This is a genomic window from Staphylococcus sp. SB1-57, assembly GCF_017086425.1.
GTDB classification, from domain to species: Bacteria; Bacillota; Bacilli; order Staphylococcales; family Staphylococcaceae; genus Staphylococcus; species Staphylococcus warneri_A.
In genome coordinates this window covers 346,028-403,698 of sequence record NZ_CP070964.1, presented here as the reverse complement: position 1 = coordinate 403,698, position 57,671 = coordinate 346,028, and the positions used below count along the sequence as shown (strand labels likewise).

The 57,671-nt window shown below is 33.4% G+C and carries 50 protein-coding genes, 3 pseudogenes and 1 riboswitch (2 of these 54 running past the window's edge); of the genes and pseudogenes, 17 read left to right on the top strand and 36 right to left on the bottom strand.

What is annotated here, in order from left to right; genetic code table 11:
• From JX000_RS12290 to JX000_RS01825, 8 genes and pseudogenes are all read right to left on the bottom strand, one after another.
• A pseudogene (locus tag JX000_RS12290) lies at positions 1-402 on the bottom strand (dihydrolipoamide acetyltransferase family protein); its annotated part reaches 261 nt to the left of the window's first position; the annotation flags it as partial.
• A gap of 92 nt (positions 403-494) precedes the next feature.
• Positions 495-1,014: pseudogene (locus JX000_RS12285) on the bottom strand (biotin/lipoyl-containing protein); the annotation flags it as partial.
• Between the two features lie 18 nt (positions 1,015-1,032).
• Positions 1,033-2,073: an alpha-ketoacid dehydrogenase subunit beta gene (locus JX000_RS01850; protein WP_206140813.1), complete on the bottom strand. Its 1,041-nt coding sequence runs from the start codon at positions 2,071-2,073 to the stop codon at positions 1,033-1,035.
• Positions 2,074-2,091: 18 nt separating this feature from the next.
• The gene (locus tag JX000_RS01845) at positions 2,092-3,045 is read right to left on the bottom strand and encodes a thiamine pyrophosphate-dependent dehydrogenase E1 component subunit alpha (protein ID WP_124227980.1); all 954 of its coding nucleotides are present in this window, start codon (positions 3,043-3,045) and stop codon (positions 2,092-2,094) included.
• A 66-nt stretch (positions 3,046-3,111) separates the two neighbouring features.
• Positions 3,112-4,464 (bottom strand): dihydrolipoyl dehydrogenase, encoded by a 1,353-nt coding sequence (lpdA, locus tag JX000_RS01840; RefSeq protein WP_206140812.1) that lies wholly within the window; start codon positions 4,462-4,464, stop codon positions 3,112-3,114.
• A gap of 247 nt (positions 4,465-4,711) precedes the next feature.
• The gene (locus JX000_RS01835; RefSeq protein ID WP_124227982.1) at positions 4,712-7,576 is read right to left on the bottom strand and encodes a DEAD/DEAH box helicase; all 2,865 of its coding nucleotides are present in this window, start codon (positions 7,574-7,576) and stop codon (positions 4,712-4,714) included.
• 2 nt (positions 7,577-7,578) lie between these two features.
• Positions 7,579-7,971: a (deoxy)nucleoside triphosphate pyrophosphohydrolase gene (locus tag JX000_RS01830; RefSeq protein WP_002450416.1), complete on the bottom strand. Its 393-nt coding sequence runs from the start codon at positions 7,969-7,971 to the stop codon at positions 7,579-7,581.
• Between the two features lie 145 nt (positions 7,972-8,116).
• Positions 8,117-9,607 carry a glycosyltransferase gene (locus tag JX000_RS01825; RefSeq protein ID WP_206140811.1) on the bottom strand — a complete coding sequence of 497 codons (1,491 nt, stop codon included), beginning with the start codon at positions 9,605-9,607 and terminating at the stop codon, positions 8,117-8,119.
• 316 nt (positions 9,608-9,923) lie between these two features.
• Between JX000_RS01825 and JX000_RS01820 the strand changes: the two genes are divergently transcribed.
• Positions 9,924-11,561, top strand: coding sequence for a phospho-sugar mutase (locus tag JX000_RS01820; RefSeq protein ID WP_124227984.1), 1,638 nt, complete (start codon positions 9,924-9,926; stop codon positions 11,559-11,561).
• A gap of 232 nt (positions 11,562-11,793) precedes the next feature.
• A complete protein-coding gene (locus JX000_RS01815; RefSeq protein ID WP_002450419.1) occupies positions 11,794-12,246 on the top strand; it encodes a DUF5776 domain-containing protein in 453 nt (150 codons plus the stop codon).
• 47 nt (positions 12,247-12,293) lie between these two features.
• Here JX000_RS01815 and galU read toward each other — a convergent pair whose 3' ends face one another.
• The 10 genes and pseudogenes from galU to JX000_RS01765 form a co-directional block, all read right to left on the bottom strand.
• Positions 12,294-13,160, bottom strand: a complete 867-nt coding sequence (gene galU / locus JX000_RS01810) for a UTP--glucose-1-phosphate uridylyltransferase GalU (RefSeq protein ID WP_002450420.1) — start codon at positions 13,158-13,160, stop codon at positions 12,294-12,296.
• 470 nt (positions 13,161-13,630) lie between these two features.
• Positions 13,631-14,989, bottom strand: a complete 1,359-nt coding sequence (locus JX000_RS01805; RefSeq protein WP_049424485.1) for a gluconate:H+ symporter — start codon at positions 14,987-14,989, stop codon at positions 13,631-13,633.
• A gap of 122 nt (positions 14,990-15,111) precedes the next feature.
• Positions 15,112-16,650 (bottom strand): gluconokinase, encoded by a 1,539-nt coding sequence (gntK, locus tag JX000_RS01800; protein WP_124228170.1) that lies wholly within the window; start codon positions 16,648-16,650, stop codon positions 15,112-15,114.
• A gap of 25 nt (positions 16,651-16,675) precedes the next feature.
• Positions 16,676-17,356 (bottom strand): GntR family transcriptional regulator, encoded by a 681-nt coding sequence (locus tag JX000_RS01795; RefSeq protein ID WP_206140810.1) that lies wholly within the window; start codon positions 17,354-17,356, stop codon positions 16,676-16,678.
• A gap of 228 nt (positions 17,357-17,584) precedes the next feature.
• On the bottom strand, positions 17,585-18,457 hold the full coding sequence (locus tag JX000_RS01790; RefSeq protein WP_002450424.1) for an alpha/beta fold hydrolase: 873 nt from the start codon (positions 18,455-18,457) through the stop codon (positions 17,585-17,587).
• 156 nt (positions 18,458-18,613) lie between these two features.
• Positions 18,614-19,312: a GTP pyrophosphokinase gene (locus tag JX000_RS01785; protein WP_002450425.1), complete on the bottom strand. Its 699-nt coding sequence runs from the start codon at positions 19,310-19,312 to the stop codon at positions 18,614-18,616.
• A gap of 134 nt (positions 19,313-19,446) precedes the next feature.
• Positions 19,447-19,860 carry a DUF2188 domain-containing protein gene (locus JX000_RS01780; protein ID WP_206140809.1) on the bottom strand — a complete coding sequence of 138 codons (414 nt, stop codon included), beginning with the start codon at positions 19,858-19,860 and terminating at the stop codon, positions 19,447-19,449.
• A gap of 121 nt (positions 19,861-19,981) precedes the next feature.
• Positions 19,982-21,819: pseudogene (locus JX000_RS01775) on the bottom strand (FUSC family protein).
• A gap of 286 nt (positions 21,820-22,105) precedes the next feature.
• Positions 22,106-22,393, bottom strand: coding sequence for a putative quinol monooxygenase (locus tag JX000_RS01770; RefSeq protein ID WP_002450428.1), 288 nt, complete (start codon positions 22,391-22,393; stop codon positions 22,106-22,108).
• Between the two features lie 126 nt (positions 22,394-22,519).
• The gene (locus tag JX000_RS01765; RefSeq protein WP_002450429.1) at positions 22,520-23,794 is read right to left on the bottom strand and encodes a pyruvate MFS transporter; all 1,275 of its coding nucleotides are present in this window, start codon (positions 23,792-23,794) and stop codon (positions 22,520-22,522) included.
• 398 nt (positions 23,795-24,192) lie between these two features.
• Positions 24,193-24,302: riboswitch (TPP riboswitch) on the top strand.
• Between the two features lie 71 nt (positions 24,303-24,373).
• On the opposite strand from JX000_RS01765, the gene JX000_RS01760 reads away from it, so the two are divergent.
• From JX000_RS01760 to JX000_RS01730, 7 genes are all read left to right on the top strand, one after another.
• Positions 24,374-24,964: a thiamine phosphate synthase gene (locus JX000_RS01760; protein ID WP_002450430.1), complete on the top strand. Its 591-nt coding sequence runs from the start codon at positions 24,374-24,376 to the stop codon at positions 24,962-24,964.
• On the top strand, positions 24,957-26,072 hold the full coding sequence (gene thiO, locus JX000_RS01755) for a glycine oxidase ThiO (RefSeq protein WP_002450431.1): 1,116 nt from the start codon (positions 24,957-24,959) through the stop codon (positions 26,070-26,072). The genes JX000_RS01760 and thiO overlap by 8 nt, the downstream gene beginning before the upstream one ends.
• Positions 26,056-26,256 (top strand): sulfur carrier protein ThiS, encoded by a 201-nt coding sequence (gene thiS / locus JX000_RS01750; RefSeq protein WP_002450432.1) that lies wholly within the window; start codon positions 26,056-26,058, stop codon positions 26,254-26,256. Before thiO ends, thiS begins: the two co-directional genes overlap by 17 nt.
• Position 26,257: 1 nt before the next feature.
• On the top strand, positions 26,258-27,025 hold the full coding sequence (locus tag JX000_RS01745) for a thiazole synthase (protein WP_002450433.1): 768 nt from the start codon (positions 26,258-26,260) through the stop codon (positions 27,023-27,025).
• A complete protein-coding gene (locus tag JX000_RS01740) occupies positions 27,025-28,023 on the top strand; it encodes a HesA/MoeB/ThiF family protein (protein ID WP_124228166.1) in 999 nt (332 codons plus the stop codon). The genes JX000_RS01745 and JX000_RS01740 overlap by 1 nt, the downstream gene beginning before the upstream one ends.
• A 113-nt stretch (positions 28,024-28,136) precedes the next feature.
• Complete coding sequence (gene uptA / locus JX000_RS01735; RefSeq protein ID WP_206140808.1) at positions 28,137-28,748, top strand: undecaprenyl phosphate transporter UptA; 612 nt, start codon at positions 28,137-28,139, stop codon at positions 28,746-28,748.
• 295 nt (positions 28,749-29,043) lie between these two features.
• Positions 29,044-31,008 (top strand): fructose-1,6-bisphosphatase, encoded by a 1,965-nt coding sequence (locus tag JX000_RS01730; RefSeq protein WP_206140807.1) that lies wholly within the window; start codon positions 29,044-29,046, stop codon positions 31,006-31,008.
• A gap of 114 nt (positions 31,009-31,122) precedes the next feature.
• Here JX000_RS01730 and JX000_RS01725 read toward each other — a convergent pair whose 3' ends face one another.
• Complete coding sequence (locus tag JX000_RS01725) at positions 31,123-32,910, bottom strand: cation:proton antiporter (RefSeq protein ID WP_206140806.1); 1,788 nt, start codon at positions 32,908-32,910, stop codon at positions 31,123-31,125.
• Positions 32,911-33,231: 321 nt separating this feature from the next.
• Here JX000_RS01725 and JX000_RS01720 point away from each other — a divergent pair, with 321 nt between their 5' ends.
• From JX000_RS01720 to JX000_RS01710, 3 genes are all read left to right on the top strand, one after another.
• Positions 33,232-34,281: a YkvI family membrane protein gene (locus JX000_RS01720; protein WP_002450438.1), complete on the top strand. Its 1,050-nt coding sequence runs from the start codon at positions 33,232-33,234 to the stop codon at positions 34,279-34,281.
• Between the two features lie 94 nt (positions 34,282-34,375).
• The gene (gene aldA, locus JX000_RS01715) at positions 34,376-35,803 is read left to right on the top strand and encodes an aldehyde dehydrogenase (RefSeq protein ID WP_206140805.1); all 1,428 of its coding nucleotides are present in this window, start codon (positions 34,376-34,378) and stop codon (positions 35,801-35,803) included.
• 514 nt (positions 35,804-36,317) lie between these two features.
• The gene (locus JX000_RS01710) at positions 36,318-37,196 is read left to right on the top strand and encodes a LysR family transcriptional regulator (RefSeq protein WP_145505645.1); all 879 of its coding nucleotides are present in this window, start codon (positions 36,318-36,320) and stop codon (positions 37,194-37,196) included.
• 56 nt (positions 37,197-37,252) lie between these two features.
• On the opposite strand, the gene JX000_RS01705 is transcribed toward JX000_RS01710, so the two are convergent.
• Positions 37,253-38,116: a PhzF family phenazine biosynthesis protein gene (locus JX000_RS01705; RefSeq protein WP_145505648.1), complete on the bottom strand. Its 864-nt coding sequence runs from the start codon at positions 38,114-38,116 to the stop codon at positions 37,253-37,255.
• Between the two features lie 140 nt (positions 38,117-38,256).
• Between JX000_RS01705 and JX000_RS01700 the strand changes: the two genes are divergently transcribed.
• Positions 38,257-38,562, top strand: a complete 306-nt coding sequence (locus tag JX000_RS01700) for a GNAT family N-acetyltransferase (protein WP_259342328.1) — start codon at positions 38,257-38,259, stop codon at positions 38,560-38,562.
• Between the two features lie 138 nt (positions 38,563-38,700).
• Complete coding sequence (locus JX000_RS01695) at positions 38,701-39,507, top strand: VOC family protein (protein WP_124228162.1); 807 nt, start codon at positions 38,701-38,703, stop codon at positions 39,505-39,507.
• A 40-nt stretch (positions 39,508-39,547) separates the two neighbouring features.
• Here JX000_RS01695 and JX000_RS01690 read toward each other — a convergent pair whose 3' ends face one another.
• From JX000_RS01690 to JX000_RS01665, 6 genes are all read right to left on the bottom strand, one after another.
• The gene (locus JX000_RS01690) at positions 39,548-39,994 is read right to left on the bottom strand and encodes a TM2 domain-containing protein (RefSeq protein WP_002450100.1); all 447 of its coding nucleotides are present in this window, start codon (positions 39,992-39,994) and stop codon (positions 39,548-39,550) included.
• A complete protein-coding gene (locus JX000_RS01685; protein WP_206140804.1) occupies positions 39,991-40,881 on the bottom strand; it encodes a helix-turn-helix transcriptional regulator in 891 nt (296 codons plus the stop codon). Before JX000_RS01685 ends, JX000_RS01690 begins: the two co-directional genes overlap by 4 nt.
• Positions 40,882-41,064: 183 nt before the next feature.
• A complete protein-coding gene (locus tag JX000_RS01680) occupies positions 41,065-41,640 on the bottom strand; it encodes an LPXTG cell wall anchor domain-containing protein (protein WP_002450102.1) in 576 nt (191 codons plus the stop codon).
• Between the two features lie 74 nt (positions 41,641-41,714).
• Positions 41,715-42,629 carry a phosphate/phosphite/phosphonate ABC transporter substrate-binding protein gene (locus JX000_RS01675; RefSeq protein WP_206140803.1) on the bottom strand — a complete coding sequence of 305 codons (915 nt, stop codon included), beginning with the start codon at positions 42,627-42,629 and terminating at the stop codon, positions 41,715-41,717.
• A gap of 185 nt (positions 42,630-42,814) precedes the next feature.
• A complete protein-coding gene (locus tag JX000_RS01670; protein ID WP_075777994.1) occupies positions 42,815-44,308 on the bottom strand; it encodes an aldehyde dehydrogenase family protein in 1,494 nt (497 codons plus the stop codon).
• 185 nt (positions 44,309-44,493) lie between these two features.
• Complete coding sequence (locus JX000_RS01665; protein WP_002450105.1) at positions 44,494-45,156, bottom strand: NAD(P)H-dependent oxidoreductase; 663 nt, start codon at positions 45,154-45,156, stop codon at positions 44,494-44,496.
• A gap of 281 nt (positions 45,157-45,437) precedes the next feature.
• Between JX000_RS01665 and JX000_RS01660 the strand changes: the two genes are divergently transcribed.
• Positions 45,438-46,430, top strand: a complete 993-nt coding sequence (locus JX000_RS01660; RefSeq protein ID WP_037551663.1) for a D-lactate dehydrogenase — start codon at positions 45,438-45,440, stop codon at positions 46,428-46,430.
• 62 nt (positions 46,431-46,492) lie between these two features.
• Here JX000_RS01660 and JX000_RS01655 read toward each other — a convergent pair whose 3' ends face one another.
• Together JX000_RS01655 and srtA are read right to left on the bottom strand one after the other, a co-directional pair.
• Positions 46,493-47,296: a Cof-type HAD-IIB family hydrolase gene (locus JX000_RS01655; RefSeq protein ID WP_002450107.1), complete on the bottom strand. Its 804-nt coding sequence runs from the start codon at positions 47,294-47,296 to the stop codon at positions 46,493-46,495.
• 172 nt (positions 47,297-47,468) lie between these two features.
• Positions 47,469-48,083, bottom strand: a complete 615-nt coding sequence (gene srtA / locus JX000_RS01650; RefSeq protein ID WP_002450108.1) for a class A sortase SrtA — start codon at positions 48,081-48,083, stop codon at positions 47,469-47,471.
• 225 nt (positions 48,084-48,308) lie between these two features.
• On the opposite strand from srtA, the gene JX000_RS01645 reads away from it, so the two are divergent.
• Positions 48,309-48,812, top strand: a complete 504-nt coding sequence (locus JX000_RS01645; protein WP_002450109.1) for a GNAT family N-acetyltransferase — start codon at positions 48,309-48,311, stop codon at positions 48,810-48,812.
• Positions 48,813-48,839: 27 nt separating this feature from the next.
• On the opposite strand, the gene JX000_RS01640 is transcribed toward JX000_RS01645, so the two are convergent.
• The 5 genes from JX000_RS01640 to xylB all read right to left on the bottom strand — a co-directional run bounded on the left by JX000_RS01640 (position 48,840) and on the right by xylB (position 54,222).
• Positions 48,840-49,016 (bottom strand): hypothetical protein, encoded by a 177-nt coding sequence (locus JX000_RS01640; protein ID WP_002466971.1) that lies wholly within the window; start codon positions 49,014-49,016, stop codon positions 48,840-48,842.
• 166 nt (positions 49,017-49,182) lie between these two features.
• Complete coding sequence (gene sdaAA, locus JX000_RS01635; protein ID WP_002450110.1) at positions 49,183-50,082, bottom strand: L-serine ammonia-lyase, iron-sulfur-dependent, subunit alpha; 900 nt, start codon at positions 50,080-50,082, stop codon at positions 49,183-49,185.
• 12 nt (positions 50,083-50,094) lie between these two features.
• The gene (gene sdaAB, locus JX000_RS01630) at positions 50,095-50,775 is read right to left on the bottom strand and encodes an L-serine ammonia-lyase, iron-sulfur-dependent subunit beta (RefSeq protein WP_037551671.1); all 681 of its coding nucleotides are present in this window, start codon (positions 50,773-50,775) and stop codon (positions 50,095-50,097) included.
• A 2-nt stretch (positions 50,776-50,777) separates the two neighbouring features.
• Entirely contained in the window at positions 50,778-51,821 is a 1,044-nt protein-coding gene (locus tag JX000_RS01625) for a PTS sugar transporter subunit IIC (RefSeq protein ID WP_002450112.1), read from the bottom strand.
• Between the two features lie 922 nt (positions 51,822-52,743).
• Complete coding sequence (gene xylB, locus JX000_RS01620) at positions 52,744-54,222, bottom strand: xylulokinase (protein WP_002450113.1); 1,479 nt, start codon at positions 54,220-54,222, stop codon at positions 52,744-52,746.
• A 200-nt stretch (positions 54,223-54,422) separates the two neighbouring features.
• Here xylB and JX000_RS01615 point away from each other — a divergent pair, with 200 nt between their 5' ends.
• Positions 54,423-55,109, top strand: a complete 687-nt coding sequence (locus JX000_RS01615; RefSeq protein WP_037551665.1) for an MBL fold metallo-hydrolase — start codon at positions 54,423-54,425, stop codon at positions 55,107-55,109.
• A 49-nt stretch (positions 55,110-55,158) separates the two neighbouring features.
• Here JX000_RS01615 and JX000_RS01610 read toward each other — a convergent pair whose 3' ends face one another.
• The 3 genes in view from JX000_RS01610 to JX000_RS01600 are tightly spaced (at most 2 nt apart) and all read right to left on the bottom strand, a layout consistent with a single transcriptional unit that may run on beyond the window.
• Positions 55,159-56,760 (bottom strand): gamma-glutamyltransferase, encoded by a 1,602-nt coding sequence (locus JX000_RS01610; RefSeq protein ID WP_002450115.1) that lies wholly within the window; start codon positions 56,758-56,760, stop codon positions 55,159-55,161.
• 2 nt (positions 56,761-56,762) lie between these two features.
• Positions 56,763-56,924 (bottom strand): hypothetical protein, encoded by a 162-nt coding sequence (locus tag JX000_RS01605; RefSeq protein WP_002450116.1) that lies wholly within the window; start codon positions 56,922-56,924, stop codon positions 56,763-56,765.
• Positions 56,914-57,671, bottom strand: partial view of a CapA family protein gene (locus JX000_RS01600; RefSeq protein WP_037551667.1) — the 3' portion only. Its footprint extends 316 nt past the window's final position; only the last 758 of its 1,074 coding nucleotides appear in the window; the start codon falls outside the window, past its right edge; it ends in the stop codon at positions 56,914-56,916. The genes JX000_RS01605 and JX000_RS01600 overlap by 11 nt, the downstream gene beginning before the upstream one ends.

Below are 57,671 nucleotides of genomic sequence, written 5' to 3'. Positions count from 1 at the left end.
TTGTAATTGTACATCATTTGTTCTACCTTCACGCACCGCTTCAGAAGACTGTTTAATTTCATTGGCAAGTGAACCAACACTTTTAGTATTTGCTTGTGTTATAACTGGTACCATTAAGCCATCTTCAAGTGATGTTGCTACACCTAAATGCACGTCATCATATTCCGTTAATGTGCCATTTTCATAACGTGCATTCATAGCACCATAATCTTTAAGAGCTAAGACTACTGCTTTAGCAAGTAATGTTGTGACAGTTAACTTAACATCTTGCCCTGCGTTTTGTAGCTCACCTTTTAATTTATCTTTAAATTCTAATAGGTGATCAGCATCTACTTTACGATGTAACGTCAACTGAGCAGTATTTTGAAGACTTTGTCTCATATTTTGAGCAATATTTTTACGCATTGGGCTTAAACCCTCACCGACATTTCCTACTGCAAAGTTTGCAATTTCGGATGTATCTTGTTGCGGTTCGCTAGACGTATAATCTGCTTGATCATAACCATTTTCAAGTACACGTTGGATATCTAATTTAGTAATCCGTTGATTACCACCTGTACCATTAATACGTGTAATATCTAGGTCTTCTTTGTCAGCCATTTTACGTGCTAATGGAGAAATAAATAGACGTTGTTCTTGAGATGCGTCTTCTTGACTAGGCTGCTGAACCTTGTCTTCTTGATTTGTGTTTCCGTTATCTGCATCACTTTCTTTTGCTTTTTCATTAGTTTCATCTTTAGAATTATTTTCTTTAGATTGTTGCTGCGTTGATTCGCCTTCTTCTCCAATAACACCAAGCACTGCTTTAACTTTTGCTTCTTCTCCTGCTTGTACATTGATTTTTAATAATGTACCTGATGCTGGTGCTTCTACGTCTTGTGTTAACTTTTCAGAACTAATTGTGACAATACTGTCTCCTTCATTGACTGTGTCACCTTCTGATTTAAACCATTCTTCAACAGTTCCTTCTTTCATTGTCATTCCTAATTTCGGCATTATAATATTTTCACTCATGTTTCACACCCCCCATACTTATGATTTAGCTTGTTTTAAATCATCGATTAATTCTGATGCGACATCTAAAACTTTATCTGTATTTGGTATATAAGCTTCCTCTAAGTTAGCTGCAAATGGTACTGGTGTGTCTGGTGCAGTGACCTTTTTAATTGGACCATCTAAATAATCAAATCCTATATCACCAATCACTGATGCCACATCACCAGCTACATTACATTGTGGGTTAGATTCATCGATAACAATGAGTCGTCCTGTTTTCTTAACTGAATCTAATACGGTATCTTTATCCCAAGGTGATACTGAGCGTAAATCAATCACTTCAACAGATACATTGCTTTCAGCTAATTGGTCTGCCGTATCTAAAGCGACAGCTACCATTTTACCTATAGCTACAATGGATAAATCGCTACCTTCTCGAACAACATTGGCTTTACCAATTTCTACCGTATAATGTTCTTCTGGCACCTCGCCTTTTTGACCTAATAGTGTTTTATCTTCAGAGAATATCACTAAATTGTCATCTTCAATCGCAGCATTTAATAATCCTTTAGCATCATACGGATTAGATGGTACAACGACCTTAACACCTGGAATCGCAGCAAACATATTATATAGTGATTGTGAATGTTGTGCCGCTGCACCTGCGCCTGCACCATGTACAGTTCTAACAACTAATGGAATTTTAGCTTTCCCACCAAACATATAGCGCATTTTTGCCCCTTGGTTCAAAATAGGATCCAGACCAAATCCAATAAAGTCATTGAACATTAACTCTGCGATTGGTCGTAAACCAGTAGCTGCCGCACCAACTGCTGTACTTAAGGTAATATGTTCTGCTATCGGTGTGTCAATAACACGATCACGACTATACTTTTTAGCCAAACCTTTGGTTACACCAAATACACCACCAAATGTATCATCATCTTTGATATGTTCCACATTGGCACCACCAGAGACATCTGTACCAATTAAAATGACATTGTCATCCTTTTCCATTGATTGATCGATTGCTTCGTTGATTGCACCCATAAATGTTAACTTACGATTTTCACTCATGATGATATCCTCCTTTGCTTATGCAAATACATCTTTATATAGTGATTCGACATCTGGTAACTCACTTTGTTCTGCGTATGCAACTGAATCTTCAACTGCTTGTTCTGCAGCTTGTTCAATTTCCGTTGCTTCTTCTTCCGTTAACCAACCTTCGTTGATTGCTACTTTTCTAAATTCTTCTGTAGCATTTTTATCTGCATTACGATCATTAGGTGATTTAACCTTTTGTTCATCACCTTCAAAGTGACCATATTTTCGATACGTATCACATTCGATAAGTGTTGGTCCTTCTCCATTTTTAGCTCGTTCAACCGCTTCTTTAGCAGCATTTCTCACTTCAATCACATCCATGCCGTCCACTCTAACACCAGGCATGTTATACGCTTTAGCACGTTCTGCAATGGTTTCAGACGCACTAGCGTAATCATGTGTTGTACCTTCAGCGAATTGGTTATTTTCACAAACAAATATCACTGGTAAATTTAAAATAGATGCAAAGTTTAATCCCTCATGGAAATTCCCTTCATTGGCTGCACCATCACCAAAGAAACATACGGCAACATTTTCTTTTTTCTGATTTCTAATGGATATACCTGCACCCGTCGCAAGGCCAAAGCCACCACTTACAATTCCATTGGCACCTAACATACCTTTATCGATTTCAGCTACGTGCATTGAGCCACCTTTACCATGGCCAAGTCCATCTTTCTTACCCATAATTTCAGCCATCATGCCGTTTAAATCACAACCTTTAGCAATCGCATGACCATGTCCACGGTGTGTACTTGTAATATAATCATCATCTTCTAACAATGACATGACACCCGTAGCAACTGCTTCTTCCCCCACATACAAGTGAACGAATCCTGGAATTTGACCATCACTAAAAATTTTATGCACTTTTTCTTCAAAGTATCGAATTTCATTCATTGTTTTATAAATCCAACGTGCTTGTTCCTTTTCCATAGTCATTTCCTCCCCTTTAACCGATTCAAAACATCACATTTTTGTCACAAAATTCAGAAATTTAAATGTAAATTACATGTGTATAGCTTTTTTAAATAATGCATCTGCACCTTCACCTATTGCTTCTAATAAAGATGGATGAGGTTGGATAATTTGAGATAGTTCATTTATTGTGCCTTCTGAAGATTTGACACCTAAAACTTCACCAATGAGATCTGTCGCATGTGGTCCCACTATAAATGCGCCTAAGATTTCATTATATTGCTTATCAGACACTATTTTAATGAATCCTTGAGGCTCACCTTTGATCATCGCTTTCGCATTACCTTGGAAACTTGATTGAGTAACTACTACATCATAACCTGCATCTTTCGCCTGTTGTTCTGAAAGCCCAACGGATGCCGCTTCAATTCTTGTATAAATACATCTTGTAATTTCATTAGGATTAACAGGTTTTGGATTTAATCCAGCCAACTTTTCGGCTACTACAACGCCTTGAGCACTTGCAGTATGCGCTAATTGATAACCTTTGACTAAGTCTCCAATAGCATAAATATGGTTATTACTTGTCTGATTAAATGCATTCACTTGAATGAACGAACCATCCATTTCGATATTGAGCGCGTTTACGACTTGTGTATTTGGCTTTCTACCTGTCGCAATTAATAATTGATTGAATTCAACTGTGTCACCGGTTTCAAGTTGAATAGTATAAGGTGTTACTTGCTTAATTTGTGCTTGTGTAATGATATGAACACCTTGTTCTTCCAGATGTGCTTTCAAATATTCACGTACTTCTTCAATTTCAGTCAATAAGATATCATCAGCTACTTCAATGATTGTCACGTCTACGCCTAAATCAGCCATAGATGATGCTAATTCAGTAGCAATTACACCACCACCAATAACGGCTAAACGTTTCGGTAATGACTGTAGATTAAAGAAGGTATCAGTTGTTAGATAATCTACATCTTCGATACCTTTAATAGGTGGAACAAATGGTTGACTACCTGTTGCTAATATGATGTCTCTCGCCTTCAGTGATTGTTGATTCACTTCAATTGTTAGTCCATCTTTAACCACAGCTTCTCCTTGAATCAGTTCAACGTTATTCTTCTCAAGCAATTGTGTTACACCATTTGTTAACGTGTGAACAATGTTGTTCTTATGTTCAAATAAACGTGGATAATCAATATTCAAATGACCCGTTGTGATACCTAAATCATTAGCAGCATGGATTTGATGTACTTGAGACCCAAACTCAAGTAACGTTTTAGAAGGAATACACCCCACATTCAAACACGTTCCCCCAACATGTTGCTTTTCAATGATTGCGACTGATTTACCAAGTTGTGCCGCTCTAATTGCAGCCACATAACCACCAGGTCCCGCACCAATCACTACAAGATCATAGTTACTTGCCATATCACATCCCCCTTCCATATCATATTCATAAAAGCCATTTAATAATGAAAAGAAAACCCAAAAGAAACAAGAAAATAAAAAGCGAAGTAATTATTATAAATTGTGTAAGCGTTTTCTTATTCCTTTAATTACATATTACAACTAAAAAGATATTTGAGCAAATGAGAATAATAAAATAAATATTATTTAGGAAAACAAAAAAAGTAAGATGAACATTGCGTTCATCTTACTCGAAATAAAAAAACTATTAATCCTCAGTTATATATCTAAAAATATCATCTCTAACTGCTTGATGCATAGAAATTTTCATGGTTACCACGGAATTACCATTTGGCATTATATCTTCTTCTTCTGTACCTTTAATATAATTTGCTGTACCTAAATAATAGAAATACTTGCCATCATCATCTTTTTTCTTAACAAAAATATACATCGTTACATTATCTTCCGCATGTTTCAGTATATTTTGTACTTCAGGAGAGGTAATCTTTCTTGGAGAACGCGTATACCATTTCAATTCATCCTGACTCAAAAATTCATCTTCATATTTTGTATTATCACTTATATCTTCGTGTTTGTCATAAGTTATAAATATAGGTAAAGTTTGATGTTTCATTTTATATCCATTAATTGTTGCTGACTCATCACTATCCCAATTTAATAATTTTACGAAATCTTCTCTAGAATATTTGTTGTAAATAATCATTTTATTTCCACTATCTTGATATCGCATATTATTGTATTTAGATAGATCGATCAAATCTAAAAAGTAATTCTCAAATAATGGTTTCTTTAAGGCGCTAGAAAAATCACTTGTTAGCTCCACGTTTTTATCATTAATAGTTATAAGTGGGCTTCCATAAATATCTCCAATTGTTGCTTTAAATAATGTAAAATCTAAGACTTTTAATGATGTCATCACATCTTTTTCAGTTATATCATCATTTTGATATCTCATACTTTCAATTAAATTATCAATTGAAGTTTCGCCTTCGACTAAAGTTTCTAATACATCAATATCCACCTTTTTTAATCCTGGTGTTAACTGTCTAGATAAAAATGTTAAGTTCTTAAATTCATTAATACTTAACGTATCTTCAATATATTTATTTTTAGTTAAAAATTCATGATAATTTTTGCATTTAGAAAAAATAACACTAGGGTCCACTGAATTTTGTCTTATGAAATCCATTAACATAGGTTGTTTTCCTATTCTTTTCTTAACCGTTTCATATGCTTCCCTTAATAATTTTGGTTGATTAAGTTTAACAGCATCTAATGAATCATAAATTCGTTTTTTAGCTATTTCTTCAAAGTTAATAGTAGAAACGCCATTCAGTTCACTATTAGTTGTTAAGAATCTTTTATAATTGTCCTTATTTTGAGATTGATCACCTGATAAAGCAACTGGTATTAAGTAATTAGTTTTATAGTTTCCTATAAAATCAATTACTGTCACATAGTCCTTATTATCACTCTTTCTTAACCCTCTACCTAGTTGTTGAATAAAAATGATGCTTGATTCTGTAGGTCGTAACATTACAACTTGATTCACTTCCGGTATATCAATACCTTCATTAAATAGGTCGACCGTTATAATATAATTGATTTCCCCATTTTTCAAGCGGTCAATTGTCGTACTTCGCACATTGATATTATCTTTACCAGTCAATCCAACAGAAGGGATTCCACAATTGGTTAGTTTTTCTGCTAACTCATATGCTTCATCTCTCCGACTAACAAAAATCAGACCCTTTAATTCTTCTCCAGAATAACCATAGTAATCTGTTTTTTCTAAAATGTTCTTTAATCTTTCATCAGATGTTAAGTTCTTTAAATCAGTAACATCCTCATTTATTTCTCCGTTAAGTGAATAATCCGTAACACCAAAATAATGGAAGGGACATAAAATTTCACTTTCTAAGGCCTCTTGTAATCTAATTTCAAAAGCCACATTATAATCAAATAATTCAAATATATTTAGATCATCTGTTCTTTCTGGAGTTGCTGTCATACCTAACATAAACTTAGGTGTGAAGTAATTAAATACTTTCTGATAACTAGCTGCAGCTGATCTATGTGCCTCATCAAAAACAATATAATCAAAATGATCCTTTGCAAATTCTTTAAAATTCTCATTATTAGATAATGTTTGAATAGTAGCAAATAAATACCTCGCATTGATATCTTTATGTTTTCCAGTTAAAAGTCCAAATTCTTTTTCATCAATATGAGGCATTACTTTTCTAAATTCTTCTTTAGCTCTGTTTAAAATACCTTCATTATGTACTATAAACAAGAACCTATTTGGATTAAATGACCTAACATCTAAGGCACATAATATTGTTTTACCAGTTCCTGTAGCCGAAATAATTAAGCTTTTTTCTCTCCCTTCGTTTCTAAGAGCCTCTAAACATTTTAATGCTTCTTTTTGCATTTTATTAGGCTGAATATCTATAGCATTATTAAATTTTTCTGTAGATTTCAATTGTTCTTTTTGTATTTCAAATACTTTCTTTATTGACTTATACTCAAAAGTTTCTTGATATTCTTCAACCCAACTCGATGTCAGCGGTATACTTTTATCCCACAGATCATTAAATTGTGATTTCACATTATGAACTAATTCACCATTTCTATGCGTTGATAACAGAATATTGTGCTCATAGTTAATTTTCAATGCATTGGAAGTTAAATTTGAACTACCAATGATCATCGAAGAATAATTGTCATGATCAAAGATATAACCTTTAGCGTGAAATCCTTCTACATCTGTCAATCTTACCTCAACATTTTCTAATTTAAGTAGCTCATAATACATTTTAGGACTATTAAATCCTAAATAATTTGAAGTAAGTATTCTTCCTTTTACTCCTTTTTGGTTTAAATCATATAAATAAGATTTTAAACTAGCTAATCCACTTTCAGTAATAAAAGCCACTGATATACTAAAAGATGAACACTTTTGCAATTCTTGTACAACAGTTGATAAAACATTTTCTTTTTTATTATTAATTAATAGCTTAGGCGTAAAATTACCCTGATGTGATACATCTTTATCAATAAATCCTTTATATAGCGATTGTGTAAAATCTTCGATTAGCCTATTCATAGCTATTCTCCTTCTATTAATAATTTAACTGCTGGAACATCTGCTGGAGCCCATTCTATTGAATCAAGTTGATTAATTGGTAACCACTTTATCTCTTTATGTTCTGTTAAAGTAGGTAATTGTTGATTTAAATGACATTTAAAAGTTGTTAAATTAACAATACCAAAATCATATTCATGTTCTGTAGTTGTCAGTTTTTCTTTAACTGAGATATCACATTTCATTTCTTCTTTAATTTCTCTAATTAATGCTGCTTCTTCTGATTCTCCTTTTTCAATTTTCCCACCAGGAAATTCCCATAATAGCGGGAGACTCATATTTTCACTTCTTTGTGCACATAAAATTTTGTTATCTGAATATATTACTGCGCCAACTACATTTATTACTTTTTTCATAACTATCACCTTTTAAATTTGTTTATATATATTCATTCTATCAAATAAATTGAATATAGTAATTTATCTAATGAAAATTTAAGATCAATACTATATTTAATCATAAAAAACTGGACAGAATGTCTTATCTGTCCAGTTTATTTTGCTATTTTACTTTATCAAATAATTTTTGGAAGTTGCCTGCAGCATTTTCTTGTTTAAGTTCTGCTTTTGTCGCAACATTTTGTAATGGTGTTTTTACTATTTTATCCATGTATTCTGCAAATTGTTGGATATTATCTGGTTCAACTAAATAGCCATTAACACCATGTTCAATGATTTCACTTGGGCCATATCGTACATCATATGAAATGACCGGACAACCTACTTCAATACTTTCCATTACAGTTAATCCGAAACCTTCATATTTACTAGTTAATAATGAAGCTCTAGATTTCCTAAATTCATCTAATGGATTATTAGTATAGTCGTAAATCTTAACTTTGTCTTCTAAGCCATATTCATCTATTAAATCTAACATCAGTTGTTTTTGATTTGCTTCGTCAGGGCCAAATACAGTTAAATTTGTTTCATGACCAATTGTTAAAAATTGTTGATATGCTTTAATTAAATGATCCACTTGCTTTTGAGTGCCTAATCTACCAATAAATACAAATCGGTCTAATTTTTCAACGTTGCCATTTTCTGGATAAGGCTCAATAAAGTGAGGAATAACAGAAATTTTACTATCATCAATATTAAATAAGCTTTGAATGTCATTCTTTTGTTTCTGAGTAAGCAATAAATATTGCGCTACTTTATTAGAATTCTCTAATGCTGTTTTATATGAACCTTTGATTTTGTCACCATCTAAATGACTATTATGGAAAACAAGGACATTTTTAGTTTGGTGACTCTGATTTAACATAGGTTTGTCTAATACTCTAGCATCGTTAAAAACGATATCCCCATCATTAAAACGATGTTCAAAATAATATTCAAACAATTCTTTTTCAGATTTAAATGCACATAAGAATTTATCGTCTTTAAATACTTGTATAAAATCGATGCGTTTATCTACACTTGAATCAAAAAATTTCTTGCAGTAGATATGTCCCTCAGTATCATAGTATTCTTCTAAAATTTTGAAGAATGTTTTTGATGAAAAGTATACTTTTCTATGAAGTTGACCGTAAGTGTTATATTCTCTACGTTCAATTCTTTTTTTCGACGCTGGTGTCATCACATCTTCAAATTGTAGCATATTTGTGCCTTCATAATATTTTCTATAAAGGACATATGTTTCCCCATCATAATAACGAATTACATTACCGTTATTAAATTCCTTCTTTTCTAAACCTTCGATTTCTTTATTCATTTCCTTATAAACTGGCTTTTTCTTAAATTTAGTCATTGGGATAGACAATAATTTAAATCCAGACAACCAATCATATAAATTTTCAAATTCAGTATTTTTCGTTACAACGTCATCTTGTAAAAATTTTTCATAAACTTCATTATAATTTGCGTTATAGTTGGTAGTGTATATTTTATTAACTATATTCATCTCTTCATCTAAAAACTTAATACGCTTTAATAATGCCTTGGTTCTCCCACCGTGTACTGGTGGTAGTGTGCTCGTAATTGTATATATCATAAATAATCCCCACTTTTATTAGTTAAGCTAATTATATGAAACAATCTAAAAAATGTATATCAATTTAGTAAATCAAAATTATTTATTTACCATTTTATTACTAATAACTATTAATTTTATTTATTTAATCGTCTAAAATTTTCTAGTAAGGTTTTATATCTTTTTAATGTAACTTGCAATAAATGTACTATATAATAAGGATAACTTACATGCGTACATTACTACCTTTATACCCGTTACATGGTATAGTTAATTTTAAATTAAGCATTCAATTTTATATGTCGCATCATTATTTTTTAAAGGGGAATTTATATTTATGAAAGATAATTGGATTAATGTCATTGACGACAGTTTAGTTAAAGACTTTTATAATCAACAATCTTCAGAGGAACAACAAGAAGGATTTGAAACAACGCTTGCTTTTGGTACAGCAGGTATCAGAGGTAAATTAGGTCTTGGTGAAGGCCGTTTAAATCGATTCACAGTTTCTAAAGTTGCGCTTGGTTTAGCGCAATTTTTACAATCAAAACATGACTTACCTGTAGCTGTGATTCACTATGATACAAGACATTTATCACCTGAGTTTGCTCAAATCATTGCGACGATTTTAGCGAGTCACGATATCAAAGTTTATTTATCAGATACGTATCGTACAACACCTGACTTATCATATGCAGTGAGATTTTTAGAAGCACATGCTGGTGTCATGATTACCGCAAGTCACAATCCTAAAGACTATAATGGTATTAAAGTTTATGGCGAAGATGGTGCACAACTATCTACAGAGCCTTCTAATGTGTTAAGTGATTACATCAATGCTTTAGGTGATCCACTAACTATTGAATTACCTCAATTATCAAATGAACAACAATCATTGATTTTATCTGTGCCAGATGAAGTAAGAGAAGCTTATTTCAAAGATGTTCAATCATTAGTTGGTGATATACCACAATCTGATTTACAAGTGGTATTCACAAGTTTACACGGTACAAGTGTACCTGTGGTCCCTGAAATATTATCTCAATTAAACTTTAATCAATTTAATTTAGTTGAAGCACAATGTAAACCAGATCCTAATTTCAGTTCTGTCGCTAGTGCTAACCCAGAGGATCACAAAGCATTTGACCAATCTATCGAGCTTGCAAATCAAGTCAATGCAGATTTATTAATTAGTACGGATCCTGATGCAGACCGATTAGGCATTGCTGAACGCGATCAAGAAGGCAATATCTATTATTATAATGGTAACCAAATTGGCGCCCTTTTATTAAATTATCAAATCAAAGCAACATCACATTTAAACAATAGATTAATGATTCAATCCATTGTTAGTAGTGAATTAGCTAAATCTGTGGCACGTCATCATGGTGTTGCATATAAAGAAGTGCTCACAGGATTTAAATATATTGCTGAAGCAATCAGAAATATGTCTGAAGATCAAAATTATTTATTAGGCTATGAAGAAAGTTATGGTTTCTTAGCAGGACCTTTCGTTAGAGATAAAGATGCCATTCAAATTGTTCCACTTATCATCAAGTATGCATCTGAACTTAAAAATGAAGGCCGAATGTTAAAAGATGATTTAGAAGATATTTATCAACAAGTTGGACGTCATAATGACCAATTGTTCTCACATACTTTCGAAGGTGCTAAAGGTAAAGCTATTATTGATGATATTATGAAATCCTATAGAAACAACCCACCTCGTACAATTAATGGATTAGACGTTCTTGCTATTGAAGATTATGAAACTGGAGAAAAAGTTGATTTCCAAACAAATGAAACAACACCAATCACGCTCCCTAAAGCAAACGTGCTTAAAATATATTTCAAAGAAGGTTTTATTGCTCTAAGACCATCTGGTACTGAACCTAAAATTAAATTATATGTGTCATTAACGATTGATCATTTCGACGATGTAGCACAACAAATTAATGAAGAAATATTTAATTAAACATACCACAACTTCCCTTCCAATTAGGGAAGTTGTTTTTAGTATTATTACAATAATGAGTTAACTCATTATTGTACATATCCTCAATTGATAATGACTTTATACCTTTCTTCACGTATAATAATATTAAGTTATTTCGAAAGCGCTTTACTCAAATAGAATAACTTACCAACGCAACTTATATTTTCATGAGATTTTTATTCTTATTAAAAACGGAGATGACTAGACAAACATGAAACAATATCTTACAGAAACACCTCAACATATTGTCGTATTAAAAAAGATTAAAAAGTATGAAGATGCCAATTTCACTAAAGACATAGCTGTCATCAGTAAGGGACAATGTATAGAAATAACTAGTATGGACAAGAGTGATAAAGGAACGCCTAGATTGGTAGCTAAAGAGGGGTACTATATTACCGCTAATGAAGATTTCGTTGCACCTATTAATCTTGATAGTATCCAAGGCTATATTACTCATGCACCTAAAGCGATTGAAATTGTTAAAAAGTGTAAGTTATATGAGGATGTTGGATTTAAGAAAGATCCTATTAAATCATTAGAATTAGGTACAAAATTAGATATTATAGATATTGAATTTACGAGTAAGTTAACACCTAGATTAAAAACATCGGATGGACTTTACGTCACTGCTAATCAGAGTTTCGTTAAAGTTTTAAAATAACGCAAAAGCACCAACCATAAGATTGCTATGGTTGGTGCTTTTTGATTTTATAAGTCTAATTGCTTAATAAATGCTTTTAAGTCGTCTTTCATATCTTCGTCTTTTAATGCATATTCAATCGTTGTTTTAACGAAGCCTAGTTTTTCGCCGACATCGTAACGATCACCTTCGAAATCGTATGCGTATACTTGGCTTTCGGCATTCATACGTTCAATTGCATCTGTTAATTGAATTTCGTTACCTGCACCTTCTTCTTGTGTTTCAAGATAATCAAAGATTTCAGGTGTTAGTACATAGCGTCCCATAATCGCTAAATTAGATGGTGCTGTACCTTGTTTTGGCTTTTCTACGAATTTCTTAACTTCATAACGTAAACCTGATTTTTCTAATGGATCGATAATACCGTAACGGTGTGTATCTTCTTCAGCTACTTCTTGAACACCAATTACGGATTTACCTGTTTCATCGTAAACATCCATCAATTGTTTAATTGCTGGCGTTTCTGATTCCACAATGTCATCACCTAATAATACAGCGAATGGTTCATTTCCAATGAATTGACGTGCTGTATGAATGGCATGACCTAAACCTTTTTGTTCTTTTTGACGAACATAGAAGATGTTAGCTAAATCTGTTGAGTATTGAACCTTTTCTAATAGGTCATTTTTCCCTTTTTCTTGTAATACCATTTCTAATTCTTTTTGGTTATCGAAATGATCTTCAATCGCACGTTTATGTTTACCTGTAACGATAATGATATCTTCGATACCCGCTCTTGATGCTTCTTCAACAATATATTGAATTGTTGGTTTATCTAAGATCGGTAACATTTCTTTTGGCATTGCTTTCGTTGCTGGTAAAAATCTTGTCCCCAAACCAGCTGCTGGAATAATTGCTTTTTTTATTTGTTTCAAAGTCTCTACTACTCCTTTAAATTAAAGTATGAAGCTTAATCATATTTACCTTATCTTATCATTAAATAAACATTGTGCCTAGTTATACCTATATTATGAATATCACACTATTTTAACATTTGATTTTAATTGACCAAAACTTATCATATCCTTTATTTCATTCTCTGTTTATTGCAATCAAATCAATGGCATAGTATTATTGAAGTATAAAAATACAACTAGCAACCATTCGACTAGTCACTAGGTGGAAAAACTAAGCAACATATTTTGAGCGTTAACTCAATTCATATGTTTTACACAAACAGCTTTTAAACTCGTCTTATTCACAGTAAGACGGGTTTATTTTTTCGCTCGAATGTGCTTGATAAACAACATAACAATATATGTAATAGTTACTGCTAGTGGTATGTACACAATAATGTGTAAAGAAAACTACCGACTGTTTCCAGCCGGTAGTTACATCCTCAATGTTATACAAATAAACTAATAAATAAGATAAAGATGATGCCTGATACTGAAATGATTGTTTCTAGTAATGACCATGTTAAAAATGTTTCTTTAACTGTTAGTCCGAAATATTCTTTGAACATCCAGAATCCTGCATCGTTCACATGAGATAAAATCACACTTCCTGCACCGATTGCCAACACAACAAGTGCGACATTGGCATCTGAAGCTTGCAGTAATGGCATCACAATACCTGTCGTAGATATGGCGGCTACAGTTGCAGAACCTAGTGCAATTCTGAGTACTGCAGCAACAATCCATGCAAGTAGAATTGGTGACATGTGTGTACCTTCGAACATTTTGGCGATCGTATCACCGACACCACCATCGATAAGGACTTGCTTGAATGTACCGCCACCACCAATGATTAATAACATCATGCCTATGGGATAAATAGCTTGAGTAACTGATTCCATGACATGGTCCATTTTTCTATGTCTTAATATGCCCATTGTAAATATGGCAAAGATAACTGCGATCAACATAGCTGTACCGGCATTACCAATTAAATAAATAATTGATTCAAATGCATTTTTAGGTGAATCATGTCCTGTGATAAGTTGTACTAATGTTGAAACGAGCATTAAGATGACTGGTAATATCGCTGTTAAAATACTAATCCCAAACCCTGGCATTTCTTCTTCAGTAAATTCCTTTTGAGCACCTAATGCTGAAATATCTCCCTCTCTACCATATGCAGATGGAATGATTTTTTGTGCGATTTTATTAAATAATGGTCCTGCGATTAAAGTAACAGGAATTGAAATAATAATACCGTAAAGGAGTACATGACCAATATTCGCTTTTAATTCTTTAGCTATAACCACTGGTCCAGGATGTGGCGGTAAGAAACCATGTGTCACTGATAATGCTGTAACCATTGGTAATCCAAGTTTAAGTGTAGATACATTCGCACGTTTGGCTACTGTGAATACTAATGGAATTAATAACACTAATCCCACTTCAAAGAATAAAGCGATACCGACGATAAATGCAGCAACGAGCATCGCCCACTGTACATGTTTTTGGCCAAATTTGGCGATTAATGTATCGGCAATGCGTGTTGCGCCACCCCCATCAGAAAGTAGCTTCCCTAATATCGCTCCTAGCCCAAAGATAAGTGCAATATGTCCTAGCGTACCACCCATACCCTTTTCTATCGTTTCCATAATTTTATCTAGTGGCATACCTAGTAATAAAGCAGTAACTATTGATGTAATGATTAGAGAGATAAAGGTATTCAGTTTTAAAAAGATAATTAAACATAATAAGATTACAATTCCTAAAACAACGCTAATTAACGGCCAAATTTCTGTAAACATGGCATTCCCCTTCTTCCTATAATGTGTCTGTTCTTATTTACAAAGTTGCTCGAATTCGAAAGTGGCAAAGTGACGTTGTAACTTAACTATGCAATGCTATCTGTGTCTCGCACTGTTATAAATCAAACCATATGCTGTCGTTGAAATGCGGCAATCTCACTATACGTGTCGGTTAAAGAACGACTAATATTGATAAAGATACTTACAAGTTGTTGATAAATATCGACGATTTCTGAATCAGGTTGATGTTCATTTGTCGTACCTACCATTTGTTCAATTACTGAGAAGTCATCAATTTCACCGAGTGCTTTCATACCTAATACACATGCACCTAGGCATGAACTTTCATAGCTTTCTGGCACACTTAAATGTGTGTCAAAGATATCTGCCATCATTTGGCGCCAAATTTCACTTTTAGCAAATCCACCTGTTGCTTTGATTGTACTTGGTGTTTCATTCATCACTTCTATCAAAGCTAGATAAACTGTGTATAGATTGTATAAAACGCCTTCTAAGGCAGCACGTATCATATGTTCTTTCTTATGAGATAGTGTTAAGCCGAAGAATGACCCACGTGCATCGGCATTCCATAATGGTGCACGTTCTCCAGCAAGATAAGGATGGAAGATTAAGCCATCTGCGCCTGGTTTAACACGACTGGCGATTTGAGTTAATACGTCATAAGGATCAACACCTAAACGTTTGGCTGTTTCGACTTCACTTGCTAATATCTCATCACGAAGCCATCTTAAGATAACGCCACCATTATTAACTGGTCCACCAATTACGTAGTGTTCATCTGTAAGGACATAACAGAAGATACGACCTTTATCATCCGTTCTTGGTTTATCTATGACGGTTCTAATAGCACCAGATGTACCAATAGTAACGGCGACTTCACCTTTACGATAACTATTCACGCCTAGATTAGATAACACACCATCACTCGCACCAATAACTACTGGGGTATTTTCATCGACACCCATTAATGTAGCGTAGCGTTTCTTCATCCCTTTTAAAATATGTGTTGTGGGCACTAATTCTGGTAGCTGCTGACGTGTGATACCTAATAAATTTAATACGTCGTCATCCCAATCGAGTTGTTCGAGATTGAACATACCAGTAGCTGAAGCCATGGATTGATCGATCACATATGTCTCATATAGTTGATATAAAATATATGTTTTAATATCTGCAAACATGGCAGTACGATTGAATATATCTGGTTGTTCATGCTTCATCCAAAATATTTTCGATAATGGTGACATAGGATGGATAGGTGTTCCTGTTCTTCTATAAATATTAAAACCATCATGTTGTTGATTAATTTGGTCGGCATATTTACTTGCTCGATTATCTGCCCAAGTTATATTCTCTGTTAAGCGTTGATGTTGTTCATCCATCGCAACTAAACTATGCATTTGGGCACTAAATGAGATTAATTTAATATCTTCCTTAGCAATATTTGCTTCTCTGATTACATATTTGACAGTCATCAATACTGCATCAAATAATTCATCTGGATTCTCTTCAGACACATCAACATTTGGTGTATGTAATTCATAACCGATGTTATGTTTCATAATGAATTGTCCATTTTCATCATAAAGTACTGATTTGGTGCTTGTGGTACCAATATCGACACCAATCATATATTTCATATCTTATCTCTTCCTTTCTAAAATATTAGCGTAACCAAAATCCTTCTATATCTTTACCTACATCATCAAAGTTTAAATGAAAGGCTTGTCTCAACGTCTCGGCATTTTTATTTTCAACTGCATCTACAAAGACATTGTGATTTCGATGTATACGTTCAAAATCATTAGGATCTTCCGACATTCTGTGTCTCATCGATAGGAGAATGAGTGACTCCATTACTGGTTTCAAATGATTCCAAAATGTTCTGAGATATTGGTGATTTGAAGCTAAAATCATAGCTTCATGAAATTCAAAGTCATGTTTCGTAAATGATTCAGCATCTTCAAATTGTACTGCTACTTTCATCATTTCGAGTTGCTTTTTCATTTCTTTAGCTATCGGTTGTGTATCTTGAGATCTTAATCTAGAAAAGGCAAACGACTCTAACATTAAACGTAAGTCATATAGTTCTCTTTTTTCTTGTTCACCAAAAGGTAAGACTTGTGCCCCCATTCGTTCTAAATGAATGAGTTGATCTGTTTGTAATAACTTGAATGCATCTCTAACAGGCGACCGACTAACATTAAATTGTTTAGCTATTTGATTTTCAGTCAATAGCGTTTCTGCTTGAATATCACCTTTAATAATCCTTAATCTTATTTCTGCAGCTATCGCCTCACCTGTAGTTAAATGTCGCTTCCATTGTTCTGGATAGCCATATGTCATAGCTCACACCGCACTTTCATTTGTCGTTCTATACTTGTATACAAGTATATTAATACATGACGTACATTTTTGCAAACGCTTACTTTTATTCAAACCATAAAAAGCCTCGATTATTTAAGTAATCGAAGCTTTAACAGGCGGACTAAATTATGAAGATTGAGCTGGTGTTTCAATACAATAATGGATTTCATGACAATTGGGAATACATTTTGCAAATAGCATACGTAATTATTCTTGAATCCATTGTTTGATATGATCTACAACACCTAATTCTTGGTCTGACTTTGTTTCTAATACACTTGGAAAATCAAGATGGCCAATTCCTTCATATACGATTTCTTTTGTTGTGCCACCATAAATTTTGAATTGTTCTAATGTCGCTTGTGAATCTGTATATGGAATAATCTGATCCTCTTTACCGGACATGAATAGTATCTTTGGAAATGTTTCTATGTCTTCAATATCTGGTAGGTAATCAGCATTAATCGTATATAAAATATCTGTGATAATGGTCTTAATAGGTGCGACGAATTGGAATAGTTCAATCGCATTTTCTTTTTGTGCAAATATCGTTTTATCGAGTATGTATTGTGGCAAATTCTTCACTGCATCGATTTCATCTTTTAAAATGTCTCGCTTACTATCTGAGGTAAATAATCGTGCTAACATACTACCATCTGGTGTGATTTTTGCAGCACTGTTTAGATAAATCAAATGCGAAATAGGTAGCGTATTAAATTTCAATAAACGTGTAGCAATCATACCACCCATAGAGTAACCAACTACTTTTATTTCTGACAAATGTTGTTCCGTCACTATTTGACTTAATACATCATAAACGCGCTCTGAATAATCATCTAATGTGTGGTTATCTCTTTCAATTTCAGAACTCTTACCTCTACTAGGGCAGTTGATAAATATCAGTTTGTATTCTCTCATGTATGGTTCAAACATAGTCATAATTTTATATGTAAGTAATGCGCCATGAATAAAGACAATAACCTCTTTGGAATTAGGATTACCTGCATATATCACTTCACTTTGCTCATTTTCATAATTATTTAATTGGTATAGTTGTGTTTTAAAATTTTGCTTATTCATCTTAACCCTCTAATTCTAAAAATCATATTATATATATTAAATATTTTATCATATTACTTTAATTAAAATCCTTTTTGCATAAAAATAAGTAGTAAGTCGTCATTCTTTTGTAAATTGGCGACCTACTACTTTATTCATCTTTCTTTAATGGTGATGTTAATCATCCTTAGATATTTCAGTATGAATCTGTTGCATTTTACTTTCTACATCGGTAATCTCTGTTGCACATTGTTCTAATAGTCCTTTATATTTTTCAGTATTGGCATTATTTTTATAACGTATTTTATGTTCTAGACTCGCCCACATGTCCATACCAATCGTTCTAATTTGAATTTCTACTGGAATAATTTCTACAGAATCTGCTAAAAATACTGGAATCGACACCACAATATGTAAGCTGCGATAACCATTTTCTTTAGGATGTTCAATATAGTCTTTGCGCTTAATTAATTTGACATCTTCCTGTTTTAATAACATCTCTTCAATAACATAAATGTCGTCCATATAATTACATATCACCCTAATACCAGCGATATCCATAATGTGATCTCTAGCACTTTGTGCACTAATGTCTAAGCCTTTTCGTTTAAGTTTCTTAACTAAACTCCCCATCTCTTTAACACGTCGTTCCATATGGTGTATGGGATTATGTTTATATCTATGATTGAAATTATCGTCTAAAATGCTTAACTTGGTACTTATTTCTTTAAGTGCAGATGAATAAATGTGATCGAGTTCAACAAATCCTACTAAAATATCAAATGCTTCATCACCATTTTGAATAGCACTCAAACTATTTTTAAATTCGTATCTCAAGTCTTCAAGGTATAATGATGGTTTTCTCTCTACATACATATGATTTCCTCCATCTCTTTTATCACTTTCATTATATCGAAGTTCAATGAGAATAAGAAATAATTGCATTCCCTACTTTAGTCGTAAACAATAAATCAGGCTATCCCTGATATGGAGATAGCCTGATTAGTCAATTATTCATCTTTTTGGTGTTCCACTACTTTAGTATCTTTGTTATCTGCAATGTGTTGCGCACGTTTTATTGCATCTTTTTTATACTTAAATGTTTCAGATGCTTGTTTTGCATCTTCTGTTTTTACTTTCCACTCACCATCTTCGAAATATACATGAACTGGCTTTTCATTTAATTCCGGTTGGGCTGATTTGTCTTGTTGATGTTGTGTGATATGTTTATTTTTAAGTTCTTCTAGTTCATCTTCAGATGCTTGTTTATACCATTTTTCAGCTTGTTGCGTAGCTATTGGAATCACATCTGATTCCTTATAGCCATCTTTTAGCATAGCATAAGCAATATCAATCGCTTTTTTACGTTCTAATTTGTCTAAATTCTTTAGGCTTTGAGGATAATCTTCCATAGTCCATGGCATTGTATTTCATCTCCTAGTTAATGCGTGTGATAGTTATCTTTACCACTCTTTTCAACTATTCAATCACCATCCCCGGACTCTGACGTTAGACAACCCTCAGACTGACTAATCATTCGCAAACTTAAGCAAATGCTAGTGTTTCACTTGCATCTTTACGTTCTTTTTGACTATTATTTTGAATCTTCATTAAGCCTGACTTAATATAATTATATTGTGGTAAATCGGTTAAATCTTTCACTTCTAAATGAGAGTGTAATTCAAAATGCTTAGCAATATTTTCAAAGATAGCTAAGTATTCGCCCATTTGTTGATCGTCAATTCTTGTTCGATTTTTATCATTCAAGGCTCTACTTAACATAAAACTAATTTCTTCTAAGGCGAATATACTTGGGTAGTAATATTGAATGACTGATTTATTACTAAACAATTCACCGTTTGCTGCGTTATACATTTGTGTCATATTGTTTAATCTTACTGATAAGATTAGATTTAAATGTTTTTCTTGTTCCTCATTTTTATATTCATTGCTGGAGAATAAATAATGGAAAAATTTCGCTTCTTGTCTCACAACATCTGCAATGGTGTTCGGTAATAATGCGGATGCCGTACGTTGTCCTAGTATAAATAAACCAAGTAATGCAATGGCAACCCCCATAGCCACGTCAACAATACGCGGGAAGGCAATGGATATGGATAAGTTTTGCGATGCCAAACCATTCAATAAGATAACTTGTATCGTAATAAATATAACTGCAAAGGTATAGTTAACACCGACAAATGCTTCTGTCATCATCGCACCGAAGCCCATTAATATCACTGCTAGTGGTGCTGGTACCGTGAAGGCTAAAATACCTGACAGTACTACTACACCCAGTAACGTACCTAAACTTCTGGCCATACCTCGTTCTAATGTGTGAATCGTTGATGTTCCTAATAATAAAGTATGTGCAGAAAGCGGAATCCAATATGCTTTATCAAATCCAAAGAATAAAGCTACAAAGATAGCCACTGCAATGATTACTGTATATCGTAATGTGTTTCTAAACACAAGTGAATCTAACGTTAAATTTTGTATAATACGTTTGCTATATAGAGGTTTACGGATGTTTGCCTCATGTTCTAAATGTTCAGAATCTGCGTGAGCAATTTCGTCAATTTTTAATATATGACTGATTAAGTTTTCAAATTCTGGACTTACATCTACTTCTTTTTTCCAGGTTTGATGGTTACTAGATGGATGACGTATCTTATCAATGATAAAATCTAACATTTCAATCAGTTCATTTGGTAATGGGCGTGTGCCCTTTTCATTTAATTCGAGTAATTCTGAGTAAATACCTTGTGCTGACGTATGTAGTAATAGTAACTTTTGAAATCTTGTACTTAACTTACCATTACTAGAAGATGATGTGATGAGTAATTTGTCAGATGCTTTAAAGGCAGATACTGCAGATGTAGCCACTTTCTTAAATTCTTCTGGCTCATTGTAATTTTTCATTAAATCTTGAATTACTTTAAAGTCCGAATTAATGGCACTGTCTTCAGTTCTTTCTTTTTTCATATATACGGTTAGGATTACGACTAATGTTGCAAATGCACCACCAATAAGAATACCAAGTCCTCTCACTAATGCTTGATCAGGTGCAATGGGTAAGTTCATTGGTAAACAAAATGTCACGATGAAGAATGTTGATGATGGGCCAGCAATTTTTAATGCTGTGAATATATAAAATGGCACCACCGTTACAACTAGTAGTAAAATACCAAAAATGAGTGGTTGGGCAGCTGTCAATGTCCCTAATATCATACAAACTGCGAAAGCTAACGAACAAAGTACCACCGTTCTAATCATAGATTGTGGCGATCCTTTAAAAACATAAATATGCGCTAACCAGTAGCAATAAGTAAACCAAATGAGAAAAATCCAAAATAATAACCTAATAACGCAGGTATAATCATTAGTAAACCTTGTCTGATCCCTTTAAACGTATCAATCTTAGATCGATTAAAATAAAATACTGTCTTTAAGAAACTCTTCAAAACATGCTCTCCTTTCTATTTTTATTATTTGAACATAAATAAGAGAACGGAAAGGTTCTCATTTCAATTTTGAAATCAGCTTTATTCCGCTCTCTATGGCGTTAATTTATCGGATGTATTGCTTGCAATTCATCAAAACACAAAAACTATTATAACATTTCTCTCTTACTTTGATGAATAATTCCCTTTATACCGATATAAATATTTATTTAACTTGCTGAGCCACTTCAATTACTGGAGCTTCAACTACAAAGTTACCAATCTCATTTTTAAACATTTGTAAGTGCTCAGACTCATTATGTGACTTAATAGCCGCTTCATCTACATAGTTCTCAACTACGATAAATATATTTCTATCTTGCACATCTTCATAATGGCTATAGAATAATACGCCTTCCTCTTTTCTTGATTCGGAAACTAAATGTTCCATAAGTTTTAAATATTCATCACGTTTTTCTTCTGATATTTTTATTTTTGCATTAATTATCATCATTCGAATCACACCTTCCTATACTATAATTATGCACTTATTAAAATATAAAAAGCAATAAATGAGTTTGACACAAGGTATTGAAACCTTATTTTTACTCATTTATTGCTTGGATTTAAAACCAACAAACTATTTAACTGATTGATGTTCATCTATGACTAATGGTTGATCTGGTTTAACGAAGAACCACATGATAATCGCTAATATTGCTGGAATAATTAATAATTGGAACGTCATACTCCAACCAAGTTGTTCAACAAATGCACCTGCTAAAAATGGACTTGTTAAAGCACCAATGTTCCCCCATAAATTCATCCAACCTGATACTGTACCAGAGAAGTTACGACCTAAGTCTGTCGCTGCGGCCCAACTCATACCCATAGACATACCGACGCCACCTAAGCCGAGAGATAACCAGAATATAGTGACATATAAGTTTTCAGTATGTACTGCAAAAAAGATTGATATTGAAAAGACTACAAATCCAAGAATCGCAATGACGCCACGCGCGACGAAACGAGATTTACCAGTATTTAAAATCTTATCTGAAATCGCGCCACCAGATAAAATTAAGAAGAACATTAATAACCATGGTAATGAACTAATTGACATATCTTTAAAATCAACATGGTATTGTTCTGTTAAATATGTTGGTAACCAAATTAAGAATAATGTAATGACGAATTGTACTACAAAGTACTGAATCGCAATCGCATAAAAACTAAAGTGAGTTAAGAAACGTTTCCAAGGTGGTAGTGATTTATCAGTATCTACTATGTCTCTATGTTCAGTAATAAATCGTTTTTCGGCTTCATTGACCATTTTGTGTTGTTCAGGTAAGTCTTTAGCAATAATCGCCCAAAGTACTGCCATCACAATGCCGACTGCACCAAAAATATAAAAGACAGCTTGCCAATTAAATGCATTAACAATTGCAATCGTGACAATCGGTGCTAATACAGGACCAAAATATGAACCTGCTAATAACGCACTTGATGCTCTTCCTTTTTCATTTTTAGCAAACCAATAAGAATTGAACACTGCATTAGACGGATACATAGGTGCTTCTCCCACACCAAATAAAAATCTAACAAAATATAATAAACCATGATGCTTAATCATACCTGTGAGAATTGTGAAAGCACTCCACCATACTAAAGCAATCGTAATCATCTTACGAGGTCCAAATTTCTCTGCTAACATCCCTGAAGGTACTTGCATTAACGCATAACCTAATGAGAAAAATGATGCTAATAAACCAAATTGTGTTTTTGTTAAATGTAAATCTTCCATCATTGGTACTGCAATATATGAGATATTAGATCTATCCATATAGGCTATAACGCCAATGAGAAAGAATGCAATCGCAAAAAACCAACGAACGTTACTTCTTTTTTTATCCATTTCTTTTCCTACTTCCCATAATGATATGTTATTTCTATGTGTTGTCGTTAAGTTTCAGAAATTCCAAATGATGACTGTTTAACTTCTAATCACACATCTATTAAATTCTTGTAGCGCTACAATTTTTATTATAATAGCACGAAATGGAAACGGTTACAATATAAAATTAAAAAAATATTCATAATTTATTCAATAAAAATTAACAATACTTACATTTAATTTTCACTATTTAAATAAGCGATTCAATTTCATTTACATCTTCATCTAAATTGATTATTTACATGTACTTATTTTTCATTAAAAGCTAATTATAGATGGTTGCCATGTTTGATACCGACACTAAAAAATAGTAAACTGTATGTAAATTGAAAGCGCTATTCCATCCATACAATTAAATATAAATCCACTGGAAGTGCCTTTGTTTAAGGCTGAGAGTAAAGATGTGACTTTATAATTCCTAGAACCTGATCCAGTTTGTACTGGCGTAGGGAAGTGGCATAGCTATGAATTTAAAGTACTCATTAGCAATTTAACGCTATTTCCCTACTATGTGGAAATAGCGTTTTTTTTGTTGAGGTGATGTATATATTTATTGCGATAACTTATTATAAAGAACTGTCATTACAGGATTTAAAGCATTTTATGACTATAGAGCCGGCCATTGATGGCTTACTCTTTAGAACGCCTATGTCTACTTTGGCGTTACAACGATTTATTACACGACTCATTGCAGTAGGATTTCCCAAAGATAAAATAATGATTCACAGTAATCTTAACTTACTCAAAGCTTTAAATTTGCAGTGTATTCATTTTAAAGAAAATGACAAACGCGCATTTTTATTAAAACAACAATATCCTGAGTTAATCGTCGGTATGTCAACGCATAATATTGAAATGGTTAAGCAATGTCATGCGCATCAATTAGATTATGTCTTTTTCGGTCATATATTCTCTACATCGTCGCACCCAGGTGAACCACCACGAACAAATCAAGAGATTCATGACGTACTCAAGATTGATATGCCTATTTATGCTATAGGCGGAATTTCCCCGTCCACCATTTCACAATTACCTACAGGATTTGATGGTCTATGTGCAATTTCATTTTTTATGACCTCTACTGTTAGTGACATTAACTCTTTAAAAAGGAAGTGGCATTCTCATGCATGATGTTCTTATTATTGGTTCCGGTGTTATAGGTATGTCGATAGCTCGACAACTAAGCCAATCACATTTAGATATTGCTATTGTAGACCGAGATATACCCGGTATGCATGCCTCTTATAAAGCTGGTGGCATGTTAGGCGCTCAAAATGAGTTCACAACTGATAGTGAATTATTTCAATTAGCAGTAGCCTCTAGGTCTTTATTCCCAGAATTAAGTGATGCCCTCTACCATGAAACTGGCATCGACATTGAATTTCAACAATCTGGATTAATTAAAATGGCATCTTCAACCAAAGACGTAGAACGGTTAACTCAACAATATGACTTCCTTAGATCCAAAGATCCTAGCGTTGAGCTACTCTCAGATGATGCGTTATTTAACCTTTCAAATGGTCATATTGAACCAACTGACTTAGCTATATATATTCCAAAAGATGGCCAAATCAACGCTAATCACTATACTAAAGCTTTATTACAATCAGTGATTCAACGAGGTGTGCATCGCTATTATCAAACAGAAGTACAACACATTCATCACAATAATGGTTATTACACAGTTACAACTCATCAAAGCGATATTCATGCTAAAAAAGTAATTGTGGCAGGTGGTGCTTGGTCTACTCAGCTATTAAAAGATTACGCTATACCAAGACAAGTGATTGGTGTTAAAGGTGAGGTATTATTAGTTGAACAACCCTCACTTAAATTAAATCATACTGTGTTCATGACAAATGGCTGCTATATCGTTCCAAAGGAAAAACATCGCTACTTAATTGGAGCGACAAGTGAATTCAACAATTATAGTGTCGGTAATAGTGAGGTTGGTATTTCATGGCTACTCAAACATGCTCAACAACGTATACCTGAGCTATCGCATAGTCATATTCTTAAACAATGGTCAGGCATAAGACCTTACACAGAACATGAATTACCTATCATGGATCAAATTGATGACGGTTTATTTATCATCACTGGTCATTATCGAAACGGTATACTGTTATCCCCTATTATCGGTCAAGATATTGCCAATTGGCTATTATCCGGAATTAAACCAGCAGGCTATTCAGCATTTAGTTTATCAAGGAGTGAGCAAAATGAAGTGTATCATTAACGGAGATTTATTTACTTTTGAACATGAAGATTCGATTACACGCATATTAGAATCCTTAGAATTAGACCCTCAACGTGTAGTAGTTGAACATAATCAATCTTTAATTAAGCAAGACGATTTTGACAATCAAATGGTCAGAGAAGATGATCGTTTAGAACTATTAGAATTTGTAGGAGGCGGATAATATGTTAAAAATAGGTCATTTAGAATTAAAATCTCGATTATTATTAGGTACAGGCAAATTCGAGGATGAAGAAACGCAATCCAAAGCAATTAAAGCAGCCGAAACAAACGTATTAACATTTGCAGTTAGACGTATGAATTTATACGATAAAAACCTTCCAAATCCACTAGCTAATGTGAACTTAAAAGATTTCATTACATTTCCAAATACTGCAGGTGCCAAAACCGCTGAAGAAGCCATTCGTATTGCAGAAATTGCAAACCACGCTGGTGTATGCGACATGATTAAAGTCGAGGTCATTGGTGATGATGAAACATTATTACCTGACCCCTTTGAAACGTATGAAGCTTGTAAAGTGCTATTAGATAAGGGGTATATCGTCTGTCCTTATATCTCTAATGATCTTGTGTTAGCTAAAAAGTTAGAAGCATTAGGTGTCCATGCGGTAATGCCATTAGCGTCACCTATTGGTACAGGTAGAGGGATCAATAATCCACTTAATCTAAGTTATATTATTCAAAATGCTAACGTCCCTGTCATTGTAGATGCCGGTATTGGTTCACCCAAAGATGCCTGTCAAGCGATGGAATTGGGTGCAGATGCTATTCTATTAAATACGGCTATATCTGCAGCTAAGGATCCTATTAAAATGGCCGAAGCTATGAAATTAGGAATTCAAGCAGGTAGACTGTCATATGAAGCTGGTCGTATTCCTGTTAAATATACAGCACAAGCATCAAGTCCTACAGAAGGTTTAGGCTTCTTATAATGTCACGCTATGAAAGACAAACACGCTTTCAACCTTTTGGAGAAGCAGGACAGGCTCAATTAGAGCAAACCAAAATCATGATACTTGGTGCTGGTGCATTAGGCAGTCATATGGTAGACCAATTAGCACGCATGGGCGCGCATCAACTAGCAGTCGTTGATATGGATATTGTGGAATTATCCAATTTACACCGCCAAACTTTGTATGATGAGCAAGATGCACAACATATGACATCTAAAGTTGAGGCACTTAAACAGAAAGTCTTTAACATTAATCAACATGTACAATTAAAGGCTTATCACCAAGAATTGTTGTCTACAAATATCGAAGATATCATTAAAGACTTTCAACCAGACATTATTTTAGATGGTATGGATCATTTTAAAATACGTTATTTAATTAATGAAGTGTGCCATAAATTAAATATTCCTTGGATTTATGGTGCAGCTGTCGGTAGCAAAGGCACCGTTTATGGCATTGATTTTACTGGTCCTTGCCTTAAATGTTTATTACAACAAGTACCTCAAACTGGTGAAAGTTGTGCTATCAATGGCGTCTTGCCACCTATCGTTTCGATTGTAGCAAGTTACGAAGTGGCTGAAGCTATACGTTATATTAGTGGATATGGGTTTTCCCAACAATTAATCACATTAGATGCATTTAACATTCAACATCAATCATTAAATATACGTCAATTAAAGGATGATCAATGTCCAGTATGTCATTTTCAAAAATATGACATATTAAATGATAAACTGAATCATACAATCGAACCATTGTGTGGAGATGCAGTCAGATTTAGATTGCCTGCCCACAGTTTCGATTATGCATCAGATTTCCCAGGACATATGATTAAATCCACACCATTTGCTAAATTAATCCAACACAAGGATTTGGCATTCACACTATTCAAAGATGGCCGTATGAATGTACATGGTATTACAGAAGAGACAGATGTTCATGAACTTTATCATCAACTTTTAAAATCAATAAAATGACAAATTGACTCCCCTTTTACAAGCATTTACGTATTATTTTTATTATAATGGTTTTACCAAACTATATTACTTAAGTCATATGCTTCAATGCATAAAGGAGTCTATTCACATAAATGGAACAAATTATAACGAATTTTATTAGTCAGTGGGGATACACAGCTATCTTTATTCTCATCTTGTTAGAGAATGTATTACCTGTAGTCCCTTCGGAAATTATTTTAACCTTTGCTGGTTTACTATCAGTTCAATCTCATCTATCCATTTGGACGTTATTAATCATTGCGACGATTGCGTCATTTATCGGATTATTAATTCTATATTATATTTGTCGTCTTATTTCAAAAGAAAAGCTATATCACTTTGTCGATCGTCATGGTAAATGGATGAAATTAAAAAGTAGTGATTTAAAACGTGCGAATGACTGGTTTAAACGATACGGTGCCTGGGCAGTATTACTTTGCCGCTTTATACCAGTATTACGTGTATTAATTACTATTCCTGCAGGTATCAACCGTATGAATATTGTGAAGTTCACATCACTTTCACTTCTTGGTACAACGATTTGGAACTTCGCATTAATTTTACTAGGTCGCCTATTAAGTGATAGCTTTGGCGCCCTTATGAATGGTATCCATACGTATTCTAGAATAATGTATGTCATTATCATCATCGCCGTTATTTACTTTGTCATCAGATACTTTGTCAAACGTAAACGCGTAAAATAATTAAATATATCACATGCCAACATTGTGCGCGCACAATGTTGGCTTTTTTGTGTTCTTCTGACTTTTTAATGAACAATGCTTATTCCTTATAGCTTTAATCACATTTTTTAGAAATGGGTACTATTGCTATTTCTAATGTTTGATATTATGACGTTATTTCTAAATTTAAAAATATCTTTTCAATTAAAGCTTTGCTATTGAAAATTGTTATATTTTTATTGATAATCAAATGTAAGCGCATTAATAATTGTAATAACTGGCTTTGAGCGGAATTTATAAATAGGAGTGACAAGACATGACACATATTACAGAAAATGAACTTAAGAAGAAATACTTAGACTTACTATCTCAACGATTTGATAGTGCTGAAAAGTTAGCAACTGAAATTATTAATTTAGAGTCAATCCTAGAGCTTCCAAAAGGTACTGAACACTTTGTAAGTGATTTACACGGTGAATATGAATCATTCCAACATGTTTTAAGAAATGGCTCTGGTAATGTAAGAGCTAAAATCAATGATATATTTGGCGAGTCGCTAAGCGAAAAAGAAATTAATGATTTAGCCGCCCTTGTCTATTATCCAGAAGACAAACTCAAACTCGTTAAAAATCAATTCAATGCCAAAGGGCAACTTAACGTTTGGTATATTACGACCATTGAACGTTTAATTGAGTTAATCAAATATTGTTCTTCAAAATATACACGTTCTAAACTTCGCAAAGCTTTACCAGAACAATTCGTCTATATTATTGAGGAGCTACTATATAAAAATAATGAATATCAAAATAAAAAGACGTATTATGAAACATTAGTCAATCAAGTCATCGAGTTAGAACAATCAGATGATTTAATCATTGGTCTCTCTTACACAGTACAACGCCTCGTTGTGGACCATTTACATGTTGTTGGTGATATTTATGATCGTGGTCCTAAACCCGATAAAATCATGGATACATTGATTAATTACCATTCTGTAGATATTCAATGGGGAAATCATGATGTGCTTTGGATTGGTGCCTATGCAGGTTCTAAAGTATGCCTTGCTAATTTACTTAGAATCTGTGCGCGTTATGACAATCTAGATATTATTGAAGATGCATATGGTATCAACTTAAGACCGTTACTTACTTTAGCTGAGAAATATTACAGTGGTGATAACCCTGCTTTCAAACCTAAAAAGCGTCCAGATAAAGAAGCAAGTTTAACACAACGAGAAGAACATCAAATTACTAAGATTCATCAAGCCATTGCGATGATTCAATTCAAACTTGAAATGCCAATCATTAAGCGTCGCCCATCATTTGAAATGGAAGAACGTTTAGTGCTAGAAAAAATCGATTTCGACAACAATGAAATCACTGTTTACGGTAAGACATATCCATTGAAAGATACATGTTTCCAAACGATTGATCGCCAACATCCTGAAGTCTTACTGGAAGAAGAACAAGAAGTCATCGACAAATTACTATTATCATTCCAACAATCTGAGAAATTACGTCGTCACATGTCATTCTTAATGCGAGAAGGTAAATTATATTTACCATACAATGGCAATTTACTTATACATGGTTGTATCCCTGTAGATGAAAATGGTGAAATTGAATCATTTGAAATTGACGGGGAAATGCATAGTGGACGTGAGCTATTAGATGTCTTTGAATATCATGTAAGAAAAGCTTTCGATGACAAAGACGTCACTGATGATTTATCTACGGATTTAGTATGGTATTTATGGACGGGCAAATATTCTTCATTATTTGGTAAACGCGCTATGACTACATTTGAGCGTTACTTCATTGAAGATAAGGCATCTCACAAAGAAGTGAAAAATCCTTACTACTACCTTCGTGAAGATGTAGATATGATTCGTAAAATGTTAAGTGACTTTGGCTTAAATCCAGACGAAGGTCGTATCATTAATGGACATACGCCAGTAAAAGAAATTGATGGTGAAGACCCAATCAAGGCGGATGGTAAAATGTTAGTTATTGACGGTGGTTTTTCAAAAGCATATCAATCAACCACTGGCATAGCAGGCTATACATTATTATATAATTCCTTTGGTATGCAATTGGTAGCGCACCAAGAATTCAATACAAAAGAAAAAGTACTGTCAGATGGTACTGATGAATTATCAGTCAAACGTGTTGTAGATGAAGAACTCACACGTAAAAAGATCAAAGATACGAATGTTGGCCAAAAATTACAATCACAAATCGATATTCTCAAAATATTAATGCATGACCGTTATTTAAAATAAACAATAAATGACTACACATAAATAATCCCCTCACTACGCGTTTTAGTGAGGGGATTATTGTCATGATACAAAATGTTTCAACTCATTGTTTCATATTACTTATAAAATACATTTTTAGTCATTATACACATTTTTCAAAATACCATAAACTCCGTGGTCTTCTTTTGGTAATGTGCGTTGACTGCGTTTAAATGTCACTTTTTTACTTTCACTAATATAATAAATTAACATATCTTTATGAGTAATGTCATCGTATCTTTCTGCTGGCACTTCAATAATATTATGTTGTGTTATATATTGGTCAAACCATCTTGGTGTATGGTTCTCATCGAATAATATATGATTACGAATTGGGCCATTCATATTATTGCGGGCTTGTTCATCATTGAATGATACTGGCATCATATCAACGTTATTCAAACCAAACTCTGGTACAAGTTCATTAAATGCTAAACTATTAAAAATAAAGGACTTCGTCATTAAGATACATTTGTTATATCTTAATAAATCTGAATATATTCGATCATTACTGGATAATAAGTTGCCTTTAAAGACTTCAAATCCCTCTTGATGTGCTTTTTCAGACGTATTCTCAAATAAGTTAAACATCATCACTGGGATACCGTGTTCTTTAAGCATGCTACCTATGTGGAATGAAAATTCACTTTCACCAACAATAATCACACCAGGTGGTTCATTACTAGCAACACCTAATAATTTACTTAATGGTGTAAAGCTAAATCCATAAATCACAACGGTAATAAATACTAATCCAAATGTTACTGGTGTGATATATTGCGCCATTTTAACGCCATCATCCATAAATAAACTTGAGAAGAATTGCGCTACTGTTAATACTACAATCCCTCTTGGTGCCATTAAGGCTACACTTGCTCGCTCCCATTTTGATATTTCAGTTCTAAATGTAGAGACAATAACGGATATCGGTCTTACAAGTAAAATCATCACAATACTAAACACCACGAGTTGCCATGAAAGTACATTTAATAAAACATCTTTCGTTAATGATGATGTGATTAATATAAATACAGTCGATACAAGTATAGATGATGCATTCTCAATGAAATGATCTGATTCTTTAAACATTAAGTCATGACGTTTATTACGTGCCATCATCAATCCAAAAATAGTGACAGAAAGTAATCCAGATTCAGCTAAGATTTCATCACAAATACTAAAAATTAATAATATAAATACGAGTTGAATCGGTGGCATTAAACTTTGTGGAATTAAATCGTGTTTTATTAGCCAATTGAATAGGAAAGACGCGCCAAATCCAATAATAATAACGCATACGATTTTCAAGAAAAATTGCACAATCACTAAAAAGCTAATACCATCATCGATAATTTGGAACACATAAAAGGCTGTCAATGCTAACATTGGCCCTATCGGATCTAAAATAATACTTTCCCAACGTAGTATCGAATCCACATTTTTCTTCACTTTAGCTTGTTTTAATAGTGGTTGAATCACAGTTGGACCTGTAATTAAAAACAAACCACCCATCACTAGTGACACTGATAATGGAAAGTCTAAAATGTAATGTAAGGCCACTGCACCTAAAATCCATGCAATTGCTGCTCCTACTGTAATCATTCTAATAACCGCTTTAGAAATACCTCTAAGTTCTCTAAAGTCTAAGTTACTACTTCCTTCAAATAAAATAATCGCTACAGCGAGCGATACGATAGGACTAAAGACATCTGCCCCCATTGCTTCTTTCGGATTTGCAAAGCCTAGCACTGGACCTACTAATAACCCTACGATGGCCATCACAACAATCGATGGCCACTTAATTTTATTTGCTAACCATTGACTAAAAATACCTAACGCTAAAAATACAACAATCATTAACATTAAAGGTAAATCAAATATCATAACTACACCTTCTTCAATAATTACGCTTACTTCACTTAAAAAATTCAATATTGGATAATACTATCAAAGTATTTATGTGAATGCATTACTCTTACTTAAAATTCTATAGTTTCTCATCTGTCTTCGCTACCGCTTCGCTTTTATTTTATTATCTTTGTCACATGATTAGTACACCATGTTCATACAATCGTCCATATAAGATGTACTGAGGTGTTTATTTTTTATGCTAATTCGTCTAAAATAAAAAGATACGCATTTTCATGATAAAAAAATTTAAAATTATTATAAAATCAATTTCGACATGAAGGGATAAGAACGACAATGAAAATTTTTAAAGAATCCATCATCGTGGCGTTTGCATTTGTAGGCGTCGTCGTAGGTGCAGGATTTGCGACTGGTCAAGAAATCTTTCAATTCTTTACGAGTCATGGCATATATAGTCTCGGCGGTATTGCTATCACAGGTGCTATTATCACAGTTGGCGGTATTTTAGTCTTAAAAACAGGCTATCGATTACATTCAGGTAATCATTCTGAATCCGTCCATTACTACCTACATCCAACAATTGCTAAAGTATTTGACTTAATATTAACCGTCTTTTTATTTTCTTTAGCGATCATTATGACAGCAGGTGGTGCATCCACAATACACGAAAGCTTTGGACTACCCTATTGGCTAAGTTCACTGCTACTAGTCATATTAATACTATTAACATTATTGTTAAAATTTGATCGCCTTATTGCAGTCTTAGGTGGTGTCACACCATTTCTAGTTGCGATCGTAACAATGATTGCAATTTATTACTTTGCATCAGGACACCTTAACTTTGAAGCAGCCAATCATTATGCACATCATCATCCATCTATGACACCAGGTTGGTGGTTTGATGGCATCAATTATGCTAGCTTACAAATAGCTGCTGCATTTAGTTTCTTCTCCGTGATGGGTGGTAGATTAAAATATCGTCAATCTGCAACATACGGTGGTTTAATAGGCGGTTTAATCATTACATTTTTACTATTAATGATTAATTTAGGTTTAGTTACAGAATTTGACCAAATTAAGGATGTCGCACTCCCTTCTTTATTATTAGCTAAAAATATTTCACCTTCGATTGGCCTTATCATGTCAGTCATCATGATTTTAGTGATATACAATACCGTTGTTGGCCTTATGTATGCTTTTGCTGCTCGATTTAGTACACCTTTTACAAAGAAATACTTTATATTAATTATTTCGATGGCAATCGTGACTTTCATATGTACCTTTGTCGGTTTCATTTCACTTATTGGTAAAGTCTTCCCTATCATGGGATTATTTGGTTTTATTCTATTGATTCCTATATTTTATAAAGGCTTAAAAAAACATTAATTATTGCAATGACAGGTTGGCATATTTCCGTGCCGACCTTTTTTATATTTAATCATCGATAGTTTAGGGAATATAAGTTGTGGAGGTGTTTGAGATGACGAATCAATTATTTATTAATAACGAATTTATTGAAAGTAACTCGAATGAGACGATGGATGTGATTAATCCAGCTACTGGAGAAAAGATAGATACCATCACATTCGCGACAAAGGATGAAGTCAATCAAGCTATCGAAAAATCGAAACAAGCACAATTAGAATGGGAAAAAATCCCACAACCTACCCGTGCCGAATATGTTAAATTGCTTATTCCTCTATTTGAACAAAATAAAGATGAGCTAGCTCAATTATACGTTAAAGAACAGGGTAAAACATTAGCTGAAGCTCAAGGCGAAATCGATAAATCCATTCAATTTATTGATTATATGACCAGTTTAAGTATGAGTAATAAAGGCGAAGTATTACAAAATAGTGTAGAAAACGAAACAATCCAACTCACTAAAAAACCTATTGGTGTCACAGCTGGCATTGTGCCTTGGAATGCACCTATCTTAGTATTACTACGTAAAGTCATACCTGCTATCGTAACAGGTTGTTCTGTTATCATTAAACCAAGCGAAGAAACAACGTTACTCACATTACGTTTAGCTCAACTATTAAAGGCATCTACCATTCCTGCAGGACTAGTTCAAATTGTACCAGGCACAGGAGAGACAGTAGGGACTCAATTAGCACGACATAAGGATATTCAACTTATCTCACTAACTGGTAGTATGCGTGCTGGTAAAGCTGTATTCGAAAATGCAGCAAGCACAGTTAAAAAAGTCAATTTAGAGCTTGGTGGCAATGCACCAGTGATTGTTACGCCAAATGCTAATATAGATAAAGCTGTAGAATATATTGTCACTGCACGTATTAAAAATGCAGGACAAGTATGTACATGCCCTGAACGAATTTTTGTGCATGAAGATATCCACGATACATTTGTAGATAAAGTCACAGAAAAAATGAAATCTCTTACAGTCGGCGATCCATTAGATGATAAAACTGACTTCGGTGCGATCATCAATGAAACCCAATTAAACAGTATTGATGAAAAAGTACAAGAAGCAGTGCAAAATGGCGCTAAACTTGTATTAGGTGGTCATAAACTAGATCGTCCTGGTTACTTCTATGCACCAACAGTACTTGATCATGTTAAACAAACAGACGCTGTCTTTAAAGAAGAAATATTCGGACCTGTTTTAGCTATCACAACTTATCAAAACTTTGAGCAAGTCATTGATGATGCTAATGACACTAATGCAGGACTATCTTCATATATCTTTTCTAATGATTTATCAGAAGTCATGACAGCTACGGAACGACTCAAATTTGGTGAAGTATATGCCAATTGTGAAGCAGAAGAAGTCGTGAATGGCTATCATGCCGGTTGGAGAGAATCTGGTCTTGGTGGTGCCGATGGTATTCATGGTTTTGAGGAATATTACAACACGACAGTGTCTTATATTAGATATCAATAATAGTTCATGAGCACATCAATATGTGCTCTTTTTATATAACATCATATTCAATTACATATCTTAATTCTTTGCAATTTGCACAGTTCTAATATCTGTAATAAGATTTTTAATAAAGGTATAATGTAATTATATTAATTATCACAACAAACAAATCAAACAAATGATCTATGAATCAAATAACTGAGGTTGAGACATAAAGTTTTTGTGCTTTGGGAAACCGATTAACGGCGTCCCAAAAACAGGATGATCGGCAGAAGGGACCCAACATAGAGAAATTGGCATTCCAATTTCTGCAAATAATGCAAGTTGGGCAAACACTCATGATTCGTCAAAATTTGGAAAACAATTCAAATGAAAAAACTCAACTATTGAGTTTGTAAGAACTACTAACCTATGAATAAGGAAGTAGTTCTTTATCATCGTTCGGTTCTGCTCAAATCCTAAACGATTTTGTCCCGACCTCTTATTTAAAACGTATCTTAACATTTTCAATTCATCTTAAAGGAGGTCCTACATGGAGTTATTACATTTAAAATATTTTACTTACGTTGCCGAGTATTTAAACTATACCGTAGCAGCACAAAAGTTATACATTAGCCAACCTGCACTTAGTATGACCATTAAAAAATTAGAAAATGAATTAAATACACAGTTATTTATTAAAAAAGGACGTAGCATTCAATTAACAGATAGTGGTCAACTTCTACTTGAGTCTGCGCATACTATTTTCAATGAATTAAGCCAAGTCACTGATATCATTCATGAAAATGAATCAATGCGTCTACATACTGTTCGTTTTGCTACATCTAGTAGTCGATTTATGATGACAATATTTGACCAATTTATTGATCAGTATCCAGATAATAACTTTAATATTGATATTATTAGTAACAGTGAAATGATTCAGAAATTATTGTTTCAACACATTCACTTTACATTAAATACGATGGCGCTGACTCATCCTCATATTCATTGTAAACAAATTATTACTGAAGATATTGTACTTACATATCCTAAATATTTAGATGGCCAACACATTGATTTACGTGATCCTGATTTGTATAAATCATTTTTATTTTCTTCTCAAAATACGGAATTTAATCGTATGTTTAAAGAAGTCTTGTCCTATAAACATATATCCGTCGATAATGAAAACTATGTAGACGATCACTTTATATCTTCAGTATTATCAAAACGAAACAACTTTTCCTTTCTTCCTATTTCATCATGTAGAGACCTCAACTTACCTTATATCGAAGATGAAGAGTTTATTTTCAATCAACCTATTTATCTTTCAACTTTAAAGGATATGACCCTCAATCCCGCAAACGAAGCCTTTTTCAAATATATTGAAAACTATTTAATCGAACATGAAAGCTACTTTAAAATATAAAAATAATGGTGAATTAAAACAAATTGCCTCATGTCTGTTTCAATTCACCATTTTTATTATTTATTTTCTTTTACAGTAATATAACCTTCTATGATTATATTCGAGTGTCCCCCGATTTTTAAAGGCTGCTCTTGTTTTATATTAATTTTCCCATTTCTGCCGATACAACAACCTTGAGTATTGGTATATTCATTATCTTTTACTAAATCATATCGTTCAACCATCACTGCGACACAACCATTACCACTGCCACAAACTGGATCTTCATTCACCCCTTCATTAGGCGCAAAAGAACGAACCTCAAATTGAGCGTCGTCTTCAGAGTCATACGAACCAAATACGGTAACACCTGTCGTACCTGGATAAATAAACTGACGCATTAATTCAAATTTAGGCTGTAAATCCTTTACAATTTGTGCATCTTTCAATTGTAATGTTAACCATTCAGCACCTATATTCACCTTTTCAGCTCTTTTGATGTCTTGGTTTGTAATGTCTAAACTTTTAACAATACCGTCTAATTGTTCCACATCTATTTGAGAAACTTTTGGTTCAGGAAGACTAAAGAATGTTTTACCTTGATCTATATCTATTTTCACTAAACCAACGCCACTCTCTTGCATTAAATAATGCTCATGTTTCGGGAGCATACCATTTTGCAATACCGCAAACGATGCCCCTACTGTGGGATGTCCTGCAAACGGCAGTTCATTATTAGGCGTAAAAATACGTAAACGATAATCTGCCAATTCATTGTCTGGCTGGCACACAAATGTCGTTTCAGATAGATTCGTCCATCTTGCAATATCTTGCATTTGTCGATCCGTTAAATAATCCGCTCCAAATACAACCGCTACAGGGTTCCCTTTATAATCATCATTCGCAAAAACATCCACTTGCATATATTTTAACTGTGTCATAACATCTCCACCTTAGACTTTTAATTAAACTCAGATTAGCAATATTATTAAATGATGTAAACGACCAATAATCGTGCTTTATGTTGTATTACGTATGTTAATATGTTTATCCTTTCCATTTAGTGATAAATATATACTATATATTCAAAAAGGAGCGATGCTTCATGGCTGAAGAAATTAAACAAGGCAATCAAAAATTTTATGTAGGTGACGATGAAAATAATGCACAGGCCGTTATTACCTTTAAATCTGTAGATAATAACGAAATTGATATTGATCATACTGGTGTTGCCGACGAACTTGGTGGTCAAGGCTTAGGTAAAAAATTAGTATATAAAGTTGTAGATTACGCACGTGAAAATAATTTAAAAATCATTGCATCTTGCCCATTTGCTAAAGCTGTTCTTGAAAAAGATGAACAAGTACAAGATGTATATTTAGGCTAATACTGAAGAATTCTCAAATAGATGTGGGATAATGACGCTATTTACATTATCCCACATCTTTTTTTGAAAGTTTTACTTGAATATACTTTTTATACTTGTTATAATAAATATATTAAAAAGAAAAGCGGGGATTCAAAAATGGCATTTCATGACACTACTGCAACACAAATCACAAATATCAATTTAAACGTTAAAGACTTAGATACAATGATGACTTATTATACAAATATTCTTGGATTTAAAGTTATATCTCAAACAGAAGATAAAGCGGTTCTAGGTATTGGCAACAGCGGTCATACACTTACGATGAATGTGCTCAAAGATGGCAGACAACCTGCCGCTTCAGAAGCTGGTTTATTCCATATTGCTTATCTATTACCAACAGATACAGATTTAGCAAACTTTCTATACTTCGTAGCAAATAAAGGAATGCGTATCGGAGCAGGCGATCACCTTGTGAGCCAAGCCTTTTATTTCAACGACCCAGAAGGTAATGGTATTGAAGTATATAGCGACCGCCCAAGTGAAGGTTGGACTTGGAATGATGGCTTCGTCAAAATGGATACATTAGAAGTTGATGGTCCTAAATTATTATTAGAAAGAACCGAAGATGGTTGGGACGGCATGCCTGATAATGCTAAAATTGGACATCTTCATTTAAAAACACATCATATTGAAGAAGCTAAAGATTTTTATATTAACCAAATTGGGTTCCAACATATATCTAAATTACCTCAAGCCTTATTTATGTCTACCAATCAATATCATCATCATTTAGCAACTAACACTTGGCAATCAAGTAAAAAACGCGAAGATAATGACAATAGTTATGGCTTAACTGGCTTTGATATTTATAAACCAAATCATAGTGAAGAGACATTAACTTCACCTGAAGGATTAACTGTACACTTGCACTCAGATCAAACTAAAGTACCCCAAGCATAATAAAAAGGTAGGACACATGTCCTACCTTTTTTGTTACGCTTTATTGATTTTGATTAAATTGTTGATTAGTTCCCTCTTCATTTACCCCTTGATTAAAGTGTTGTTGTCCATTTTGTTGTTGAGCTTGATTATATTGACCTTGTTGTGCATATTGGTCTTGATATGGATTATAGTTGTGATTTGAATTGTGATTCATCATTGATACTTCTTCTGTCGCATGGCGTCTAACCTTTTCCTTATTTTCCTCAATCATCCCCGGAATAAGACAAGCATCGATAATGAGCCAGATAATGGTTGGAATACCGAATGTAAACCATGCTGTCACTAATGTTAAAATTAATAACCCTACTGCTGAGCCGGTCTTACCTAGATAAAAACGATGTCCCCCTAATCCACCTAAGAAAAACCATAAAATATACGCTACACTCGTTTGCTTAGACCGATTGGTCACTTGATTCTCGATATAATTCTTTTCTTCTAAATTCATAAATGTAATCTCCCATTAATTAGTATATTGCTTTTAATTACTTCTAAACGATTAACAAATTGATCGATTAATTGTTGTGGTCCTAACATTCTTGCTAAGGGAGCTAATTGATAGGATATGTAAAATGCATCTAAATCGGTACAATTCACTTCTACGATTAACGTATCTTCACGTTCTTCAATCATGTTTTGAATTGAAAATTGTTGCTTAAATTGTTCCCAAATTTGTTTATTAATTTCAAATGTGATAGGTGTCTTCGTATGAACATGATTAAAATGTGATTCTAATACATTGATATCGCTTATCGAACGTACAGAAATTGTTGATACTTCCTTTTTATATTCGTACGTTAACCAATAGTCATAATGCATGTACATTAGAGATAATGGTTTGATTACAATTTTGTCGTTTTGACCCTCGATTTGAAATCTAACATTGCGTTGTTGTGTAATTGCCCTTTGTAAAGTCATTAATTGATATCCTGGCAATGATTCTTCTCTTACATTAAAATGATTTAACACTGACTTCAACACTTTCTGATTTTCTACATTTTGGCTATTAATTTCCCTCTCGAATAAGTTAAAAATTTCCTTGTGTAGTGTTGGTGTTAAACTTTTAATCTTAATCAATAAACTTATGAGTCGTAAGCTTTTTTGATTATATGCGTCATTAATTAACTGATATCCATTAAGACGTCGATTATAAATCACTTTTGTTTGTTGAAATCTCCAAAAATCACTTTCATAAAAAAATAAATTGATCGTATTTATATCTCTTTGAATGGATTTTGAACTCACATCTGTTAAGTCTGTTAAATCGGACGTAAGCACAACATTTTCATTTATTAATCGAGTAAATAAATTGAGTACACGGGTCGCTTTATCCAAAACAATCAACTCCTAGTAAAATTATAAGAAATGCTATGGACATATATTGTCTGTTTAATCTATTTTTCTAAAAAATGATATAAAAATGAGAGGAAAGTCGTGCTACTTGATTCTTTAAGAACAAAGTATGGCGACCATTCCTCTATATCATTCCATTTATTTCAATGATTGAAGTAATAATACTTATGCTTGTTGCTTAAATTTGCGGCTAATCAATAACACGGCACTACCGATGATGCCCAAAATACTACTTAACATAACACCGCTATTTGAAGTTTGTTGTCCAGTTTCTGGTAATGCAGTTGCTTGGCTTGATTGCTCTTGTTGTTGATGAGCATTAGCAACAGTTTGTGTTGTTGTTGACTGATGATTCATGTTTGTATTATTTTGGTCAGATTGTTGTGAACCATTTTCGACATCAGTTTGTGAAATGAAGTATTCTTTACCATCATATTTAGTCATGAAATATAATTTACCTTCACTAGTTAACCTATAAGTATAAGCACCCTCATCAGGTGATGAAATGATATAATCATCCCCCTTTTTTTGAGTTGTATATGATTGGTTATATCCTAAATCACTTGATAATCCAGGTGAAAAGCTAGCTTTTTTTGCTTGATCATTTATTGTAGCTTTATTCGCGATATCCTTTGCATTATTGACATTAAGTTGTTCTGCAGCATGTGCTTGTCCAGTTAACACACCTGTCGCTAAAACTGTTCCTGCTAGTGTTGTTGCAATTAATCCTTTTTTCATCATCCATGACCTCCATTTGTTTAATACGCTTACAGTTTAATCAATTCAGTGGTCATGTAATGTCCTTTTGTTCAAATTTATTTATTTTCTATTTTCTGTCTATATTCTCTCACTTTATCAAAGTCTTTATCATGTGCTTTTTCATAGCCTTCATGTCCATAAATCTCACTAATTACTTTTTTACCTTTATTCGTTTCACTAATATGCATAAACGCTTTACTTATTTTATCCTTCCAAGATGGGCTCATGTCACTTCTAGCTGAAATAGTATCATTCGGAATCTTGTCACTATGGTAAATGACTTTAGTATCTTGATATATTTGAGGATAATCTTTTTTCAAGTCTGCACGTGCATCTTGATATGTAGCAACTGCATCCACATCGTTATTTAATAACGCAATTAAAGCTTGATCGTAACCTTTGATTTGTTTCGTGTGAATGTCATTAAGCGAGACGCCTTTATCTTTTAAGCTTGCCAACGGGTAAATATAGCCCGATGTCGATTCAACATCCTGTAGACCTACCTTTTTATGTTTTAAATCTTTTAAATCCTTCATATAACTATCTTTCTTAACTACAATTTGTGAGCGATAGTAATCAACAAGCTTATTCGTTTTATTACCTTTTTTGTCTACCAAATAGCCCTTAGATTTTAAAAGTACATCGGCAGCACCTTGATCATGTGCAATGGTATATGACACGGGTGATATAAAGGCGACATCAACTTTTTTCGATTTTAATGCTTCAACCATGGTATTGTAGTTCGTTGAAATATGTACTTTTACTGGAATGCCTAATTCTTTAGAGAGTAATTTTTGTAATGGTTTCACTTTTGCATTGAGTGTCTCGCTATGTTGAGATGGAACAAATTCTACGTTTAACACTTCGGGTTTATAATCTTTCTTTTGAGTTTGTTGTTTAGATTGACTACAACCAACCAGTATTAGTATTAACGATATAGACATTAATACTAATATAATCATTTTTTTCATTTTTCACTTTACTCCATAATCCATATTAATATATAAATATATTAATTGTATTATACATTATCATTAATTAAATATGTGATATTATCAAAAATTTAACATTCGTTATTATTATCATTTTTAAAATATGAATAACCCTTTCATCAAAATAGATGAAAGGGTTATCGAATGATTGATACTATGTCCTATTAATAAAGACCTTTTGTTTCGTTTGAAGTATCAATATAAATATTTTTAACTTGTTGATAGTTTTTAATAGCATCTTTGTATACTTCGCGACCAATACCAGATTTTTTATATCCACCGAATGGTGCACCTGCTGGAATTTGATTGTACGTATTAATCCAAATACGTCCTGTACGAATCGCTTTAGCTACATTTAATGCACGGTTTAAATTCGTTGTGAAGATACCGCCTGCAAGTCCATATTCAGAATCATTGGCAATTTGAATAGCTTCTTGTTCGTCTTCAAATTTCTCAACAACCACGACTGGACCAAAAATTTCTTCTTGAGCTAACTGGTGGCTATTATCATTTAATTCAATAATCGTCGGCTCGAAGAAGAAGCCTTTATCTCGACCATTATCAGTAAGTCTGTGACCACCTGTAAGAATCGTTGCATTTGGATCATCTTCAGCTAATTTCACATAGCTTTGAATTTTTTCCATTTGTTCTCCACCAGTTTGACTTCCCATTTTAATATCATCTGCAAATGGATCGCCAACTTTAATGTTTTCAAATGCTTCTTTTAATTTAGGTAACAATTTGTCATATACTGATGATTGAACGAGCAATCTAGAACCGGCACTACATACCTCACCTTGGTTGAATAAAATACCTAATTGCACACCTTCAATCACTTGATCAATATTTGCATCGTCAAAGATAATATTGGCACTCTTACCACCAAGTTCTAATGTTGTAGGCACAATGCGTTCTGCACCTGCTTTTGCTACACCATAACCTACATCTGTAGAACCAGTGAATGACAATTTATCGACACCTTCATGATTGAAAATCGCGTCTCCTGATTCAGAACCTTTACCAGTTAATACATTAACAACACCTTTAGGTAATACGTCTTGGAAGATTTTAGCTAATTCAATTAATGTTAATGGCGTTGAAGATGATGGTTGAATCACAACAGTATTACCTGCTGCAAGTGCTGGACCTAACTTCCATGAAGCTAATAAAATTGGGAAGTTCCATGCCACAACGGCACCTACAACACCTACAGGTTCATGCACAACTAAACTCATCGTATTATGATCTATTTCATTCACTGAACCTTCGTCAGTTGTTAACACACTTGCAAAGTATTTAAATTGATTTGCTGCCATTGGTACATCAATCGTTGATGTTTCTCTATACGGTTTACCATTTTGTAATGATTCAATTGTCGCGAATCGTTCTGCATTCTCATGAATTTTACGACTAATTTCTAGTAAATAGTCTGCACGTTCTTCTTTTGAAATTTTACTCCAACTATCAAATGCGTTTGTAGCCGCTTCAACTGCTTTATCCACATCTTTTTTACTTGCTTTTGCGACTTCTGCTAAGTCTTCACCATTTGCAGGGTTAGTAACTTTTATTGTTTCTCCTGTTTCACTTTGTTGGAATTCATTGTTAATAAATAATCCGTAACGCTCATCGATATAATCTCTTACGTTAATATTTGCCATAGTATCCCTTCCTTTTTTAATTTGATTTGAAATACTTTCGGAAATGTAAACGTTTACTTTTTCTTATTAACATTGTAACGGCTTCAATTATGAAAATAAAACAAGATGCTCATTGTTTCAAAATTGAATCAAAAAAGACTTCTTACACTATAAAAATCATAGTTTAAGAAGCCATTATCTATTTTTTAATTAATCCATTCAACTACATCATCTTGTGTTTGACGAACTTTACCGTGAGGTGGTTCTCCTGCTCGATAACCAAAGGCTGCCATAACTGAAATGCCGAAGTTTTCAGTATCTAAAATACCTTCATCTGATAAGATTTGAGTCACTGTATCTACATCAAACCCTTCAATTGGACATGAATCTATACCTAATAAAGCTGCACTTGTCATCATATTACCCAAGGCAATATATGTTTGTTTACAAGCCCAGTCATATAATGTACGTTCGTTATCATTGATATGGAATTCTGTTTGGAAGTCATCATACTTTTGATACACTGCAGGGATTGTACTCTCTTCATATCCTTTAACATTTTTCACTAAATTTTGTACGTATGGTGATTGAGATGTCACATTTTTACGTGCAAAAATAAGCATGAAATGGCTAGCGGAATCTAATTGTTTTTGAGCACCCCAACTATGTGGTTTTAACTTATCTCGAAGCGTTTTACTTTGAACAACTACAAATTTCCAAGGTTCTAAACCTAATGAACTTGGAGATAATCTACCTGCTTCTAATATTGTTTCAAAATCTTCATTTGAAATCGTTTTAGATGCATCAAATTGTTTTGTTGCGTGTCTAAAATGAAATGCATCGATGATTGTTTGATTCATATCGTTCACTTATATTGCCTCCTATTTATTTCTTTATACTATAAATTATAGCTTACTTGACCTTTCCAAAAAAATATTTGAACTGAATCGACGTGTCTTAATTATTTATAAATTAAGAAAATGTAACATCTTAATCCTTAATTTATATTATTTAAAAGAAAAATTAATATTTCTCTTGATTTGTGAAAAGTTTCACAATATAATGTGGTTGTAAGTTACAGTATTACTTATTATTTTATATTATTAGTTATTTTTATTTTTCTTATATTTTAGAAATGGGGTAAACAATGATGACAAAAATTATGTTTTTCGGTACGAGAGAATACGAAAAGGATATGGCGTTAAACTGGGGTAAAAAAAATAATATTGAAGTCACTACGTCACCTGAGTTATTAAGTAAAGAAACGGTTGATCAACTTAAAGATTATGATGGCGTTACTACAATGCAATTCGGTAAACTTGAAGAAGAAGTTTATCCAAAACTAGAAGCATATGGTATTAAGCAAATTGCACAACGTACTGCTGGCTTTGATATGTACGATTTAGAATTGGCTAAAAAGCACGATATCATTATTTCAAACGTGCCTAGCTATTCACCTGAAACGATTGCAGAGTATACTGTATCTATCGCATTACAATTAGTACGTAAATTCCCTGCAATTGAAAAGCGCGTACAAGATCATAATTTCACTTGGGCGGCGCCTATTATGTCACGTCCAGTTAAAAATATGACTGTAGCCATTATTGGTACTGGTCGAATCGGTGCGGCAACGGCTAAAATTTATGCTGGTTTTGGAGCTAAAGTTGTGGGATATGATGCTTATCCAAATGAATCATTAGACTTCATTGAATATCAATCATCTGTTGAAGAAGCTATTAATGGTGCTGATATTATTTCATTACATGTACCAGCTAATAAAGAAAGTTATCACTTGTTCGACAAAGTAATGTTTTCTAAAGTCAAAGAAGGCGCAGTACTTGTAAATGCCGCTCGTGGTGCTGTGATCAACACACCTGATTTGATCGATGCTGTTAATCACGGCCCATTATACGGTGCAGCTATTGATACTTATGAATTTGAAGCGCCTTATTTCACATTTGATTGGACAAATAAAAAAATTGAAGATGACACATTATTAGAACTCATCGACAATGAAAATATTTTAGTTACGCCTCACATTGCATTCTTCTCTGATGAAGCTGTACAAAACCTTGTTGAAGGCGGTTTAAACGCATCACTATCTGTTATTAATACAGGCACTTGTGACACACGATTAAACTAAAATCACATATCAAAGACGCGTTGTAGTGATCCAAACCGATGATCAACACAACGCGTCTTTGATTATTTAAGATTAAGTACTACATTTTCAATTGTAGTTAATACCCCTTGGTCATCATTACTTGGCGCGACATCATAAGCTATATCAAACAACGTTTTATCCTGACTATTTTTCATCACATAACTATATTTAGCCAACTCTAACATATCCTTGTCATTATTCGCATCGCCAAATGCCATCAGTTCTGAGGGTTGCATTTCCCATACATCCAATAGTCTGGCCAATGCTTGCCCCTTTGTCATATTGGGCATAATGATATCGATACTATCATGTCCACTCGATACTAACTTAATTGTATTTGGAAAACGTGCTTTTAGTTCATCATCTAAATGCGGATGTGTTTGCCTATTAATATTTAACGCGATTTTTACAAATTCATCTTCAGGTAAATCTTCTAACTGCGTAATTTCATTTAATTGATGATAGTAGAATCGTGTATCTTCTTTAAATGCTTCTGGTGTATCCTCTAAAATATAAGCACTTTCTAATCCACAGATTACCATTTGATTAATCTGTCTATCTTTATGTAAATAATCAATCACATCTTGATAATCTTGATGATTAAAACTGCGATATTGATATAACGCATCGCCTTTATAAATAACAGCGCCATTTTCTGAGATAAAGAACATATCTCTTTTCCCAAATATCGACTTCAATTTAGCATATTGGTTTCCACTCGCAGCTATAAATTCAATGCCTTGTTCCTTCAACGCTTTAAATACACGTTCGAATCTTTCATGATCATATTGTTTATTTGAGTCTAAAAATGTCCCATCCATATCGACTGCAATTGCCTTAATCACGTGTAATCCCCCTCATCCAATCTTTACGTTCATTATAGACAACTATTCATTAGTGATGAAGAATCACGGTACAACCTGAAACTATATTCAAACTTTGAAATTTCTTTCACAGACAAAAAATAACAAAAAACTGAGACACCATTTGTTGATGTCCCAGTTTATACTAATTGGCTTAATTAATTTGTTTAGCTACAAATATTTTACGTTTCTCCCAAACGCCAGTATCTTTATTATAATCATCACAAGTAATTAATGTTAATTGATTTTTCTCACCTTTATGTTCGTTTAAAACTTTAACATCAGATGGATCGACATTACGAATACTAGTCATTTTATATTTTCGAGTCTCATTGCCTACTTTGAAGTAGACTTTACTTCCTTTTTTAGCAGCTTTTAAATTCGTAAACTGATAATGTGGGCGATCCGTAAATGTATGGCCTGCTATTGAAATGTTTTGATCTGTTAAAGATTCGTTACCTTCAGCAAAACTTACACCACGATTTAATTGTTCTGGTGTTGCAGGTCCAGGGTAAACAGGTTCTTCAATTTCTGCATCTGGCACTTTAATATAGCCTGCCATCTTTGATTTATCTTTAGGGATTTCAGGTGCTTTATCCTTAGATTGATTACTATCCTTACTTTCTTTTTTATCATAATTTTCGATTTTATCGTTATTATCCTTTTCATGTAGATAATTATCGATATGAGGTTTAGCAAATAAGTAAATTGCTACTAATATTAATACAACACCAACTATAGTCAGTAATCGATTGGTCCATTTCTTCATATATGTTACTCCTTTAGTTAAATACAATGAATATCATTTCAGATTTAGCTATTTCTATATTTTGATATCAGTATATCATTAAATATTCATATTACATAATCTTTGAATAAAGTATTGAATTCATTGAATGATGTAAAATCCATTAAAGATAATGATTAGGTTATCATTATGTATGTCTTGTTTTTAGTTATAAATTAGTATCTAATAATGAGTGAGGTGAAGCACATGATAAGACAAGCACAACAATCAGATTTAACTTCTATTCTAGACATCTATAATGATGCTATTATTAATACGACTGCAGTATATACGTATCAGCCAACTAATATTGAAGAAAGACAAGCATGGTTTAATCATAAACAACAAAATGGTGACCCTATTTTTGTATTTGAAAAAGATGATATCGTTCAGGGATTTGCGACATATGGTCAGTTTAGAGATTGGCCAGCTTATTTATATACCATCGAACATTCAATTTATGTCCATCCTAAATATAGGCATCATGGTATTGCGTCACAATTATTAATTAAACTGATTGAAGAAGCTAAAGATAATAACTTTCGTACATTGATAGCAGGTATAGATGCATCTAATACAGGCAGTATTAAATTGCATGAAAAATTTGGCTTCAGTCACTCTGGCACAATCAAATATGCTGGGTATAAATTTGACCAATGGCTCGATCTTACTTTTTATCAACTCGATTTATACAATATAAAAAGAGATTAAGTAGGAATTGACTTCCATGACTTAATCTCATTGATTACCTCTGTTTTCAATAACAAAACGAATATAGTAAAACATGAACACAATGATCATACTTAGCGATAATGATTTGAATAATAAATTCACCCAAGTTCCCTCTGTCGTCCACAAATACGTTATCGTTGTGTTAATGATGAATGCTATAAAAATTAATGTTAATCTTAGCATTGCATCAGCCCCTTTTAAATTATTTTAGTGATAGGGCTGAACTTTTGCAATGAATTTTTTTAATTTTTAGAAAAATAAATTTATTACTTTCCTGCTCATTAACTCTATTATATGAAAAAAGCACTCAAGAGCTTATACTCTTAAGTGCTTTTAATCATACACAATATTATTTATTTTTCACCATATCTTCGGCTTCACCAAAGATTTTACGTTTAATTTCTTCACCAGTTGGTGTACCTGCTAGACCACCTAAACCAGTTTCACGTAAGGATGCTGGTAAGTTTCTACCGATTTTATCCATAGCACTGATAACTTCATCAACAGGAATTCTACTTTCTACACCCGCTAATGCAAGGTCTGCTGAAATTAATGCATTGCCTGAACCAATTGCATTACGCATCACACATGGAATTTCAACTAAACCTGCAACTGGGTCACATACTAGACCTAATAAGTTACTAATTGCTAAAGCCATAGCGTGACCTGAAGCTTCCGGAGATCCACCGAAGATGGATACTGCTGCAGCTGCTGCCATTGCTGATGCTGAACCAACCTCAGCTTGGCAACCACCTGTTGCACCAGCCACACTTGCATTATTGGCTACGACTCTTCCGAATAATGCTGCTGTGAATAAGAAATCAATCATTTGATCTTCTGTAATGTCATGTGTTTTTTCTAATTTGAATAATACGCCTGGGATAGTACCTGAGGAACCAGCTGTTGGAGTGGCACAAATAATACCCATTGCTGCGTTAACTTCATTTGTAGCAACTGCACCTTTAACCGCTTCAATCATTTCATGTCCCGATAGCGCATGATTATTTTCATTATAGTCACGAAGTTTTGCTGCGTCATGTCCTGTATAGCCAGTTACACTTTCTACACCTTCGCCCGTAGTACCTTTAACAACAGCATCTCTCATAACATCTAAGTTTTGTTTCATGTTGGCACGTACTTCATCACGTGTAAGACCTTTAAGTTCCATTTCTTCTTGGATCATGATATCTGCAAATGCCATATCTTTTTCTACTGCATAATCTATTGTTTCTCTAATTGAATCAAACATCTTGAATCCCCCTTAATTAATATAGGAAACGTTAAAATCACTGTATTTTTCTCTAATTTTGTCTAATGCTGATTCTTTGATTGATTTATTTAATGGTAGAACCACTAAACTTTTATCATCATTAAATTGTGTTAATTCATCTTTATATTCAATTTCCATATCGTTTAAGTCATTAATCAAATGGTTGATTTGTGCTTTATCGGCTGGACCATCGACTTCTAAAATAGGTAAACCATGGTTCATTTCTACTTCCAGTCCATTCACATGGATACCTTTTAGTTTGATTGTTCCGCCACCAATTGAAATACCAATGACTTCGATATGACGTCCATTTGCATCATCAGCTTTAATGTAGGCACAGTTTGGATGTTGTCCAATACTTTCACCTTCATCTTCAATAATTTCAACAGCGATGCCTTCGTCTTTAGCGATGTCTAATGCTGATTTAATTCTGTTATCAAATGTACTGTAGCCCATTGCACCACCAACTACAGCGACGTCTGTTCCGTGTCCTTGATGTGTTTTAGCAAATGATTCATAATAACGAATTTCTAAACTTTTAGGCACATCACCTAAAACAGCTCTTGCTGAGTTACCGATTTTTACTGCTCCAGCTGTATGAGAACTTGACGGTCCCATCATTACTGGACCAATAATATCGAATGCACTTTGATAATCATAGCTTTTAGCCATCATTAAACACTCTCCTTAACTTGGTTCTTTCTGCTCGGTACATTTAAACTTAAGTTCATTAAGTTAAATTTCTTGATAATTGTACTCATGATGAATGCCAATATGATACTTACAATAGCAACAATGACAATTGTAATAATTGCTTTCATTGGTTCATTAAATCCGAATAAGACAATCGCGCCGGCAATTGGTGTGGCCATACCTTTTACGCCGATCACTACGCCCATAAATGTTACGATACAAGCATTTACCATTCCAATTAATGCATTCGTTCCATATAGTTGTACTGGATATTGAGCAATTAAATCAATTTGTGTTAATGGTTCGATACCTACTGCAAATGCTTTAGATTTACCACCAATGTGTAATCGACTAAATAAGACATAATTGACGAATGAACTTCCCATACATGTCATTGCACCGATTGCCATTGGTACTCCTGTTAAACCTAATAAGCTTGTTAATACCATTGAACTTAATGGTGTCATACCTGTTACTGGTATAACTAGTCCTAAGATGATTGCTAGTGCATAAGGGTTATTGTCGCCAACTGAAGTAACCGCACTACCAATTTGTTTAAGTGTCGCCATAACTCCTGGTGTAATCACGCTTGCTAAACCAAATGTAATTGCTGGAGCCAATAAAATAACAACAATTAAATCTAGTCCTTCTGGAACTTTTTTCTCTATTAATTTAATTCCAAAAGCTACAATATACGCTGCAATAAATGCTGGTAATAGTTTAAAATCATGTAGTACTAAACCAACGATAACTGCAAACACTGGAGATACGCCTAAGTTTAAACAAGTAAGTATCCCTACTGCTATACCACTTAAACTACCTGCTAAATCACCGATTTCTTGTAAAAATTTGATGTGGAATACACCACCAATTGCATAACTTAAAAACGCTTGAGGTAAAAACGTTGCACAAGCAGCCCCCGATAAAGCTTGTAATCCTTGTTTACCGTAAGGTGCAAATTTTAAGAATAGCGTCATGATGATAAGTACTAGTACAAGTGTACCCACTCCTAAGATAATATTCATTTCCCCAAAACCTCACTTTTTTATTTTTAGGCCATAGTTATCGTACACCCTTAAGAAAGCGATTTCAATAATTAAAAAAATTTAAATAAGACTAAATTGTGAAATATTTCACGAATTAATTGTATTATTCATATTTAAAATGCAAATATACATTTTATAAGTAATTTCCCTTGTTCGTTGCATTCTATATGAAAAATCTCTAAAATGTAAACTTACTCTTTTTAACTATATTCTCTCAAACATTTTGACGACCTATCTATTCTAACGCTTATACACTCATTTTGTAACAAATCGCTCACAATTTTTTAGGGTTTCTTACTATAAATTTGTGTAAGAAACCCATAAATATGAATGTTAATTATTTTAGTGTGTTTTTACATCTATCTACTTTAATGTTTTTGAGTTTATTCAATTACTGTAATCCCTTAACTATTTCAAGATTGTCATCATATGGAGGTCCTCTTCCCCTATTTATATCATATGTCATATTCGGATGCTCCTCTCTGGCAAATTAAGGATCCTTTTGTAGAAGTTTAAGGATAGTGGTTGTTGGAATGGTATTTAAAAATTTTAGATTTAAATTTAAAGATGTGAATGTTTATTAAATAGCTTGAGCAGAAAGAATAATTTTTTAATGTGGATAGAAAATTGTTACTGAGTTAAAAATTGAGTGGTGTAAAGCAATTATAATACTGAAGTTGTAAGTGATAAAAAGGAGTCTATTTAAGTTGATTGATACGATTTTCGAGGAATAATGTAGTTTTAAAATAAAACGAAGTATTTTTATATGTATATTAAACGATTTTAAATTAATTTTGTCAATATAAAATTTCAGATTTTTCTAATAATTAGACAACACGCTCCTTTAGTATAAAAAAATAGTAGATTGGAAGCCTTCTATTTGTTCCAATCTACCTCACATTTATTTAATAAGTTTAGCCGTAATATCTTTAGTATGTGTGTAAATGTCTTTATAAATATTATGATAATATTCGTATTGTTTATGCTTATCCATATTAGGTTTAAATATATTTTCTACTTTAATAAAATCATTAACGCAATCTTCAAATGATTGATACCAACCTAGACCGTATGCAGCAATGATAGCTGCACCCATGCTAGGCCCTTCTTCATGTTTTAGTTTCTTAACTGATGTATTAAAAACATCTGCTTGTAGTTGCAACCAAAAATCACTTTTCGCACCGCCCCCAATAGAAATGACGGTATTAATCTCATTGCCTGCTTGTCGAATCAGTTGTATAGAATCATATAATGAATACGTAATACCTTCAATCACTGCTCTAACGAAATCAGCTTTCGTATGTTGCCCACTTATCCCTATAAAACTACCTCGAATCGATGCATCTCCGTGAGGTGTACGCTCACCTGCTAAGTATGGTGCAAATAGTAAGCCGTTCGCGCCTATCGTAGATTGACTTGCCAACTGTATTAGTTGATCAAAACTTTCTTCTTCAAAAAAGGTATGTTTTAACCAATTTAAGCTATATCCAGCTGCTAAAGTTACACCCATCGCATAGTATGTTTCTGGTATCGCATGATTAAAGAAATGGAGGTTATCATCATATTCTGTCACACTTTGATGTTCGACATTTAATATCACACCTGATGTGCCAATACTACATAAAGTCTCTTTATCATGTATCACACCGGCTCCTATTGCTCCACAAGCATTATCACCACCACCTGCAAATGTGGCTACATCTTCATTTAAACCAAGCTCCTCAGCAATCGAAGGCAAAATGCTTCCTGTAAAAGCATGTGAAGCGACAAGTGACGGATAAATATCCCCCATTTCAAATGTATCTCCCAAATCTTTAGTCCATTGATTTGTCTTTGGACTCAATAATAATGTACTTGCTGCATCACTATATTCCATGTGTATGTTACCTGTAAGACGATAACGCAAATAATCTTTCGGTAACATAAAGTAATCTACATTTTTCCATATGTTAGGCTCATGTTGTTGTACCCAAAGCATTTTAGGTAAAGTAAATCCTTCTAAAACTGGATTTTCATTAACTCTATGGCCAAATTTGTCTATGATTTGTCGACATTGTTCAGAGTTTCTAGTGTCATTCCACAGAATTGCATTACGCAAGACATGTCCATCTTTATCAACAATGACTAAACCATGCATTTGTCCTGAAAATGATATACCTTTGACGTCATAATCTTTCATTTTAGACGATGACATTAATGCTATAATTGCTTTTTTAGTGGCTTGGAACCAAGCTTCAGGATCTTGCTCACTATATCCACTTTGCTCTTGGATTAATGATAATGATGCATTTTTAGATTCAATAACGTCCCCTTGTTGATTAACAGCTATTACTTTGATTGAACTTGTTCCTAAATCGATACCTAATACGACTTCTTTCAAATGGCACACTTCCTTTATCTATGATCATTTGTCCATTATGATATTCATCAACATATGTCGGTCTTATTACTACCTTATTTCATTACTCATCACTATCTTAATATACACCTTTCATACTGTCTATTTTATCCTTTTTATGATTATTTCTATATTTACAGGGTAGTGTTGTAAATATTAAATACTTAAAGGAATGAAACATGATGACCAATCAATATAAAGATAATCAATCACAATCTTATTCTCAATTACATCAAATTGCCCAAGGACTTTATGCGACACCAACAACTCAATTACCGTTTGATCCTCGTTTTGAATTCAAATCATTTATTTTAGAACGTGATGGTGAAAATATCATCATCTATCACTCTGGTCATTTAAAAGACGTACAACCAGACATAAAAAAATTGGGAGGCGCTGCTAAAGTTTTAATGAATCATGATCATGAATCTTTAGGTGGTCCTAATCAACTTGATATACCATATGTCATACACCAAGATGATGCTAAGGCCCTCACAAGTTCAATAACAATTCACGAATATTTTAATGAACGCCAAATGTTATATGACGATTTAGAAGTGATTCCTACACCAGGACACACCCCTGGCACGACGATTTTTCTATGGGATAACGGTGAGCATCGTTATTTATTTACTGGCGACTTCCTATGTTTTGAAGGTGACACATGGCGTACTGTTATATTAGGTTCCAGTGATAGAAAAAGATCGATTCAAAGTCTTGAATTGATCAAATCCTTAAACTTTGATGTACTCGTACCATGGGTTTCTATCAAAGAAGGTCCGGTCGCTTATTTTGTAGAAAATGATGATGAAATACAACAACAAATCCAAAATATTATTGACCGTGTTCGTAATGGAGAAAATAGTTAACATTAAAAAGACGTGAGGCCTTTGCCTCACGTCTTTTAATGATATTGCCTTATCTGTTACCAACGTCAGATCCGACATCTACTTTTTTGTTTTTCTTATCATACACAGCGCCTTGCACACTACCAAAGTTTGGATCGTTACGTTTTTCTTTCACTCCATATCCCAAACTCTTGAAGATCTCTAAATCTTTATCGTCTATTGCGTTTTCATAGTAAATCGTACCACCATCATTATAGAAACGTGGTTTATCTACTGCTTCTTGTAACGTACCGTCACCTCTTAAATAATCGACTATGACTTCATTTAACATCGTTGGAATCTTATTACCACCTGGTGTACCGATACCCATATAGAAGTCTGTACCAACGATGATAGATGGTGAAATAAATGAGCGTGGTGCTTTATGTTTGTCACCATAGTTTGGACTCGATGGTGATTTAGAGAAGTCGCCTAATGAGTTATTCATATAAAAGCCTTCTTTCATAAAGTCACCTGAACCAAAATAACTTGATAACGTATTTGTTGTACTTGCAACTTTACCTTGTTTATCAATCACAACAAAGTGTGTTGTACTTGTGTTATCTGTTTGAATAGGGTTGAAATCACTACCACCTTCAGCTGCAGTACCTACATTGACTTTATTGAGTTCGCCAAGTAAGTATTCATCAGATAAATGTTCTTCACTACTTGGTTCTGTACCATTGACAATATCGCGGTTACTATACATAACATCACGTGATTCCAAGATACCTTTAATATAGCTATTTCGATCAGCAGTATCTTGATTTTCTTTTTCGTCAATTTTCAGACCTTGTAATGTTAATGTTCCACCTAGTGGATTTGATGCCGAATAAACTTTGTTACCTAAATAATCTGTACTTACAGGTTCTTTCTTTTCAGTCTTAAATGTCGTAAAGTCCTTTTCAGTTAGTTTATTATCTAATTGTTTAGATACGCTTTTACCTACATCTTTATAGAAATAATCAGGACCTTTATCGCGTATTTTTTTCAATGTATTAGCAAGTTTTTCTTGTTTCACTACATCGCCTTCACGCAATGTTTGTTTACCTTTAAAGAATGGAGAATTACGATCAATTTTAGAACCATATATTTTCAAGCTACGCTCTAACTCTGAATCGACTTCAAATCCATCTTCGGCAAGTGGAATAACGTAATCAAAAAGTTTCTTCTCATCCATCTTACCTTCTTTTTCATGCATATCATGCATCCCTCTTACAAAACCAGGGGTACCGATTTTATCACCTTGTTTAAAGTTATAAGAAGAATAGGTTTTATATTCGTATAAGTTTGGTACTTGGCCATCTTTACCATCGTAAGTTAGTGTTGCGCCACCACCACCCAATCCAGATGAGTGTGGCTCTGTCACTGCTAATGCATATGACACTGCAAATGCTGCGTCTGTAGCATTACCGCCATCTTCTATTACCTTTTCACCTATTTTAGTAGCAATTGCATTATTGGATGCAACCCCATAATTTTTAGTTCCTGGCTTTTTATGATTAGCTATTTTATTTTCATATAGCTTATCTTTATCTACCTTTTCATCTGAGGTGAAATAGTAAAAGACGAACGAAATAATAATGGTAATAATTAAAATGACAGTCAAGGTTGCTTTATTGTATATGTTCATTCCTAACTGGCCCCTTTTGAAAGATATTGCTGTTCTCCATTTTTCAGTTCTTGTTGTTCATAACTATCTAAACCTTCATTCGCTCTTGCAAATATGACGAGTAGGAAAATGATGACGACTATAATAATGACAGTAATGGGTAGCCAATGCTTTTTAATATTCAAATGTATAACCTCCATCGTCAGCTTTTTTAAGATTGATTGACTGATCTTTAATATTATTATGGAAACGTTTATGGTCCATCTTATTCATATCATCTTGTGAGATTTTACCGTCTTTAGATTGTATTGGTGTAAGATGGAACTTATGTTTTTTACCTTTCCAATCATCTTGAACAACCATACCTTTTTGGTTTTTGGATAGGAAATCGTCTGATGTTGTATTTCCTAGGCTATAAAAAATGGGTGTATTGTTATATTTTTCAACTTTTTGAATGACTGAATTGTGACCGATAATTACATCAGCACCTGCTTTTGATAACGCATGTGCATATTCTCTTTGACGGTCAGTAACATTTCTTTCATTAGGGATACCCCAGTCTACATTAACAACGACATAATCATTGTTCTCTTTTAACTTTTTGATTAACGGATAAAAAATATCTGGATCTAAACTAATAGACGTCGTATTTTTAAGTGGCTCTGCATAATTAGATTCAACATCTGTAAAGGATACATTCGCAATTTTCTTACCTTTAATATTTTGTTGAATTGTTTTACTGTTTATAGGATTTGAACCATTACCAGTTAAAAAGTTGTATCCCGCTTGTGATTCTACTTTCTCCATTAAGTCTCTAGCAGTAATGTTGTCGGTAGTTTGGTTAATTAAATTGACACTTTTAATATTCTGCTTCTTTAAGAACATGATATTTTCTAAATTCTTTTCAATTTCTTTCTTAGGATCATTTGAAA

Excerpts from the sequence above, each read along its gene's own strand:
- JX000_RS01770 (WP_002450428.1), bottom strand. The coding sequence starts at position 22,393 with ATGATGATAATTAATGCAAAAATAAAAATATCAGAAGAAAAACGTGAT.
- JX000_RS01725 (WP_206140806.1), bottom strand. The coding sequence starts at position 32,910 with ATGATATTTGATTTACCTTTAATGTTAATGATTGTTGTATTTTTAGCG.
- JX000_RS01760 (WP_002450430.1), top strand. The coding sequence starts at position 24,374 with ATGTATATATTTATTGCGATAACTTATTATAAAGAACTGTCATTACAG.
- JX000_RS01695 (WP_124228162.1), top strand. The coding sequence starts at position 38,701 with ATGGCATTTCATGACACTACTGCAACACAAATCACAAATATCAATTTA.
- thiO (WP_002450431.1), top strand. The coding sequence starts at position 24,957 with ATGCATGATGTTCTTATTATTGGTTCCGGTGTTATAGGTATGTCGATA.
- srtA (WP_002450108.1), bottom strand. The coding sequence starts at position 48,083 with ATGAAGAAATGGACCAATCGATTACTGACTATAGTTGGTGTTGTATTA.
- JX000_RS01795 (WP_206140810.1), bottom strand. The coding sequence starts at position 17,356 with ATGACATATGGCTATCCAGAACAATGGAAGCGACATTTAACTACAGGT.
- aldA (WP_206140805.1), top strand. The coding sequence starts at position 34,376 with ATGACGAATCAATTATTTATTAATAACGAATTTATTGAAAGTAACTCG.
- JX000_RS01835 (WP_124227982.1), bottom strand. The coding sequence starts at position 7,576 with ATGAATAGGCTAATCGAAGATTTTACACAATCGCTATATAAAGGATTT.
- JX000_RS01740 (WP_124228166.1), top strand. The coding sequence starts at position 27,025 with ATGTCACGCTATGAAAGACAAACACGCTTTCAACCTTTTGGAGAAGCA.
- JX000_RS01825 (WP_206140811.1), bottom strand. The coding sequence starts at position 9,607 with ATGATATATACAATTACGAGCACACTACCACCAGTACACGGTGGGAGA.
- JX000_RS01745 (WP_002450433.1), top strand. The coding sequence starts at position 26,258 with ATGTTAAAAATAGGTCATTTAGAATTAAAATCTCGATTATTATTAGGT.
- JX000_RS01625 (WP_002450112.1), bottom strand. The coding sequence starts at position 51,821 with ATGAATATTATCTTAGGAGTGGGTACACTTGTACTAGTACTTATCATC.
- JX000_RS01705 (WP_145505648.1), bottom strand. The coding sequence starts at position 38,116 with ATGACACAGTTAAAATATATGCAAGTGGATGTTTTTGCGAATGATGAT.
- gntK (WP_124228170.1), bottom strand. The coding sequence starts at position 16,650 with ATGAAATATATGATTGGTGTCGATATTGGTACCACAAGCACCAAATCA.
- JX000_RS01830 (WP_002450416.1), bottom strand. The coding sequence starts at position 7,971 with ATGAAAAAAGTAATAAATGTAGTTGGCGCAGTAATATATTCAGATAAC.
- JX000_RS01610 (WP_002450115.1), bottom strand. The coding sequence starts at position 56,760 with ATGAACATATACAATAAAGCAACCTTGACTGTCATTTTAATTATTACC.
- JX000_RS01690 (WP_002450100.1), bottom strand. The coding sequence starts at position 39,994 with ATGAATTTAGAAGAAAAGAATTATATCGAGAATCAAGTGACCAATCGG.
- JX000_RS01720 (WP_002450438.1), top strand. The coding sequence starts at position 33,232 with ATGAAAATTTTTAAAGAATCCATCATCGTGGCGTTTGCATTTGTAGGC.
- lpdA (WP_206140812.1), bottom strand. The coding sequence starts at position 4,464 with ATGGCAAGTAACTATGATCTTGTAGTGATTGGTGCGGGACCTGGTGGT.
- sdaAB (WP_037551671.1), bottom strand. The coding sequence starts at position 50,775 with ATGGCTAAAAGCTATGATTATCAAAGTGCATTCGATATTATTGGTCCA.
- JX000_RS01765 (WP_002450429.1), bottom strand. The coding sequence starts at position 23,794 with ATGGATAAAAAAAGAAGTAACGTTCGTTGGTTTTTTGCGATTGCATTC.
- JX000_RS01845 (WP_124227980.1), bottom strand. The coding sequence starts at position 3,045 with ATGACTATGGAAAAGGAACAAGCACGTTGGATTTATAAAACAATGAAT.
- JX000_RS01790 (WP_002450424.1), bottom strand. The coding sequence starts at position 18,457 with ATGAATAAGCAAAATTTTAAAACACAACTATACCAATTAAATAATTAT.
- JX000_RS01670 (WP_075777994.1), bottom strand. The coding sequence starts at position 44,308 with ATGGCAAATATTAACGTAAGAGATTATATCGATGAGCGTTACGGATTA.
- JX000_RS01675 (WP_206140803.1), bottom strand. The coding sequence starts at position 42,629 with ATGAAAAAAATGATTATATTAGTATTAATGTCTATATCGTTAATACTA.
- uptA (WP_206140808.1), top strand. The coding sequence starts at position 28,137 with ATGGAACAAATTATAACGAATTTTATTAGTCAGTGGGGATACACAGCT.
- JX000_RS01640 (WP_002466971.1), bottom strand. The coding sequence starts at position 49,016 with ATGCTAAGATTAACATTAATTTTTATAGCATTCATCATTAACACAACG.
- JX000_RS01820 (WP_124227984.1), top strand. The coding sequence starts at position 9,924 with ATGAAAGATAATTGGATTAATGTCATTGACGACAGTTTAGTTAAAGAC.
- JX000_RS01615 (WP_037551665.1), top strand. The coding sequence starts at position 54,423 with ATGACCAATCAATATAAAGATAATCAATCACAATCTTATTCTCAATTA.
- JX000_RS01660 (WP_037551663.1), top strand. The coding sequence starts at position 45,438 with ATGACAAAAATTATGTTTTTCGGTACGAGAGAATACGAAAAGGATATG.
- JX000_RS01805 (WP_049424485.1), bottom strand. The coding sequence starts at position 14,989 with ATGTTTACAGAAATTTGGCCGTTAATTAGCGTTGTTTTAGGAATTGTA.
- JX000_RS01730 (WP_206140807.1), top strand. The coding sequence starts at position 29,044 with ATGACACATATTACAGAAAATGAACTTAAGAAGAAATACTTAGACTTA.
- JX000_RS01785 (WP_002450425.1), bottom strand. The coding sequence starts at position 19,312 with ATGTATGTAGAGAGAAAACCATCATTATACCTTGAAGACTTGAGATAC.
- JX000_RS01780 (WP_206140809.1), bottom strand. The coding sequence starts at position 19,860 with ATGCCATGGACTATGGAAGATTATCCTCAAAGCCTAAAGAATTTAGAC.
- JX000_RS01850 (WP_206140813.1), bottom strand. The coding sequence starts at position 2,073 with ATGAGTGAAAATCGTAAGTTAACATTTATGGGTGCAATCAACGAAGCA.
- JX000_RS01815 (WP_002450419.1), top strand. The coding sequence starts at position 11,794 with ATGAAACAATATCTTACAGAAACACCTCAACATATTGTCGTATTAAAA.
- JX000_RS01710 (WP_145505645.1), top strand. The coding sequence starts at position 36,318 with ATGGAGTTATTACATTTAAAATATTTTACTTACGTTGCCGAGTATTTA.
- JX000_RS01645 (WP_002450109.1), top strand. The coding sequence starts at position 48,309 with ATGATAAGACAAGCACAACAATCAGATTTAACTTCTATTCTAGACATC.
- thiS (WP_002450432.1), top strand. The coding sequence starts at position 26,056 with ATGAAGTGTATCATTAACGGAGATTTATTTACTTTTGAACATGAAGAT.
- JX000_RS01680 (WP_002450102.1), bottom strand. The coding sequence starts at position 41,640 with ATGATGAAAAAAGGATTAATTGCAACAACACTAGCAGGAACAGTTTTA.
- sdaAA (WP_002450110.1), bottom strand. The coding sequence starts at position 50,082 with ATGTTTGATTCAATTAGAGAAACAATAGATTATGCAGTAGAAAAAGAT.